56 protein-coding genes (2 of these 56 cut by a window edge) are annotated in these 57671 nt (G+C 59.5%); 24 read left to right on the top strand and 32 right to left on the bottom strand.

What is annotated here, in order from left to right; translation table 11 throughout:
- The 9 genes from HGP17_RS12565 to HGP17_RS12525 all read left to right on the top strand — a co-directional run.
- Positions 1 to 58, top strand: the final stretch of a protein-coding gene (locus HGP17_RS12565) for a carbohydrate ABC transporter permease (protein ID WP_205925953.1). It extends 782 nt beyond the left edge of the window; 58 of the gene's 840 nt are visible here — the last part of the coding sequence; its start codon lies off the left edge, out of view; its stop codon occupies positions 56 to 58.
- 7 nt (positions 59 to 65) lie between these two features.
- The gene (locus HGP17_RS12560) at positions 66 to 866 is read left to right on the top strand and encodes a PfkB family carbohydrate kinase (RefSeq protein WP_168809355.1); all 801 of its coding nucleotides are present in this window, start codon (positions 66 to 68) and stop codon (positions 864 to 866) included.
- Positions 867 to 1006: 140 nt separating this feature from the next.
- On the top strand, positions 1007 to 1465 hold the full coding sequence (locus tag HGP17_RS12555; protein ID WP_168809353.1) for a phosphonate C-P lyase system protein PhnG: 459 nt from the start codon (positions 1007 to 1009) through the stop codon (positions 1463 to 1465).
- Positions 1466 to 1467: 2 nt separating this feature from the next.
- On the top strand, positions 1468 to 2013 hold the full coding sequence (phnH, locus tag HGP17_RS12550) for a phosphonate C-P lyase system protein PhnH (protein ID WP_168809351.1): 546 nt from the start codon (positions 1468 to 1470) through the stop codon (positions 2011 to 2013).
- Complete coding sequence (locus tag HGP17_RS12545; RefSeq protein ID WP_168809349.1) at positions 2013 to 3107, top strand: carbon-phosphorus lyase complex subunit PhnI; 1095 nt, start codon at positions 2013 to 2015, stop codon at positions 3105 to 3107. Before phnH ends, HGP17_RS12545 begins: the two co-directional genes overlap by 1 nt.
- Positions 3104 to 4015, top strand: a complete 912-nt coding sequence (locus HGP17_RS12540) for an alpha-D-ribose 1-methylphosphonate 5-phosphate C-P-lyase PhnJ (protein ID WP_168809347.1) — start codon at positions 3104 to 3106, stop codon at positions 4013 to 4015. Before HGP17_RS12545 ends, HGP17_RS12540 begins: the two co-directional genes overlap by 4 nt.
- Complete coding sequence (locus HGP17_RS12535) at positions 4015 to 4842, top strand: ATP-binding cassette domain-containing protein (protein WP_168809345.1); 828 nt, start codon at positions 4015 to 4017, stop codon at positions 4840 to 4842. Before HGP17_RS12540 ends, HGP17_RS12535 begins: the two co-directional genes overlap by 1 nt.
- A gap of 14 nt (positions 4843 to 4856) precedes the next feature.
- Positions 4857 to 5603, top strand: coding sequence for an ATP-binding cassette domain-containing protein (locus HGP17_RS12530; protein WP_168809343.1), 747 nt, complete (start codon positions 4857 to 4859; stop codon positions 5601 to 5603).
- Positions 5590 to 6744 carry an alpha-D-ribose 1-methylphosphonate 5-triphosphate diphosphatase gene (locus tag HGP17_RS12525; protein WP_168809341.1) on the top strand — a complete coding sequence of 385 codons (1155 nt, stop codon included), beginning with the start codon at positions 5590 to 5592 and terminating at the stop codon, positions 6742 to 6744. The genes HGP17_RS12530 and HGP17_RS12525 overlap by 14 nt, the downstream gene beginning before the upstream one ends.
- 87 nt (positions 6745 to 6831) lie before the next feature.
- Here the strand turns inward: HGP17_RS12525 and HGP17_RS12520 are convergent, their stop codons facing one another.
- Both HGP17_RS12520 and HGP17_RS12515 read right to left on the bottom strand, forming a co-directional pair.
- Positions 6832 to 7641: an SDR family oxidoreductase gene (locus HGP17_RS12520; RefSeq protein ID WP_168810060.1), complete on the bottom strand. Its 810-nt coding sequence runs from the start codon at positions 7639 to 7641 to the stop codon at positions 6832 to 6834.
- 6 nt (positions 7642 to 7647) lie between these two features.
- The gene (locus HGP17_RS12515) at positions 7648 to 8841 is read right to left on the bottom strand and encodes a phytanoyl-CoA dioxygenase family protein (RefSeq protein WP_168809339.1); all 1194 of its coding nucleotides are present in this window, start codon (positions 8839 to 8841) and stop codon (positions 7648 to 7650) included.
- 125 nt (positions 8842 to 8966) lie between these two features.
- Between HGP17_RS12515 and HGP17_RS12510 the strand changes: the two genes are divergently transcribed.
- Positions 8967 to 9968, top strand: coding sequence for a substrate-binding domain-containing protein (locus HGP17_RS12510; RefSeq protein WP_246704076.1), 1002 nt, complete (start codon positions 8967 to 8969; stop codon positions 9966 to 9968).
- Between the two features lie 6 nt (positions 9969 to 9974).
- Here the strand turns inward: HGP17_RS12510 and HGP17_RS12505 are convergent, their stop codons facing one another.
- The 6 genes from HGP17_RS12505 to HGP17_RS12480 all read right to left on the bottom strand — a co-directional run bounded on the left by HGP17_RS12505 (position 9975) and on the right by HGP17_RS12480 (position 14002).
- Positions 9975 to 10469, bottom strand: a complete 495-nt coding sequence (locus tag HGP17_RS12505; protein ID WP_168809335.1) for an invasion associated locus B family protein — start codon at positions 10467 to 10469, stop codon at positions 9975 to 9977.
- A gap of 116 nt (positions 10470 to 10585) precedes the next feature.
- The gene (locus HGP17_RS12500; protein ID WP_246704075.1) at positions 10586 to 10969 is read right to left on the bottom strand and encodes a hypothetical protein; all 384 of its coding nucleotides are present in this window, start codon (positions 10967 to 10969) and stop codon (positions 10586 to 10588) included.
- A 447-nt stretch (positions 10970 to 11416) separates the two neighbouring features.
- Positions 11417 to 12418: a hypothetical protein gene (locus tag HGP17_RS12495; RefSeq protein ID WP_168809333.1), complete on the bottom strand. Its 1002-nt coding sequence runs from the start codon at positions 12416 to 12418 to the stop codon at positions 11417 to 11419.
- A gap of 104 nt (positions 12419 to 12522) precedes the next feature.
- On the bottom strand, positions 12523 to 13122 hold the full coding sequence (locus HGP17_RS12490; RefSeq protein ID WP_348648928.1) for a TetR/AcrR family transcriptional regulator: 600 nt from the start codon (positions 13120 to 13122) through the stop codon (positions 12523 to 12525).
- An 11-nt stretch (positions 13123 to 13133) separates the two neighbouring features.
- On the bottom strand, positions 13134 to 13550 hold the full coding sequence (locus tag HGP17_RS12485) for a hypothetical protein (RefSeq protein WP_168809329.1): 417 nt from the start codon (positions 13548 to 13550) through the stop codon (positions 13134 to 13136).
- Between the two features lie 8 nt (positions 13551 to 13558).
- Positions 13559 to 14002 (bottom strand): hypothetical protein, encoded by a 444-nt coding sequence (locus tag HGP17_RS12480; RefSeq protein ID WP_168809326.1) that lies wholly within the window; start codon positions 14000 to 14002, stop codon positions 13559 to 13561.
- 454 nt (positions 14003 to 14456) lie between these two features.
- Between HGP17_RS12480 and HGP17_RS12475 the strand changes: the two genes are divergently transcribed.
- Complete coding sequence (locus HGP17_RS12475; protein WP_168809324.1) at positions 14457 to 15782, top strand: MFS transporter; 1326 nt, start codon at positions 14457 to 14459, stop codon at positions 15780 to 15782.
- A gap of 177 nt (positions 15783 to 15959) precedes the next feature.
- Complete coding sequence (locus tag HGP17_RS12470; RefSeq protein ID WP_205925952.1) at positions 15960 to 16586, top strand: LysE family translocator; 627 nt, start codon at positions 15960 to 15962, stop codon at positions 16584 to 16586.
- 21 nt (positions 16587 to 16607) lie between these two features.
- On the opposite strand, the gene HGP17_RS12465 is transcribed toward HGP17_RS12470, so the two are convergent.
- On the bottom strand, positions 16608 to 17399 hold the full coding sequence (locus tag HGP17_RS12465) for a helix-turn-helix transcriptional regulator (protein WP_168809322.1): 792 nt from the start codon (positions 17397 to 17399) through the stop codon (positions 16608 to 16610).
- Between the two features lie 106 nt (positions 17400 to 17505).
- On the opposite strand from HGP17_RS12465, the gene HGP17_RS12460 reads away from it, so the two are divergent.
- Positions 17506 to 18690, top strand: a complete 1185-nt coding sequence (locus HGP17_RS12460) for an MFS transporter (protein WP_246704074.1) — start codon at positions 17506 to 17508, stop codon at positions 18688 to 18690.
- Positions 18691 to 18714: 24 nt separating this feature from the next.
- On the opposite strand, the gene HGP17_RS12455 is transcribed toward HGP17_RS12460, so the two are convergent.
- Positions 18715 to 19395, bottom strand: coding sequence for a GNAT family N-acetyltransferase (locus HGP17_RS12455; RefSeq protein ID WP_168809318.1), 681 nt, complete (start codon positions 19393 to 19395; stop codon positions 18715 to 18717).
- Positions 19392 to 19886 carry a MarR family transcriptional regulator gene (locus HGP17_RS12450; protein ID WP_168809316.1) on the bottom strand — a complete coding sequence of 165 codons (495 nt, stop codon included), beginning with the start codon at positions 19884 to 19886 and terminating at the stop codon, positions 19392 to 19394. The genes HGP17_RS12455 and HGP17_RS12450 overlap by 4 nt, the downstream gene beginning before the upstream one ends.
- A gap of 374 nt (positions 19887 to 20260) precedes the next feature.
- On the opposite strand from HGP17_RS12450, the gene HGP17_RS12445 reads away from it, so the two are divergent.
- The 3 genes from HGP17_RS12445 (at position 20261) to HGP17_RS12435 (ending at position 22973) form a co-directional block, all read left to right on the top strand.
- Positions 20261 to 20800, top strand: a complete 540-nt coding sequence (locus HGP17_RS12445) for a GNAT family N-acetyltransferase (RefSeq protein WP_168809314.1) — start codon at positions 20261 to 20263, stop codon at positions 20798 to 20800.
- A gap of 124 nt (positions 20801 to 20924) precedes the next feature.
- Positions 20925 to 22028, top strand: coding sequence for a heparin lyase I family protein (locus HGP17_RS12440; RefSeq protein WP_168809312.1), 1104 nt, complete (start codon positions 20925 to 20927; stop codon positions 22026 to 22028).
- Between the two features lie 102 nt (positions 22029 to 22130).
- Entirely contained in the window at positions 22131 to 22973 is an 843-nt protein-coding gene (locus HGP17_RS12435; protein ID WP_168809310.1) for a S1/P1 nuclease, read from the top strand.
- A 17-nt stretch (positions 22974 to 22990) separates the two neighbouring features.
- On the opposite strand, the gene HGP17_RS12430 is transcribed toward HGP17_RS12435, so the two are convergent.
- From HGP17_RS12430 to HGP17_RS12410, 5 genes are all read right to left on the bottom strand, one after another.
- A complete protein-coding gene (locus HGP17_RS12430) occupies positions 22991 to 23491 on the bottom strand; it encodes an HPP family protein (RefSeq protein WP_168809308.1) in 501 nt (166 codons plus the stop codon).
- Between the two features lie 65 nt (positions 23492 to 23556).
- Positions 23557 to 24759: an NAD-dependent formate dehydrogenase gene (locus tag HGP17_RS12425; protein ID WP_168809306.1), complete on the bottom strand. Its 1203-nt coding sequence runs from the start codon at positions 24757 to 24759 to the stop codon at positions 23557 to 23559.
- 220 nt (positions 24760 to 24979) lie between these two features.
- Entirely contained in the window at positions 24980 to 25924 is a 945-nt protein-coding gene (locus HGP17_RS12420; RefSeq protein ID WP_168809304.1) for a LysR family transcriptional regulator, read from the bottom strand.
- Positions 25925 to 26084: 160 nt separating this feature from the next.
- Positions 26085 to 26429: a type II toxin-antitoxin system RelE/ParE family toxin gene (locus tag HGP17_RS12415; protein ID WP_168809302.1), complete on the bottom strand. Its 345-nt coding sequence runs from the start codon at positions 26427 to 26429 to the stop codon at positions 26085 to 26087.
- The gene (locus HGP17_RS12410) at positions 26416 to 26691 is read right to left on the bottom strand and encodes a type II toxin-antitoxin system ParD family antitoxin (protein ID WP_168809301.1); all 276 of its coding nucleotides are present in this window, start codon (positions 26689 to 26691) and stop codon (positions 26416 to 26418) included. The genes HGP17_RS12415 and HGP17_RS12410 overlap by 14 nt, the downstream gene beginning before the upstream one ends.
- 190 nt (positions 26692 to 26881) lie before the next feature.
- On the opposite strand from HGP17_RS12410, the gene HGP17_RS12405 reads away from it, so the two are divergent.
- Positions 26882 to 27457, top strand: coding sequence for a TetR/AcrR family transcriptional regulator (locus tag HGP17_RS12405; protein WP_168809298.1), 576 nt, complete (start codon positions 26882 to 26884; stop codon positions 27455 to 27457).
- Positions 27458 to 27503: 46 nt separating this feature from the next.
- On the opposite strand, the gene HGP17_RS12400 is transcribed toward HGP17_RS12405, so the two are convergent.
- From HGP17_RS12400 to HGP17_RS12390, 3 genes are read right to left on the bottom strand one after another with little or no spacing between them, the layout of a single operon-like run.
- Positions 27504 to 28409: an intradiol ring-cleavage dioxygenase gene (locus HGP17_RS12400; RefSeq protein ID WP_168809296.1), complete on the bottom strand. Its 906-nt coding sequence runs from the start codon at positions 28407 to 28409 to the stop codon at positions 27504 to 27506.
- 54 nt (positions 28410 to 28463) lie between these two features.
- Positions 28464 to 29525, bottom strand: a complete 1062-nt coding sequence (locus tag HGP17_RS12395; protein WP_168809294.1) for a maleylacetate reductase — start codon at positions 29523 to 29525, stop codon at positions 28464 to 28466.
- Positions 29522 to 30397: a dioxygenase gene (locus tag HGP17_RS12390; RefSeq protein ID WP_168809292.1), complete on the bottom strand. Its 876-nt coding sequence runs from the start codon at positions 30395 to 30397 to the stop codon at positions 29522 to 29524. The genes HGP17_RS12395 and HGP17_RS12390 overlap by 4 nt, the downstream gene beginning before the upstream one ends.
- A 98-nt stretch (positions 30398 to 30495) precedes the next feature.
- On the opposite strand from HGP17_RS12390, the gene HGP17_RS12385 reads away from it, so the two are divergent.
- Positions 30496 to 31446 (top strand): LysR family transcriptional regulator, encoded by a 951-nt coding sequence (locus HGP17_RS12385; protein WP_168809290.1) that lies wholly within the window; start codon positions 30496 to 30498, stop codon positions 31444 to 31446.
- 14 nt (positions 31447 to 31460) lie between these two features.
- On the opposite strand, the gene HGP17_RS12380 is transcribed toward HGP17_RS12385, so the two are convergent.
- From HGP17_RS12380 to HGP17_RS12370, 3 genes are all read right to left on the bottom strand, one after another.
- Positions 31461 to 32489, bottom strand: a complete 1029-nt coding sequence (locus HGP17_RS12380) for an AraC family transcriptional regulator (RefSeq protein ID WP_168809288.1) — start codon at positions 32487 to 32489, stop codon at positions 31461 to 31463.
- 168 nt (positions 32490 to 32657) lie between these two features.
- Complete coding sequence (locus tag HGP17_RS12375) at positions 32658 to 34118, bottom strand: HAMP domain-containing sensor histidine kinase (protein ID WP_168809286.1); 1461 nt, start codon at positions 34116 to 34118, stop codon at positions 32658 to 32660.
- Positions 34115 to 34789, bottom strand: coding sequence for a response regulator transcription factor (locus HGP17_RS12370; protein ID WP_168809284.1), 675 nt, complete (start codon positions 34787 to 34789; stop codon positions 34115 to 34117). The genes HGP17_RS12375 and HGP17_RS12370 overlap by 4 nt, the downstream gene beginning before the upstream one ends.
- 304 nt (positions 34790 to 35093) lie before the next feature.
- Between HGP17_RS12370 and HGP17_RS12365 the strand changes: the two genes are divergently transcribed.
- A complete protein-coding gene (locus HGP17_RS12365) occupies positions 35094 to 35867 on the top strand; it encodes a L,D-transpeptidase (protein WP_168809282.1) in 774 nt (257 codons plus the stop codon).
- A gap of 151 nt (positions 35868 to 36018) precedes the next feature.
- Here the strand turns inward: HGP17_RS12365 and HGP17_RS12360 are convergent, their stop codons facing one another.
- From HGP17_RS12360 to HGP17_RS12340, 5 genes are all read right to left on the bottom strand, one after another.
- The gene (locus tag HGP17_RS12360; protein ID WP_168809280.1) at positions 36019 to 36330 is read right to left on the bottom strand and encodes a hypothetical protein; all 312 of its coding nucleotides are present in this window, start codon (positions 36328 to 36330) and stop codon (positions 36019 to 36021) included.
- A gap of 296 nt (positions 36331 to 36626) precedes the next feature.
- Complete coding sequence (locus HGP17_RS12355) at positions 36627 to 37727, bottom strand: porin (protein WP_168809278.1); 1101 nt, start codon at positions 37725 to 37727, stop codon at positions 36627 to 36629.
- Between the two features lie 411 nt (positions 37728 to 38138).
- Positions 38139 to 38921, bottom strand: a complete 783-nt coding sequence (locus tag HGP17_RS12350) for an ABC transporter ATP-binding protein (protein WP_168809276.1) — start codon at positions 38919 to 38921, stop codon at positions 38139 to 38141.
- On the bottom strand, positions 38918 to 40009 hold the full coding sequence (locus HGP17_RS12345; protein WP_205925950.1) for an iron ABC transporter permease: 1092 nt from the start codon (positions 40007 to 40009) through the stop codon (positions 38918 to 38920). Before HGP17_RS12345 ends, HGP17_RS12350 begins: the two co-directional genes overlap by 4 nt.
- Positions 40010 to 40023: 14 nt before the next feature.
- Positions 40024 to 41148 carry an ABC transporter substrate-binding protein gene (locus HGP17_RS12340; RefSeq protein ID WP_168809274.1) on the bottom strand — a complete coding sequence of 375 codons (1125 nt, stop codon included), beginning with the start codon at positions 41146 to 41148 and terminating at the stop codon, positions 40024 to 40026.
- A gap of 245 nt (positions 41149 to 41393) precedes the next feature.
- Between HGP17_RS12340 and HGP17_RS12335 the strand changes: the two genes are divergently transcribed.
- Complete coding sequence (locus HGP17_RS12335) at positions 41394 to 42326, top strand: LysR family transcriptional regulator (protein WP_168809272.1); 933 nt, start codon at positions 41394 to 41396, stop codon at positions 42324 to 42326.
- Here HGP17_RS12335 and greA read toward each other — a convergent pair.
- From greA to HGP17_RS12315, 4 genes are all read right to left on the bottom strand, one after another.
- Positions 42310 to 42792, bottom strand: a complete 483-nt coding sequence (gene greA / locus HGP17_RS12330; protein ID WP_168809270.1) for a transcription elongation factor GreA — start codon at positions 42790 to 42792, stop codon at positions 42310 to 42312. The two genes, HGP17_RS12335 and greA, sit on opposite strands and share 17 nt — an antisense overlap.
- 200 nt (positions 42793 to 42992) lie before the next feature.
- Positions 42993 to 44498 carry an aldehyde dehydrogenase family protein gene (locus tag HGP17_RS12325; RefSeq protein WP_168809268.1) on the bottom strand — a complete coding sequence of 502 codons (1506 nt, stop codon included), beginning with the start codon at positions 44496 to 44498 and terminating at the stop codon, positions 42993 to 42995.
- Positions 44499 to 44550: 52 nt separating this feature from the next.
- Entirely contained in the window at positions 44551 to 45555 is a 1005-nt protein-coding gene (locus HGP17_RS12320; protein WP_168810054.1) for a hydroxyacid dehydrogenase, read from the bottom strand.
- A 144-nt stretch (positions 45556 to 45699) separates the two neighbouring features.
- On the bottom strand, positions 45700 to 46527 hold the full coding sequence (locus HGP17_RS12315) for a substrate-binding domain-containing protein (RefSeq protein WP_246704073.1): 828 nt from the start codon (positions 46525 to 46527) through the stop codon (positions 45700 to 45702).
- 426 nt (positions 46528 to 46953) lie between these two features.
- On the opposite strand from HGP17_RS12315, the gene HGP17_RS12310 reads away from it, so the two are divergent.
- From HGP17_RS12310 to HGP17_RS12295, 4 genes are all read left to right on the top strand, one after another.
- Positions 46954 to 48294, top strand: coding sequence for an extracellular solute-binding protein (locus HGP17_RS12310; RefSeq protein WP_168809264.1), 1341 nt, complete (start codon positions 46954 to 46956; stop codon positions 48292 to 48294).
- Positions 48295 to 48387: 93 nt separating this feature from the next.
- On the top strand, positions 48388 to 49290 hold the full coding sequence (locus HGP17_RS12305; RefSeq protein ID WP_168809262.1) for a sugar ABC transporter permease: 903 nt from the start codon (positions 48388 to 48390) through the stop codon (positions 49288 to 49290).
- Complete coding sequence (locus tag HGP17_RS12300) at positions 49287 to 50171, top strand: carbohydrate ABC transporter permease (RefSeq protein WP_205925948.1); 885 nt, start codon at positions 49287 to 49289, stop codon at positions 50169 to 50171. Before HGP17_RS12305 ends, HGP17_RS12300 begins: the two co-directional genes overlap by 4 nt.
- Positions 50172 to 50190: 19 nt before the next feature.
- Positions 50191 to 51252, top strand: coding sequence for an ABC transporter ATP-binding protein (locus HGP17_RS12295; protein WP_168809260.1), 1062 nt, complete (start codon positions 50191 to 50193; stop codon positions 51250 to 51252).
- An 88-nt stretch (positions 51253 to 51340) separates the two neighbouring features.
- Here the strand turns inward: HGP17_RS12295 and HGP17_RS12290 are convergent, their stop codons facing one another.
- Positions 51341 to 57671, bottom strand: partial view of a glucoamylase family protein gene (locus HGP17_RS12290; RefSeq protein WP_168810051.1) — the 3' portion only. It continues 2165 nt past the right edge of the window; only the last 6331 of its 8496 coding nucleotides appear in the window; its start codon lies beyond the right edge, outside the window; it ends in the stop codon at positions 51341 to 51343.

The following is a 57671-nucleotide window of genomic DNA, read 5'->3' as shown; positions in this document are numbered from 1 at the left end:
CCTGCTGGCGCAGCGTTTCATCGTCGACGCACTCGCACCTGGTATTGACGACAGATAGGCACAGCATGCCCCGCATAATCGTAATCGGATCGGTCAACCACGATCGCATTTGGCAATTGGACGCCCCGCTGGTTCCGGGCGGCCGGATACAATTTTCGTCCCGCACGACGCGGCTCGGAGGCGGTGCCTTCTACACCGGCCAGCAGTTGCTTCAGCTTGGTGCCGATGTCGCCATCGTCTCGCGGCTGATGCGGGACGATCAGGGCCGGGCAGCCCTCCAATCACTCACCACCGACGGCTTCGATGTCGAGCACATTGCGATGCTGCCGGGGGAGACCGCGCCGCTTGAGATTTTCCTGGAGCCGAACGGCGAGCGGACGATCATCGCGCCGGCCGGACGAACGCAACCGCTGACGGCAACCGGCAAGCTGTCGGGAGCCGGCGTCTATATCAATGCACTCGCTCTCGACCAAAGCCTCGTCGATCAGATCGACGCGCAGCCGCTTGTCGTCACGCAATTCCCTCTGCGGCCGGCAACACCTCGCCCGTCGGATTACGTCATCTCTTCGCGCAACGATGTGCCTGACGATCTAGCGCATGCCTGGCAACGCGCCGGCCAGATCGGCGGTTCGCGCCTGAAGATGCTCGTGCTTACGGATGGCACGCGCCCGATCACGCTATTCGACGGTTCACAGACCGTTGAGGTTGCACCTGCTGACCGCGTGAACACGACAAACACGATCGGCGCCGGCGATCGCTTTGCAGGCTCTTTCCTGTTTGCATTGCTGGAAGGAAAGACACCGGCCGCAGCTGCGCAAGACGCCAGCCGGATCACGGCGGAGTGGCTAAGGCGGCGCGGCGACTAAGGGACGCGGTTCGCCTCAAGAATCTTATGTCCCAGGGCAAAACGGCATAGACAATTCATCCGGATGATTATAGTAATCATTCGAATGTTTATGGCGAGGCTTCGCCATGGTCAGACGAACCCAAATGTCGAGGAAAAGAGATGACTGAGGAGAAGACTGGCAATCCGGTCAGCGCATCCTACACCCATGCGCAGGCGCTGGAAATTCTTGCCGCCGGCCGGCCGGCCAACATCAAGGCAGCAGCCGAAAGAGTACTCGATACGCTCGGTGGGGTCGATGTCGTCGTCAACCGTACCGGCCTTGCCATGCTGCCGCTCGTCGACACCGTTCGCAGCACGGCATTCCATCTCGGCGAGGTTCTGGTGTCGGAGGCGCATATTCGCGTGCCTGACCGCAGCGTTGAAGGCTACGGCGCGATCGTCGGCCGGGATCTCGAACATGCCATGGGAATGGCTGTTATCGATGCAGCCATCGCCGCCGACCATCAGGCCGAGCTGATCCTTGAACTCCTGAACGGCGAACGGCGCCATCAGGAGAACGAAGACCGACAGCTGCTGCAAAAAGTCGAAGCGACCCGCGTGCAGATGGAGACATTCTGACCATGGCCAACAATCTCCTACCGACCCTGGACGACACACACACCAACGCCACGTTCGAGGAACTCATGTGGGCGCTGAGCCGCCCCGGAGAACCGCGCGAACTGCCTGCCGAAGGCTTCTGGCCACTCGCCGAAAGCCTCCTCGATCGCGAATGCAGCTTCCATGTGACCCGTGATCCGTCCCTGGATCTGAAAATGGCCGCAACCGGGGCACGGCGGATGCCGCTTGCAGATGCGGATTATGTCTTTGCGGCTATCGACTCCTCTACGGCGATCGAAGCCTTATCGAGATTGCGCATCGGCAGCCTGCTTTATCCGGATGACGCCGCCACGTTGTTTGCCTCCGCACAGTTTGGGTCCGGGCAGCAATTGCGCCTCACCGGTCCTGGCATCAAGGATAGCGTGACGATCTCCATCGACGGTATCGATCCCGCCTTCTGGCAAATGCGCGCCAAGGCAATCCGCTATCCGCTCGGCTGGGATCTTTATCTGGTCGACGGCAGACGCCTGCTTGGCATCCCCCGTTCCACGAAAATCGAGGTGCTCTGATGGCCTATGTAGCAACCCGCGGCGGCGAATACGCCATCGAACAGGCCGAACGGCTTTTCCGTGCCGATCTCGGCCCGATTACGCACGAGCGTGTCGAAGCCGTTCGCACCGGCCTCCCCTATCTCATCGATCGGCTGATGGGCGAGGCATCGCTCTACGAGCCGGATCTCGCGGCCCTGGCGCTCGCCCAGGCCGGCGGCGATCTCTATGAGGCGATCCTGCTGCTGCGCGCCTACCGCACGACGCAGCCGCGCATCGCCGTTGCTGAATCCGTCGATCAGCCTGATCTTCTGACGGTCCGGCGCATTTCAGCCGCCTTCAAGGATATTCCCGGCGGCCAGATACTGGGGCCGACGCTGGATTATTCTCACCGGCTGCTGCAGGTCGACGTGCTACAGGGCAAGGACTATGTGCCGGAACCGGTGATCCCGGCTGCCGAGCCGGCCCCGGCAACGCAACCATCGCTGACCAGCTGGCAGAAAGCACAGGGGCTCATTCCCGATCATCCGATTGAGGCGGTGCCGCCTGAGGAAATCCCCGATCTCACGCGTGAGCCGCTGCTCTTTCCGGCGGCACGCGCCCACAAGCTCCAGAGCCTGGCTCGCGCCGACACCGGCGGCACGCTGGCACTCGGCTATGCAACGATGCGCGGCTATAGCGCCGTTCATCCGACCGTCAACGAGCTGCGGTTGGCCTATGCTCCGGTTCGCCTGCGCCATCCCTCCGGAACGATCTTCAGCGCGGGTCGCGTCCGCGTCAGCCAGACGGAGGTCATTTCCAAGGCGAAGGAACTGCAATTGGGCTTTTCGGCGACCTTCGGCTGGAACGAGGTGAAGGTGATCGCGGCGGCAACGCTCGATCTTGCCTCCAATCAACCCAACCCGCATCCGGCCGCCAATGAAGAGTTCGTGCTCTATCACACCGAGCCGGTCGAAAGCTCCGGCTTCTGCATCCACTTCAAGCTTCCGCATTATGTGACGTTCCAATCGACCCTCGATGCGCTGCGCCGCGTCAAGACGGACAAAGACGCCGCAGCAACAAAACCGGCCGCTGCCGAAAAGCTTGCCCCGCAACAGGAGGAAGTCGCGCTATGAAACTTCAGGAACTGACGAAGCCCTGGATGGCTTTCAACTACGGCTTTCTCGATGAATCCGCCAAGCGCGAAATGCGCCGCCGCATCCTGAAGGCAATCGCCGTTCCCGGCTATCAGGTGCCTTATGCAAGCCGCGAAGTGCCGATTGCCCGCGGCTGGGGAACAGGCGGACTACAAGTGACGCTGACGCTGCTCAAGCCCACCTCCGTCGTCAAAGTCATCGACCAGGGATCCGATGATTCCGTCAACGCCAGCAGCATCCGCAAATTCGTCGCAAGGGTCGGCGGTGCTGTTGAGACGGAAGACACGATGAACGCAACCATCATCCAGTCGCGCCACCGCATTCCGGAGGAAAAGCTGCGAGAGGACCAGGTCCTCGTCCTGCAGGTTCCGAACCCCGAGCCGCTCCGCCCGGTGCAGCCGGATATGTCCGTGGCGCGTGAGATGCATGGCGATGCCGATTACGGGCAGCTGTGGCTCGTGCTCTACGAACAGCTCGTCAAATCAGGCCGGATCATGCAGGGATCGAGCTATCCGAGCATGGTCAACGGCCGGCATGTCATGACGCCGTCGCCCATTCCGCGCTGGGATGTACCGAAGCTCAATCAGGCCGATCATCTGACGATCCTGTCGGCCGGCCGCGAGAAGCGTATCTTCGCCGTGCCGCCCTATACGCGCGTCGAGCCGCTGGTGTTCGACGACGTGCCCTACCGTGTCGAGGATCACCAGGACAAGACCTGCTACCGCAGCAACGTCACCGGTTTCTTCATGAACGAGCTGCCGCAGGAAGACGGTTCCTCGCAATACGAACTGTCCGACAGCCATTTCGGCGTCAAGCACATCCGCAAGGCGGACGCAGAGTCAGTCGACATCGGCGAGACCTGGTACAACAACGGAAGGATGGACTGATGGCCGCGCATGCTCCCACCCAAACGGCAGAGCTGATCCGCCAGCCGCCGCGGCTGATGATGGCAGAGCCGATCCTGACCATGCGCGATATTGCGCGCAATTACGGCGATGTCACCGCCCTCGGTGGCGTCGATGTAACCGTCTATCCCGGCGAAGTTCTTGGTATCGTCGGCGAATCCGGTTCGGGCAAGTCGACGCTTCTGCGGATGATGAACCTGGAGGATACACCCGATACCGGCACCTACAGTCTTGCGCTCCCCGGGCACGAGGGCCGCAACCTCTTCACGCTCGACCGCTTCGAGCGGCGTATGCTGCGCGCGCATCATATCGGCATCGTCTACCAGAACCCGCATCTCGGCCTGTTAATGAACCACACCAGCAGCGGCAATGTCGCCGAACGCCTGCTGATTGCCGGCAATCGCAATTTCGCCGAGCTGCGCGAGCGGGCACGCCAGTCGCTCGACGCCTCGGAATTTCCCATCGAGCGCATGGACGCCCGCCCGAACGAGCTTTCCGGCGGCATGCAGCAACGCGTGCAGCTCGCCAAGGCGATCGCGCTCGAACCTGCCGTCCTCTTGCTCGATGAACCGACCACAGGTCTCGATGTCAGCGTTCAGGCGCTGGTGCTCGACACGCTGAAACGGCTGCAGCGCGAGCGCTCGATTACAATGGTTCTTGTCTCGCACGATCTCGGTGTCATCCGCACGATGGCAGACCGGGTTATGGTCATGCGGCGCGGCATGGTCGTGGAACAGGGTCTTGCCGACCAGATCTTCCAGGACCCGCAACACGCCTACACGCAGCAGCTCGTTCACGCCAAGCTTTGAAGGAAACTCCAGACATGAATATTCAGGTTTCCACCCGGCAGAACGTGACCCCGGTATTGCGCGTACAGGGCCTTTCGAAGCAATTCGAAATGCATCACCTCAGGCGCACGCTATTTGCCTTCGAGAATATCGATTTCGACCTGAATGCAGGTGAATTCATCCTGCTCAAGGGCGAGAACGGCGCGGGCAAATCGACGCTGCTACGCACGCTCTACCGCTCCTACCTGCCACGCGCCGGCCACGTCTACTATCACACGCAAGAAGGTGTCATCGATTTGGCGACAGCAGCCGACGTCGACATCGCGGTGCTGCGCCGCCGGGAAATCGGCTTCGTCACCCAGTTCCTGAACGCCCGTCCGCGTGTCGCGGCCGAAGAGATCGTGGCCGAGCCGCTGCGGCTTGCCGGCACGTCGCATGCAGACGCCTTGGCCGAGGCACGGCGCTGGCTGGATGCCTTCGGCGTCAAGAAACAGCTCTGGTCGGCCTATCCCTCCACCTTCTCCGGCGGCGAGCAGCAGAAGGTCAATCTGGCCCGCGCGCTCATCCTGCCGCAGCGCCTGCTGCTACTCGACGAGCCAACGGCATCGCTCGATCACGCGGCCCGCAAGGCACTGGTCGAAAGATTGGCTCAGCTCAAGGCTTCCGGTGTTGCAATGATCGGTGTTTTCCACCATCCAGAGGACGTCAGGGCGCTGATTGACCGGGAGCTTCATCTCGAAGCCATCAAGATCGAGGACGAGCAAGACGATGTGGCTGAGTAATTTTGAAATTGTATTGCAGGACCGCGTGATCGAACGCGGTGCCGTCAGAATTGAAGATGGGCTGATTGCCGATATCAGCGAAAGACCGGTCGAAGGGGCGGAGATAGATGGTCACGGGCGGTTTCTGCTGCCCGGTTTTGTCGACATGCACGGCGATATGATCGAGAAATGCGTCGAGCCGCGCGTCAATGTCCGCATGCCCCTCCAACTTGGCGTCTACGACCTCGACAAGATGCTTGCCGCCAACGGAGTGACGACTGCTTATGCGGCGGTTGCCTTCACGCCCGCCACCTATGGCCATGTTCGTTCGGCGGAAAATACCCGCGCAATGGTCGAGACGCTCGCATCCATGCGGGAAGAGTTGTTGATCGACCACCGCGTCCACGGCCGCTTCGAAGTGACCTTTCTACCGGCATTGCAAGAAGCCAAGGCTCTGATCGATGCCGGTGCGCTTCATCTGATCTCGCTCATGGATCACACGCCGGGACAGGGGCAATATCGCGATATCGAGCTGCACATCGCCAATACGGCCAAGGTCAAGAAGATCAGCGAGACCCAGGCGGCGGAGATGGTCAAGCAGCGCATGGCCGCACGTAGCGAACATGGCGACAGCATGGACATCATCAACGACCTGTCGGAATTGGCGCGCGCGCACGGCATCGTGCTGGCCTCCCACGATGACGACACCGTCGAGAAGGCAGCGCTGCTGCACAGCCTCGGCGCCGCGATCAGCGAGTTTCCGATCAATATCGCAACGGCGACGGAAGCAAGGCGATTGGGATTGGCGACGGCCATGGGCGCTCCAAATGCGCTGCGCGGCCTTTCCTATTCCGGCAATCTTTCCGCACGCGAGGCCTATGAGGCGGGTGTGCTGGATATTCTTGCGAGCGACTATCACCCCTCGGCCATTCTGCCTGCAGTGATCGCACTTGCGGAAATCGGCAAGGGCGGCCTTCCCGCCTCGGCCGCTTTGGCAAGCGCCAACCCGGCAAAAGCGCTCGGCCTGAATGATCGAGGCCGTATCGCCAAGGGATTGCGTGCCGATCTCGTGATCGCAGAACGCGGCAGAGTGCCGCGCGTGCGCAGCACGATCCGCAGCGGCAAAATGGTTTGGTCCGACGGCACGATCAAAGGCTTCTGAGCAGCTAAGCAATCCGGCCAGCGCTCCACAGCAACATCAAGCAGACTATCAGCGGGAGGGTCTCCTCCTTCCGTTGATCTTCATGGCTCACATCGCTTTTTCCGGGTGCGGCGATCCCTCATAGGCACCCCAGATCGACTGATCGAAATTGATCGTGGCGCCGGTCATCAGGCCGGATTCCTGCGATGATAGGAAGGCGACAGCGCGCGCAACCTCGGCGGGATCGACCAGCCGCCCGAACGGCTGCTCGGCCGCTGCCTTCGCTAGCCAGTCTTCCGCAGCGCCGTGATATTCGCGCTGAATGCGATCCTCGCCATCGCTCGACATCCAGCCGATATTGAGAGCGTTGACCCTGATCCGGTTCTTAAGCAGGGAGAAGGCGGTATTCCGGGTCAGCGTGTCGAGCGCGCCCTTGGAGGAGCAATAGGCGCTGATGAAGGGCTGGCCGGCCATCGCTGACATAGAGGAGATGTTGACGATCGTACCTTCGATACCATTGGCGATCATGTTCTTGATCGCGTCCTGCATCAAAAAGAACGGCGCGCGCACATTGACGGCAAACATGCGGTCGAACAGAGCCGGATCGGTATCGAGAATGGTGCCGCGATCGGTAATGGCGGCAACATTGACGAGTGCATCGATGCGGCCGAACTTTTCGGCCGCTGTCGCGATGACCTTGCGGCAGTCCTCGACCTCACCGAGATCGGCGCTGACAAAGGCGACCGGGATTCCATAGCGATCACCAATCTCCCGCGCCTTGGCTTCACCCTTGGCCACACTGCGGCCGCAGATCGTCAGGCCGGCGGCACCACGTTCGGCAAAGAGCCGGGCGACTTCCGCGCCCAGCCCCTGCGTGCCCCCGGTGACGACGGCAAATTTTCCATCCAGTCGGCTCATCATGTCTCAAGCCTCCCTGCGTGCGGCATGGGCGGCGATCAGCTCGGCAAACTGGTCCGCGCCCGTTCCGGCGTCGATTGCCTCGGCCATGATCTGCGCCTGGGTTTTCGGCGCAAGCCCCCCGACCGGCGGATCGCTGTCGAGATTGGTCGGAAAGGCATAGCCCTCGGCCGTCGATGCGATCACATTGGCAGCGTCCACGCGGCTCAGTGTACCGGCATCGAGCGCGGCAAGAAGTGCGGGATAGACCGTCACCGACATGCGGGTGCGGTTGACGCTCTCCATCGCCCGCCCGAAGGCCGAGGACACCTGAAGGAGATTCGCCATGCGATAGATGTCTTTCGAGACATTGTTGCCGGCGCCGTGCATGACGGCTGGATTAAAGAAGACGGCATCGCCCTTCTCAAGCGGCAACTGTACATGATGCTCGGCAAAATAAGCCTGGAACTCGGGCCGGCCGAAAGCGATATAGCCTTCGAAGAAGGTCTGCGAATAGGGCAGGAACAGCGTCGGCCCGCTTTCAAGCGGCATATCGCAATGCGCGACGGCCCCCTGCAGCGTCAGCAGCGGCGAGACCGCATGGATATGGCCGGGATAGGCCTGCATCTGCTGCGGCGACATGAAGCCGAGGTGATAATCGCGATGCGGCTTCTGCGCGGTGCCGCCGGGATTAACGCGGTTCATCTGCGCGGTCATCTGGTAGCCGACACCGAGCCAGGCTTCCGACACCAAAGCGACCGCAGTCGAGGCATAATAGCGGGCAAAATTCTCCGGATCCGCCAGGCAGTGTTTCTCTAGTGCATTCCAGATGCGATCATTGGCGCCGGGCTTGGCGAAGTGATCGCCGGCACCCTTGCCCTTCTCCTTTTCCTCGCGGACGATGGCTTCGAACACACTGGTTGCGCGATCGACGACCGAAGTATCGGGCATGGCATTCTTGATGACGATGATGCCTGGCCCTGAGGTGAAGGCTTCCACCCACTCGGCCATCAGCGCGCGACGGTCGTCTTCATTCTCTGCGGCGCTTCGAACCGTGTCGCCATCATAGATGAGGATGTTTTTCTCAATGCCTGCCGCCAGCGGCCAATCGGCCGGATTGGCGGTCTTTTCGACCAACGACTTGAAGGTATCGAAATTGCCGCAATCGGCCGACAGCCAAACCTTCTGGCTGCGCCTGCTGGCGAGCGTCTGAGCGTCCATGATGATCTCCTCCCGAAGTGATGTTGGACTATGGGATTGATCGTAGCCCCGCATCGACCTATGAGAAAGATGGAAAACACCTCAAAAATACCTCAGAAAGAGCTGCTTTGAAATCGCGGTTCCCATTGAAAGACATCGCTCTGCAGGCCGGTCTCAGCCTTGCGACGGTCGACCGGGTGATGCATGAGCGGGAAGGCGTCCGCGCCGTTACGCGCGCGCGGGTCGCAGCGGCAATTGCCGAACTCGAGCGGCAATATGTGCAATCCGGCCTGGCGGGCCGACGCCTTGTGATCGATGTCGTCATGGATACGCCACAGCGCTTCTCCGCCGCCGTCCGCGAAGCCTTCGAGGCCGAATTGCCCGGCATGCGACCTGCCTCATTTTCCGCACGATTTCATGTGGCCGAAACGATGAGCGAGCCCGAGCTTCTGGCGATCCTGCGCACCATACGTCGTCGCGGCAGCCACGGCGTGGTGCTCAAGGCTCCGTCGACGCCGGCAATTGCCGATCTCGCCGCCCAACTCATGGCGGCAAAAATCCCCGTGGTCACGCTGGTGACCGATCTGCCTGAAGATTCCCGCATCGGCTATGTCGGCATGGACAATCACGTCGCGGGCGCAACGGCCGCTTATCTCCTCGGCCGCATGGTCAAAGACAAGCCGGGCAAGGTTCTGGTGACGTTATCGAGCAGCCTTTTTGCCGGCGAGGACGAGCGCGAACGGGGATTCCGCGATGTGCTCGCGGGGCACTTCCCTCACCTTTCGGTGGTGCGCATCTCAGAGGGCTTCGGCGTCGATCGAACGACGGAGCTTCTCGTGCGCGATGCGCTGGAACGCGAGCCGGACATTCTCGCGGTATACTCAGCCGGCGGCGCCAATCGTGCGATAGTCAAAGCCTTTGCCGATGCGCGGCGCGCGTGCGCGGTCTTTGCCGCACACGACCTTGATCAGGATAATGTCAGGCTTCTCGCCACCGGCGAGATCACCTTCGTCATCCATCACGATCTGCGTCACGATGCCCGCAGCGCCTACCAGCTCATGCTCGCCTATCACCCGATGCTACCGGCCGACTTCCAGGTCGCGCCGTCGCGCGTCGCCATTGCAACTCCGTTCGAGGTGATGCACTGATCCCGCCTATCCGAGGACTGTTTCCGCCCGCGCGAGAGCGCTTGCAAAACCGTTGAGGGAAACGGGGAACGTTACGATCTGCGCTGTATCGGCCGCAATGGCGTGGATATGCAGCGTTTTACCGGACTTGATGAGAGAGAGGCGCAGGGCATCGATGTCGAGGTCGACGATGCATCCGACGGGCAGAGCGGTCCGGAACGGGATGGCGGGTGCGCGACTGCCTTCATCGACCTGCAACACCACACCCTTCTGAAACAGCAGACCAAACGGCAAAACCAGCGTTCCCGTTACCTTGCCGGCTTCCGGCCGCAACTCGACGAGGAGGACGCGCTGCCGCGTTTCATTATGAATTTGTTCCTGCACGATAACGCAGGATTTCTGCGATGCGCTCACATTGGCCTGAACGGAGCCGACAACGAGCCAATCTCCGTGGACTTCGCGCAAGGCATCGGCGCCTCCCGGCAAGCGGATGGTGGGCTCATTGATGATCTGATCGGTCATAGCAATACTTTCATGAATATTGGCACAAGGTGGTAGAAAAAGCGGTAGGTAAATGGCTGACGACAACACTTGTTCCTGCAATGACGAAGGTTCGGCATCGCCCCCTCAATCGCCGGTTACTTGGTGAGTTCTGCAATCCGGGTGAGCGCGCCTGAAAGTCCCTTGAGGGACACTACGAATGTCAGCGGCTTGACAGGATTGGCCGCCGTAACCTGCCGGCCGCTCAAGCTCTTTGCAACGCGTGCCTCGTCTTCGGAAAAGCCTTGCAGGCCACCCTCGACCTTAACGGTTTTCAGACGCACGGTCAGCTTTTCCGCGCCCTTCGGCGCTACAGGGCCGGTGTCTTCGGGAATGACGACACCGCTGCTCTGCTTCTGAAGCTGCGGTTCGAAAGTCTGCGACGTCACCTGCGAGGCTGTTTGCGAAAACGCCGCAGGCGCAAACGCCGACAGCGCCGCGGCTGCCGTCCCCGCCAGAAGCGCAAAGCGCAGCGTCCACACTCTCCATATCCTTACAGGCACGATAGTCATTCCCCTTCAATCGCTTTCATCAGTCCGTCATGCCAGACGGGGTCAGCCAGCGCCGCCACGCTGAACCGATCGTCTTCGTATCCCCAGGAAACCGACCGCTTTTTGCCCTTCGGTCAGATCCTCAAGAGAAGGCACATGCGGCCTCGAACCCGATAGCGTGACGGTAGAAAGATTCCGGTTCGTCGTCTCCGTCCATTTTTGACACGTATCGAGGCACCGCCTGTCGCCGCGATACCGGATCGGTATCCTCGCGATCACGAATAAATCCGTCGATGAAATGTCATGATGAAAAAGCGCGCGCCTGCCCGGCTATTTGCAACGCGTCGCGATCTCGCGGATCTGCTTCCCGCGCTTTACGTTTTCTCACGTTGCGCAATCTCTATGACAAAGCTGCTGGGCACTTTTGCGCGATAGGCTTTAGTCGCGGCTGCTGATCAGCAGCCACTTGTATTGAAGCGGATCGTCGGACCGAACGGCGTGATTGAGCGCTTCCCCCAGGAGATGCACGGTCTCGATTGCCAGAAGGCCGGCTCCGATGAGATGGGCCTGCTCGTGGTTGGCGATCGCCACTTCGAAAAGACCGAGGGGATAGGTGAAGGCCCACGACCAGCGCGGCAACAATCTCGACGGCAGGCGTGCGCCGCGCAGGTAGCCGTTGGCATCGTCGATCGCCGTCTTGATATGGTTGAAATCGATCCGTCCCGCCCGAAGCTCATTGGACCAAGAGCGGATCTTTGCCCGCCACGCCTCAATGCGCGGACTGTCGCGCAAATCGAGAGCTTCGGAAAATGTGCCGGGAGACGGCACTTCGATCTGGTTCTCGAAATAGAACTTCACAATCGCCAGATCAGCGGGCTCCGCTTCGTCCTGTTGCGTGCGTGAACCGATAATATCGGGCAGGATCTGGCTGTAGGTCGGAATGCCGCGCCGGGTCAGTTCCAGGCTGACGGATGCCATGGTGAACTCCAACTCGATCTCGTGAAGCTGCTGGCCTTTGGCAAACCACCGCACCCGCTCCGGGATCTCGCCGAGTTCGGCCGTGATCTCATCGAAATCGGTCGGCGTCAGGACGATGTTGCGCGCAGCGAGATTGCACAGGATGAGGTTCTTGAGCGAACGAAGCTCATTGATCTGGTAGCGTCCCATGGGCCGAATGTTTAAATCCGGTGCTACGTGGCCGATCCAGTGGAGATGCCCCTCGATCGGCCTCGGATCGATATCGAGATCTGGAGGCAGCAACGGCTCCTCGGCAAGAACGAACATCTCGAGCGCCCGCCGCTGATGAGCGGAGCTGATCCAGCCCTCCTCAAATCCCTCTTTGAAACGGTGGCGTATGAAGGGACTTTCGGCCGCGCTCATGCGCGGATCGAAATAGAGCGCATGCGCAAGATTCCACGCCGGAAAACGATGGAAGAGCATGGGACATCCTCGTGTGATGACTCTGGCTGCATCTTCTCCCACCATAGCAAAAGCACTTGTCGACTGCGATCCGTTTCCGCTTGGACGGCTGTCATCCTATCGGATTAAGGGCTGACCGAACGTCGACAGAAATCGGTCACGGCCCGGACGAGCTTGTCGCGATCGACTTTCGGTCCGTCGGCAAGACAATCGTCGACGGCACCATGCATGGCGTTGAACAGCATGACGGCGGAAAGACGGGCGTCGACGAAAGAAAACACCCCTGCCTCCCTGCCCTCAAGCAGAAAGGACGAAAGGCGGATGACGATGGGATTGGCGCGCTTCATGCCGCGTTTGGCCGGTTGAAACTGATGAAACACCACATCGTGGAGCGCCACCTCGTCAAGATATCCGAGCACCAAGGTTTTCATCCAGTCGTCGAGGCGGTACATCCAGCTCTCGGAGGCCGCTGCGGCGGCCGCAGCATCGACCTTCTCGCAGAACCGCTCGATGAAACGCGCTTTGAGAGCAGCGAGAACATCGTCCTTCGTCTGGAAATAAAGATAGAACGTACCTTTGGCGACATCGGCCGCCTCAACGATTTCAGCGACACTTGTCGCGGCAAAGCCCTTTTCCAGAAACAGGCGCTGCGCTGCGTCCATCAATTCCTCGCGACGAATTTCCGGCGGTTTGGTGCGCGGGCGCTGGCGTTCTGCGACGGTCACAGGCTCTCCTTTTAAAGGCTTTCTATAGTCAGGCCCGCCGGCGCGAGAACGGTTCGACACAACCATTCCACAGCAGGCAGGCTCTTCTCAAAGATTTCTAACGGCATATCGAGCGGAAGACGAGCAAGACTTTGCCGAACAGCCTCAGTTATGGCTGTCGGAGCAACGATGGCAACCCCGAGAAGCGAGCGTTGCAAGGCATCTCCCACGCTCTCGATACGTTGCGCAACCAGTTGCGACAGCATCGCATCTCCTCGCAAAACCGGGTCGCAGGCAGCGATCAGCAGAAGCGCAAACGGCTGTTGCCGCTCCTGCCAGCGCTGGATCCGATCGAGCGCGGAAGAAACGCTTGCTGCATCCATCGGCGCCTCTGCAACCAGAATGGCGAGCGGCCAATGCGTTTCATCGCATTCCAGCTTTATCGACACGGTCATCCTCATGACGGTCTGCACATCGCGTTCATGCTGCGCAAGACATTGCCCATCTCCATGGGGCGTCCAAGCGTAGCGGATAGAGACGCCAGCCACATCGTGGCCTCGTTGACATCGTCGAACATCTGCGCGGGCACGCCGAAGAGCTTTTCGGCATTCATCCGGCTCATCTCTTCAAGGGCGGATGAAGGAACGACCGTCGCCATGCCGATAACGAGCTGCCTGATACGCTCTCCATTGGATTGAAGCCAGGCCTTGGCCTCACGAGCGCTGCCTTCGGGGCGGCGGAGCGCATCGCTATCGGTAAAGACGCGCAGCGTTGCGAAAGTCTCGCCGCGGTCCAGCCATGCCGTCCAATCGGACAGAAAATCGAGCTGCTCGTCGAGCGACATCGCGCCCTGGGCGGCGGAAAGTACGAAAGGCCAATGCGAAAGGTCGTGGCGGATCATGGTCATTATTCCTCGGACATCATGAGACAGAGGCGAACGCCTTCGTCCCCCAAGCGTTTCCAGCTGTCTCTCACGCCTCTCTCCTCGCCGTCAGAGCGCCTGCGAAAATGCTTAGAGCTCGCTAAAAGTCCTGATTGATTGTGATGCGCATCCATCCCAACGCTCCAAATAGTGGGAACGCAAGAGATATGACTGACCGTCGGTCATTTGTAAAGACACCTCGCATGATGGCGGTGCTAGGCCCTCCAGAAAGCATGGCCAAGACGAATGGCCGCCTTCAAAACAGTGGACATCGCCCTTGATCTTTTCATCCATGAATATAATCTGCGTATATGGAATCCATCGCCGCTGGCAGCGATGATCGATAATGGCCGGATGACAATCCGGTGAGGATGGGGACGAGCGCGCGGAAGAACGTACCGCCTGGCTCATTTAGCCGTCCGGGAGGAGTGACATGACTAATGACAATCCGGCGCTGCAGAGCGCCGTGCGCAAGGCGACCATGCGCCTTTTGCCTTTTCTGGGCGTGATGCTGATCCTGAACTTTCTTGATCGCTCCAATGTCGGCTTTGCAAAGACAGCCTATCAGGCGGATACGGGAATTTCGGATGCAGCCTACGCTTTCGGTGCCGGAATTCTCTATCTCGGCTATGCGACCTTCGAGGTGCCGAGCAACCTGATCATGCAGCGGGTCGGCGCCCGTTTGTGGCTGAGCCGCATCATGATCACCTGGGGACTTGTCTCTGCCTGTATGGTCTTTGCCCACACGGCGACGAGCTACTATATCGTCCGCTTCCTGCTCGGCGTTTGCGAGGCCGGCTTTTATCCCGGCGTCCTTCTTTACCTGACCTATTGGTTTCCAGCTAAACAACGCGCCAGGGCGACCGGCCTGTTCTATCTCGGAATCCCCCTGTCGCTGGTGATCGGCGCACCGCTTTCGGGCTGGCTGCTCACGCACCATGATGTCTTCGGCCTGACCAACTGGCAATGGATGTTTGCGGTCGAGGGCATTGCGGCGACGATCGTCGGGATCCTCGCTCTCTTCTTCCTCACGAGCCGCCCCAACGAGGCAAAGTGGCTGACGACCGAGGAGAAAAATGCGCTGAACGCCGTGATCGAAGCGGAGGAGCGCGGCAAGCTCTCCGAAGTGAAGCACTCCGTCTTCAGCGTGCTGAAGGATTGGCGCGTTCTTGCCTTCATCGGCATCTACCTGTTCATCCAGATCGGCGTCGGCCCGATCACCTTCTACCTGCCCGCGCGCCTTGCGCAGGCACTGGGAGGCGGCGTCAACACCTGGGTTGGCGTGCTGCTTGGCCTGCCCTGGCTCTGCGCGCTCTTTGCAACCCGCTTCTTCACCGTCTATGCCGACAAGCACGATAATCACCGCATCGTCTGTATCGCCATGCTGACGGCCGGCACGATCGCACTCGGCATGATCGGTCTTACGATGAACCCATGGGTCATGGTTATTGCCGCCTGCATCGCCGTTCCGGGGCTGGCCTCGTCTCAGCCGGTCTTCTGGAGCCTGCCGACCCGCTATCTCGGCGGCGTGGGCGCCGCCAGCGGCATTGCCTTCATCGTCTCGCTCGGCAATCTCGGCAGCTTCGCCTCGCCGCAGATCAAAGCCTATGTCGACGCGGCTACCGGCAATGGCGATATCGGCTTTTATATCCTCGCCGCTTGTTGCTTCCTGTCGGTTGTCTTGTTGATTGCGCTTGGCTCGCACCGCCGCTGGATCGTGGACGCGGAGCCGGCATCGCAGGGCGCCAGCACGCGTTGAGCCCGCCGCTGGCAAGATAGCATGATGCGTTCCCGGCTTTGACCGGGAACGCATGCAAATGCGAACGGCACCACGCACGCTTTGCAATTGCGTGAGAAGCGTCTAGTCTCCGATCTCTCTTGAACTCGACGCGGAACCGCCACTCCTGAGGCATGTTCGCTGAACCGTGAGAAATCGATGATCAGCTTCGGTGTTTTGACAACCTATATCGTCGTCGTCATGGGATTGATGATCATTCCAGGGCCGGCGACATTGCTGACGCTTGCACGAGCCGTCAGCGGTGGCCGCCGCACTGGACTGGCGACCGGCCTTGGGATCGCCACGGGCGACCTTCTGCATACAATGATGGCCACGTTCGGATTGTCGGCCTTGCTCGCCACGTCGGCGCTTGCGTTCGAAATCGTCAAATTCGCCGGCGTCATCTATCTGATCTATCTCGGATTCAAGGCCTTCGTCGAAAAGGCCGGCAGCCTCGACATGCCGGCCGCGCAGGCGATCACGCCGACACGCGCCTTCCGGCAGGGCTTTTTCACCGAAATTCTCAACCCCAAGACCGCGCTGTTTTTCCTCGCGTTTCTACCGCAGTTCATCCACCCGGAAAGCGGCTCCGTCATCGTGCAATTTGCGCTGCTGGGCGCCATCTTTGTCGGACTCAGCATCACCGTTACATCGCTGCTGGCGGTCGGAGCCGGCTCGATCGGCGGCTGGCTTCGCCGAAACCGCAGCGTCGGTCGCTGGCAGGGAAAGGTCATCGGGACGATCTACGTCGCCCTTGGACTGCGCCTCGCCCTCCAACAGCAATAGTTCCCCGCGCTGGAGAACTTCTCAGAGAGCGTCGTGCGATGCTTGATTGCGTGCGATTTCACGCGGTGCATATCCGAAAGCACGCTTGAACATCGATGTGAATGCTGCGGGGTTCTTGTAACCGAGGTCCAGCGCGATAGTTGTGACCGGCACCCCCACGACCAGCCTTGGAAGCGCCGCATGCAGGCAAGCCTGCTGACGCCACTCGACGAAGCTCAGTCCCGTTTCCAGACGGAACACACGGGTGAATGCACGTCGGCTCATGCTCAGGCGGCTCGCCCATGCGTCGATCGTGTCGTGAGCGCTCGGATTAAGAAGGAAGTTTCGGCATTTCTCTGCCAGCAGCGGGTTGCGCGGCAGCGGCAAGCTCAGGGGCAACGGCTTCAATCGCGCCAACTCGTGCAACAGCAGCGCCATCAATGCCCCCGATCGATCGTTGGGGTCGTATTCCACCGGAATATCGACAGCTTCAGCGATCAAGGCCCGCAGCAAAGGTGATATCTCCACCACCTGGCAGCGATCCGGCATGGTCTCTATCGCGTATGGCTCGATATAGACGCTGCGCATACTGACATCGCCGAGCATGCGCACGCTATGGACGACGCCCGGCGGGATCCACATGCCTCTTTCCGGCGGCATGACGAGGGTACCGTCCGGCGTGGTCGCCAACACCACACCGGAGAAACCATAGAGCAACTGCGCCCGACGGTGTTGATGCGGTTCGACGCGATGGCCGTCCTTATACTCGTTGCCCAGCGCCACCAAAGGACGCTCGACATCGATGAAAAGATCAATCCGGCTATTCCTGACCATTTTGGCCCAGTCTCGTAACAATTAAGCCTAATCGCGGTGGCGGGCGATTGACTGTTTCAATATCAGCGTGGCAGACGAATTGAAAGCGAGTGCCATGAGCCAGGTCATGAACGCGCCCCGCGCGGCCACCACACTATATCCGATTCTTATGGTCGCCAGCCTCGGCCATTTTCTGAACGACATTACGCAGGCCCTGTTGCCCGCGAGCTATCCGGTATTGAAGACCGGCTTCGATCTGAGCTTCGCGCAGCTCGGCGTGCTCACATTCGTATATCAGGTCACGGCGTCGATCCTGCAGCCGTTTGTCGGGTGGTACACGGATGGAAAGCCCCAACCCTATTCTCTCCCCTTCGGCATGGTCTGCAGCTGTGCGGGCATGCTGACGCTCGGCTTTGCACCAAACTATGCCGTTCTGGTCATGGGCTCGGTGCTGCTTGGATTTGGCTCCTCGATCTTCCATCCAGAGGCATCGCGCATCGCGCGGCTGGCGTCCGGCGGCAAGCATGGTTTTGCGCAATCGGTCTTTCAGGTCGGCGGCAATTTCGGCACGTCGCTCGGTCCGCTGCTGGCTGCCTTTTTCATTCTGCCGCATGGGCAGCGCGGCATGGCGTTCCTCGCCATTCTGGCTTTCCTCGGTATCCTCATCCTGAGCGGCCTCGGCCGTTGGTACCAGATGCATGGACAGGGACTTCGCGCTCCGGCCAAGTCCGGCAAGAAGCACAAAGCTCTCAGCCTGTCGCGCACCCGCGTGGGGCTTGCAATTGCCGTGCTGATCGCATTGATCTTCTCGAAATACTTCTACCTCGCAAGCTTCACCAGCTACTACAATTTCTACCTGATGGACCGGTTCGGGCTTTCCGAACGCTCGTCCCAGCTGTGCCAGTTCGTGTTCTTCGCTTCGGTCGCCTTCGGAACGATGATCGGCGGTCCGGTGGGCGACCGGATCGGCCGCAAGAAGGTTATCTGGGGCTCGATCCTGGGCATCCTGCCGTTCACGCTTGTCCTGCCACATGCCAGCCTTGAGGTCACCGTTGTCCTCAGCGCGATCATCGGCACCGTCATCGCTTCGGCATTCTCGGCAATCGTCGTCTATGCCCAGGAACTCATGCCGGGCCGCGTCGGCATGGTCTCAGGTCTGTTCTTTGGCTTTGCCTTTGGCATGGGCGGCATTGGCGCTGCGGCGCTGGGCGTCCTAGCCGACCACACGAGCATTGAATTCGTCTTCGAACTCTGCGCATTCCTTCCGCTCATTGGCCTCCTGACCATCTTCCTGCCCAACGTCGAGGATTGAAAGCGGAACAATCAGTCCGAGACCTCAATCACGGCGCTTGACGATCCGCAGGTTCATCTGTGACCGCAGGCGGAAGCCGAGCGCCGTGTAAAGCGAGATCGCCGAGGTGTTTGCCATATAGGCATGCAGATACACGGTCTCGCCTCTGGCGGAAATCTCGCCGGCGACGAAGCGGAACAGCAGCTTGCCGAAACCACGCCCCTGGAAATCGGGATGCGTGCAGAGGCCGCTAAGTTCACCAAAGCCAGTTTGCCGCAGGCGCTGGCCGCCCATCGCAACAAGGCGGCCATCAACCTTCATACCCCAGAATGTGCCGAGGTTCTGGGCGCGCAAAGTAAACGGGCCTGGCTTGGTCAGCGTCGCCAGATCAAGCATCTCCTGTGCATCAGCCTCCGTCAACGGTTCGATCCGGCTGTCCGATATCCGCGGATAAGACTGCTCAGCCACCATTTGTACGAGAGTGGCCTCCGAAATCGTCTGCAATCCCTCGGGAATCAAAACCGGCCCGGCCTCGACAATCGCCATGACTTCACCGACAGCGGGCAAACTCTGCAAGGCTTCCAGGCTTTCCGTCGAATTGTCGGCAGATGCTGCGAAAGGCACGATGGAGGGCGGATAGCGCTTGGCTTTGTCGCCACCTTCGGCCAATGCGGCATGTCCAGTTTGAAGAGCACTCCAGACCGGACGATCGAGGATGTGTGTCATAGTTTCTGTTCCTTTTGGAGATTTCCCCGACGTATGAGAGGTGCCGACGCCAGACCATCTTCGATCGATGCAAGATGTTGCAGGATCGGGGCCGAGAGATCGCCGCAGAGCTCGGCTACAGCCTGTTCGATACGTGGCCAGACCAGGCGCTTAGAATAATCGACAAGTTCCTGACCGATCGGGGTCAGCGAAATCAATCTGCGACGTTGATCCTCCGACGAAGCCTGCATGCCGACATAACCAAGCTCGAGTAACTGCGAGACCGTGCGCGTCGCGCCAGGCTGTGTGATGCCGACGGCCTGCGCCAGTTCGCCGACAGTCAACGGGCCATCGCGATCGATCGCCGCCAGAAACGGATATTGCGCTGCCTGGATGGAAACACCGAGCTCTTCGATGATCTGCTGCGTATCGGCCTGAAGCCGCTCGCCGATCCGGCGGAAACGGCTGCCGAGACACAGCAGGCCAAGCGATTTCACGACATCGTCAACCACGACGCTCTCCTCATCTTCATCTCATACCTATTTATATAACTTGTTATATAAATATCGTCAATCGATTGACGTGCTTCTTCTGGGATGCCGATCGGTGGGATATCGCGCGGGAACAGGGCCGCGCGCAAAAGGGGGTTCGTCCTCATGAATGGAACGCTGTCGCGCCCGGCCCTGCGTGACTCGCAGGCCGCGCCTGCAAGAGGCGGCGCTAATGCTTGTCGATTGCGGCAAGAAATAGGCTATCAGGAAAGAATACTCAGCAGAAACCGCTTGCATAGGAGCCATGCATTTCAAGTATAAATCGACCAATAGCTTGCCGGGGCGCCGGAAAAGCTTAATTTGTCGATGCTATTCAAAAAGGTAGGAGAACGCCGATGAGGCCTAGCACCATCCCGCGTTCGACGCTCGATACACCCCGCCTTCGGCTGCGCCCCACATCGCCGGCCGACGCGCAGCGCGCGTTCGAGATCCAGACCGATTGGGATGTAACGCGCATGCTCAGCCATGCTTCATTTCCGCCGAGCCTAGCGGCGATACGAAGCTGGTTTTCCATTCACGAGAAAGAATGGGCCGAAGGCACCGCCTATCGCTTCGCCATAGAGAATGACGGCCATATGATCGGTATCGTCGATGTCGATGAGATTTCAGGCAGCGAAGGCAGCCTGGGTTACTGGTTGGAAAAATCGAGTTGGGGCCGAGGTTTCGCCTTTGAAGCAGCGGAGCGACTGATACGTTTCGTATCCGAGGACATCGGCTTGTCGCGGCTGACCTCGGGGCGCGCAGATGATAACCCTGCATCCGGTCACGTCCTGACGAAGCTGGGCTTTATCAATACCGGAAGCAAGGAAACATTTTCGAACGCCCGAGGCGGCAACCTCCTTCAGCAGCGATACGCGCTGGTTCTCAAGCGCTGACGAAAAGGCGGACGTCGGAGCCTCGCGGCAAAACCTTTTCAAGAAATTTTCGTGACACGCTTCAACTTATTAGGGCAGCTGCTACAGTCCATTGCAGTGCATCTGTTCGACTCTGGGGGGCCTAATGAGCAGATCGATTCTATGCGTTTGGCTTGTTCTTGCAGCCGGCGGCGTCTCGGCTAAAGATCTGTATGATACCTTCGATTCAAAGGCATTGGATGCCTCGAAGTGGACGACGCAGGAGATATTTCCAAAGCAGTTCGACTTTATCACGCCGGGCCGATGCGGCGCTGCGGCAATCGAGATCACGACGCGCGATGGAGACAACGGTATCAAGTGCGAGGATGACTGCCAGCGAGCCGAATTGAGGACGGCAAAAGCCTCGTGGCCAAGCTTTGGCGATGAGGTCTGGTATTCGTTCAGCTTTCGCATCAACGGGGATGTCCCGGCAACAGGGAGCGCCCGTTCGGTTATCGGCCAGTGGAAGGGACCCGGCGACCAGAGCCCGATGATTGCGCAGCGCTTCGACAATGGCGTTTTCCATATCACAGTTCAGGACAACGAAATCCGGCGCGTCATCGCAAAGGCGGAAGGCGATCCGGATCTGCTCGTGGCCGCACAGGATTCGCTCGCAAAACTCGATCCGCGCGACGAACGAACGGTGAGCGCGGTCAAATCGCTGCAATCGCTCGACCTGCTCGCGAAGAACCAGCCGGATCTGACACATAAGTTCTTCCGTGAAGGGCTGCTGCAAACGCTTCGCCCCGACGACAATCCGGCCGAAAGCAAGGAGCTGTCGAAAAGCCTCGGCCTGAAAGACAGCTCGCTGGTATCGCAGTTCAGCGCACTTTCCTTCGTCGCCGAGCCTGAGAAATATATCGGCAGCGCAAACATCGCCATCCTTCCGGAAGCAAACAGACAGCTTCCAGATCCACGCAAGGGTTGGGTCGATATGGTCTATCGCGTCAAGCCGGGACGGACCGACAACGAATACGGGCCCAAAACGCCGGGTGAGATCGACATCTGGGCGAACGGCGAAAAGATCGTCTCCGTCCGTGGCAATCTTGGCGCTACGCTGAAGAAAGACACGCCGTTGCCGCTGGATGGTCCCTACTTCAAATTCGGCATCTATCGCCTGCGCATTCCCGGAACCTTCGGCTTCCAGTTCGATGAATTCTCGCAGGCATCGAGCAGGACAGGATTGGCGCCCCTTTGCGCCGCACATTGACGACATGGCCGCATCAGGAACTGTTTGTCGACCGCAGCGCCCGGCGTGCAAGACCCGTAACAACGGTGCCCTGTTTCGTTCCTCTTGAAAAGGATATTCATGATGACACGATCAAGAACCGCAATGCTCGCATTGTCATTGCTCATCCCTTTCTCAGGCAGCAACGCCTACGCTTGGGGAGATCGCGGTCACTCGATCGTCGCCGAAATCGCCATGCGGCATTTAAGCCCCAAGGCGGCGGCCGCGGTCCGGGAAGTGCTCGGATCGGAGTCGATGGCATCGGTCGCGAGTTGGGCGGATGACTATAAGAATACGCCGGAAGGAAAAGCGACCAAGCCATGGCACTATGTCGACATCGACATCGCAAGGGATCGATATTCGGCCGATGATTGCTCCCGTGACGGATGCCTGGTGACCGCGATGACCGATCTCGCGTCCAACATAACCGACACAAGCCGCGATCCCGCCACACGCCGCAAGGACCTTCTTCTCCTCATCCACCTTGTGGGAGATTCGACGCAGCCGCTTCACTGCGGTGAAAAGAACGGCGACGGCGGCGGCAACACGATTTCGGTGATGATGGAACTGAATGCACCGGATCAGCACGCGCTGCCGATAGGTACCGTGCCTCTGCACGCGGTCTGGGACGATTATCTGGTCGGAGCCGCCGAGTGGAGTTGGGGCGCTTATGTTCAACGGCTGGAGGACCATGTCGTCCCTGGCATTGCAACGCCACCCACCGATGCGAAGTTTGCGAGCGAATGGATCGACGAGTGCCATGCCGTCACGCAAGCGGTCTATCGCCTGACGCCGCCGGCAGCCGCCGATGGCAAGATACACATCGGCCCGGACTACCAGTCTGCAGTGCACGCTATTCTCGACAAGCAACTGGCAACAGGCGGACTTCGGCTTGCAGCGCTTCTGAACGCCAAGCTGGCGAAATAGAAGCTCAACACGTCGCCTCAGGCCGGATAGGCCCTACTTGAAACGAAACGATGATAGCAATAGGCCGCGGCAACGATCAGAATGGTGCCAGCAAGCATGGGCGTCAACAGAAATGACCACGACGCTCCGGTGGCAAGCACAACGATCGGATCAGCGCCTGCTGGCGGATGAAGTGTTTCGGTTGCCTGCATGGCAGCAATCGCAAGTCCCACCGCAAGCGCAAAGGACAGGGGATGGGCTCCGAGCAGCCCGAAGATCGCTATGCCGATAAAGGCCGAGATAAGGTGGCCGCCGATGACATTCCTCGGCTGGGCAAGCGGGCTTTGCGGCAAGGCAAAGACCAGTACGCAGCTGGCGCCGAACGGCGCCACCAGCAGAAGCATTCCAAGCGCCCCGCTCAACTGCGAGAGAATGTAGATAACGAGGAACCCGCCAAAGCCAGAGATCAGCGCCGGTTTGACGCGACGTCCGATGCGCATGCCTAAGTGTGGTTCAGATACACTGTTGAGATCGGTCATAAATCATTCCGCTTGATCGAAGAGGAAAAGGGAGCGCGGCAAAAACCGCCACGCCCCCAAGGCTCTCAGCCACGCTTGAACTTGGCAGCTTCTTCAGACCCGCCAGTGGCGTTGCCGGCGCTGTAAGAATGGGCTCCCGTTCCGGCCAGCTTGCCCCCGTCGACGATCAGATATTCATCACGAATGGGGCGACCTTCGAAGAAGCATTCGAGGATTTCGCGCGTGCCGGCCGCGTATCGGGTCTGCGCCGAAAGCGAGGTTCCGGAAATATGCGGCGTCATCCCATGATGCGGCATGCTCCGCCAAGGGTGATCCTTCGGCGCGGGTTGCGGGAACCAGACGTCGCCGGCATAGCCTGCAAGCTGGCCGCTCTCGAGCGCCCGGGCAATCGCATCGCGATCGCACAGCTTGCCGCGTGCCGTATTGACGAGATAGGCCCCGCGCTTGAAGCGCTTCAGGGTCTCGTCATTGATCATGTGCTCGGTTTCTGGGTGCAGCGGGCAATTGAGGGTGACGACGTCGCAAACCTCGTACATCTCCTCGCGGGTCGCATGCCAGGTCAGGCCAAGCTCCTTTTCCACGGCTTCGGGCAGGCGATGGCGATCGGTGTAATGCAAATGCATGTCGAAGGGCTTCAGACGCTTCAACACGGCAAGTCCGATACGACCAGCGGCCACGGTGCCGACATGCATGCCTTCGACATCGTAGGATCGCGTCACGCAATCGGCGATATTCCAGCCGCCCTTCACCACCCACTGATAGGATGGAATGTAATTGCGCACGAGACCGAGGATCATCATGACGACATGCTCGGCCACGCTGATCGAATTGCAGTAGGTGACTTCCGCGACGGTAACGCCACCATCGATGGCGGCTTGCAGATCGACATGGTCTGAGCCGATGCCGGCAGTCAGGGCAAGCTTCAGGTTCTTCGCCTTGGCGATGCGCTCGGCCGTGAGATAAGCTGGCCAGAACGGCTGCGATATGACGACATCGGCATCGACAATCTCGCGCTCAAGCACAGAGTCCGGTCCGTCCTTATCAGAGGTTACGATGAGAGTATGACCGTTCTCTTCCAGATATTTGCGCAGACCCAGCTCGCCGGAGACGCTGCCGAGAAGCGTGCCCGGCTGGAAATCGGTGGCCTTCGGCGTCGGCAGTGTCTGGCCGCCGGGATAGTGATCGATCTTCGGCAGATCATCCCGCGCATAGGATTTCGGATAACCATCGATGGGATCGTCGTAAAGAACGCAAACTACTTTAGCCATGTTCGTTTCCTCAGCTGCGACAACAGGAAACACTCCCGGAAACGCGTGTCATCACGCGCCGGTTGCGGAGATCGCTTCTCTCAGAAATTGACACCATCAACCGCGGCTGACGATGATCACTCGCTGTGTGTTCCCTAAAGCCGTGTTCCGTGCAATCGGAACCTCGTTTCAACAGTGAGGATGCTTTCACAGCGGCCTGTTGCTCGCAAATGAAAGGTTTTTACCGCGCGATAGAGGATATCGATGACGCGGGAACGGCCACGTGCCGATCGAAATCGGCGTCGAAATCAGCGCCCTGCAAGGCGCGTTCCAACGCCTTGGTCATGGGCGATTGTGGAGATCTGTTCGAAATCACCAGCCCCAAGGCCTGCCGATGATGCGGTTCCACAAGCTCGATGGAAACGAGATCGGTCTTGTCGCCCAGAATATAGAAAAAGGTATGGGGGACGATGCTGCACCAGAGGCCATTGCGGATATGCGCGCAAACGGCCAGGAACGAATTGCTGACAACCGGCGGCTTCAGGACGAGGCCTGCGGAGGCCACGATGCCGTTCAGAATTCGCCTGTTCTGCATGTCCTCGCTCAAAAGGCATAGGGGTTGCGAGGCGGCCTCCGCCCAGTTGAGTGCCCGCCGCCTCGCCAGAGGATGATCGGCGCGGCAAACGAAGACGTATCTCTCGTGGTACAGCAACAGCCGCTGAACATTCTCCAGCGGCTCATTTTCGAGGTAGGTGAGGCCGCCATCCAGCTCGAATGTATCGAGCCCATGCTGGATGGCACGCGATGTCATCGATTTGATCTCGATGGTGGCATCCGGATTTTCTGAGCTGAAGCGCTCGGAAAGAAACGACACTGCAGCCATTGCCGCGGGCACGACACCCAGCCGCAATGTGCCAGATAGCCCCTTCTTCGAGCCGGCGATCTCCTTGTGCAGGCTGTCATAATCGAAGAGGATCTGTCGACCCCATTCCAGCACGCGCTCCCCATCCGGCGTGAGCCCCATATAACGATTGCCACGCGCAATCAGCGTGACGCGTAGATCATCCTCAAGCTTGCGAATGGCCGCCGACAGGGTCGGCTGCGTGATGTGGCAGAGCTCGGCCGCCCTGGCGAAATGCTTTTCCTCCGCCAGTGTCACGAAGAACGAAAGATGTCTGATCAGCACGGGTCGGCTCCCATCCATGTAGCGTTATATTTCATGGAATATAACGCTACATGGATCAAGCCTTTTTCCACCCATTGCATATGGGATCGCTATCTCGGATTACGCTTGCATCTTTTACCGCGATGAAAACCGGGAGGCCTGACGCCGGCGGGATGCCGCCCTATTCTTCCAGCATGCGCGCCAGCATATGGCGTATATGATCCTGACCGCCGAAGAAAATGGCGGCAATGACGATCGTCTTTCGCTGCTCTTCCGGCAAAAACCAGATGGCGGCCTTGTCACGTCTCAGGAAACGGATACCCGGACGGATGTCCGGCCGCAGGGTTCCGATATAGGGCGTGTCGACCAGTCGATCGACTTCGGATCGCAACTGACGAACACGGCCGGCGGCCCGTTCCCAGGCTTCTTCCGATGTCTCTCCAAGGGCTCCGTAGGCAGCCAGCAGGTGATCGAAGATCAAATCGAAATCGCGAACCGCCTGAAGGGAATATTCAAGATTCCACACGCAGGGCTCGCCGCTTGCGTTCGATCATGTCTTCGACATGATTGGCCATATCGGCGGCGGAAACTCTCGGTCCGTCCAGCCGGCGTCCGATCAGAGTGCGAAGAGCTTCCGTCTCGGCGGCTTCCGCTTCGGTTTTCTGGCGAAGCAGCTCCAGCCCCTGCTGGAGAACCGAACTCAGGCTCGAATAGCGTCCCGTATCGACGAGGGATCGCGCAAACGCGTCCTGCTGCTCAGTCAAAGAGATCGATGATTTGACACTCATGAAGCCAACTCCTTATGCCGATAAGGTGCTACTCAGTCGCACACATGTCAATGTTGCCCGACCCAGAATCGCGCTAAAAGATGATCTGGTGCCGCAATGGGCACCAAATATCACGCAGCCAAGATCTGCCATACCGACCACATCAATTGAAAATTGACTGTTTCGGTCGCCCCATGTTAGGCCCTTTGACATGCCCAAGCCAACCAGAGCTGAAATCGACGCCGAGATCCTCGATTATGCCGCAGGACTGTTCGCGAAGCATGGTTTCGCCAACACATCGTTGCAGCAGATCGCCGATGCGGTCAATTACTCAAAGGCCGGCCTGTTGCATCACTATCCCAGCAAGCAGGCGCTTTATGATGCGGCGATGAAAACGAGCCGCGATCATATGGAAGCGTTGCGCGCCAGTGTCGAAAACCTGGCTCCGGGGATGGAGCGCGACCGCGCCGTTATCGAGGCTTCCGTGTCCTTTGCCTATGACTGGCCGGGAATATCGGCGTTCCAATACCGACTGGCGGATCACGGTCAAAACGCCGATCCGGAGATGATCGAGCATGGGATGATCATGTATGCTGCGCTCGGCATCGACATGCAAACGGTCGAGCAGGAGCGGATCGTCCGCGTGACCAGCGCATTCACCGGCCTTGGTATCACGGCATCCGTCGCGGTAAAGGCAGATCTCAAGCGGGAATGGCGCGGCCACATTGTCGCGGCCGCAATGGATGCCCTTGGTCACGCAAATAGCGGCTCACGGAAGACCAGCTAAATAGCGCCGTTACACAGATCTGCTTGCTCTTTGCCTGCAAACAACGTCAGCCTTCGTTCCGCTTGCCTAACGTCCGATCGGGCGCCAGCACGAAGTCGTGCTCTACCTGCCAAAAGCTGTTTGCAAATCCCAGCTCCGCTGCCCGCACAGTGTCTTCGGTCAACCTAAATTCCGCAAGCAGGCTTTCCTTGACGCCGAACACCGCGTCCGAGTGAATATACGGATCATCCGGATCGAAAATGTGGGTCGTCAGCGTCTCGAAACCGGGAGCCTTGATGATGTAGTGCAGATGGGCCGGGCGATAGGGATGGCGGCCGAGCGCTGCCAGCAATTGGCCAACCGGCCCATCGTCTGGGATCGGATAGTATTTCGGCTTCACCGCCCGGAACCAATAATGTCCGTCGCTGCCGGTGCGAAAGACGCCGCGCAGATTGAAGTCCGGCTGGATACCCTTCTGCTGGACATCGTAAAAACCTTCGTCATTGGCTTGCCAGACATCGAGCACCGCATTCTCGATCGGTTTGCCGTCGGTATCGAGAATGCGCCCACTAATCACCATGTCCTCGCCCTTTTGGTCGAGGCAGATGTTGGCGCCGATGGGCAATTCCGGGGCGTCAGCGACATGGAAGGGGCCGAGAACCGTGCTCTCCGAGGCGCCTGAGGGCTTGCGGTTATTGATTGCGTCGACCAGCATCGACACGCCAAGCACGTCGGAAAGCAGAATGAACTCCTGTCGCCAGTCGGTGCAGGTGTGACCCGTGCGGGTGAGAAAGAGGATGGCTTCCATCCACTCGTCCTGCGTTGGTTCCAGCTCCTTCACCGCCTCATGCAGCTTGCGCGTAACGACCTCCATTACCTGCTTCAGCCGCGCGTCGCGGGCGTTGGCATTGCGCCCCGTGACCACGTCGACGGAATTTTCCTCGGTAAAGTAGCCTTTTTCCTGCGCGCTCATGGTCACCTCAAAAATGAAAAATTGTCTCTAGCATACGGCGAAGCTCGCCTCGGCTCAGTTCTGCGGACGCTGGCCTTCCCATGCATCCTGCAGCAATCGCCGGATCGAGGCCAGGTCGATCGGGCGTGGGTTCCAATAGGGGTTGTCGACAGCAATTGACGCAGCGCGATCAAGATCGGCTTGGGTCAACCCAAACTCCCTGAGCGAGAGCGGCGCGCCAATCGCCTTGGCGAAATCCCATAATCCACCACCGATGGAGCCGCGGAAGATGCTGGCAGCCTCCGCGAGCTCGGAGGCTGCGGCGCCCGCATTGAACGCCGCCGTATGGGGCAGCATCACGGCATGGGTTTCCGCATGCGGGGTATCGAAGGATCCCCCTAGGGTGTGGCAGATCTTGTGATGCAACGCCATGCCGACCGTGCCCAGCACCGAGCCGCAAAGCCAGGCGCCGTAAAGCGCATCGCTACGCGCGTCCGCATTCCTCGGGTCTCTCACGATCGCCGGCAGACTACGTTGAAAGGCGCGTAAACCTTCGAGCGCCATCAGGCTCGAAATCGGATTGCGATCCCGCGCATAAAGAGCCTCGACGGCATGTGCCATGGCATTGAGACCGCTCGTCACGCTCATGGCAACCGGCAGTCCGAGTGTCAGCGATGGATCATAGACGACGATCTCGGGCAATATCTTGGCATCCCGCACGGTCGTCTTGCGGCCGCCCTCAGTCTGCCCAAGGATCGGCGTGACTTCGGAGCCGGCATACGTCGTGGGAACGACGATCTGATGGAGATCGGTGCGATAGGCAATCGCCTTACCAAGCCCTGTGGTAGATCCTCCGCCAAGGGAGACGACACAATCTGCATTCGTTTCCGACACCACCCTCATCGCCGATTCGGTCACCTCTACCGGCGTGTGCATGGTGGCTCCCGCGAAGACGCCGCAGGCAAGCGAACCGATATCCCGCGCAAGGGCCTCCGCGTCTGCCTTCTGATGCGGCGTCGACAAAATCAAAGCACGCCTGCAGCCGGCTTTCTCGATCCATTCCGACAGCGTCTTGAGGCTACCGGAACCAAAAACGATCTGCGCGGGGCTCCCGGCATAGGAAAAATTGAGTGTCATGCTGCCCTCCCCGGCTTGGCTTTAACCATGACAAAGGTCAGGTCGACGGCCTTGCCATCTTGCCCGTTGAATTCAATCTTTTCAAAGATGGCGACAAGCTCCGGCCGAACGCCGGAAAGGGCGTCCTCAGCAAGGTGCGGATCGCTTGCATCATAGATATGGGTCGTGATCGTGTCGAAACCTTTGGCACGCACGACAAAATGCAGATGCGCTGGCCGCCGCATCGAGTAACCTGCCCTCGCGAGCAATTGCCCGACAGGCCCATCATCGGGCACGCCATAACCCGCCGGCATCACCGAGCGATACGAGAAGTGGCCCTCGGCGTCCGTACGAAAAAGGCCACGCAGATTATGCTCCGGCTGGCGATCCGGCTGCTGGTTCTCATAAAAGCCTTCGCTATTGGCCTGCCAGGTGATGACTTCGGCGCCGGCAATCGGCAGACCATCAAGATCCTGCACGCGTACGCCAACCATCAACGGTTCGCCGATACCATCGAGAGAGATGGAGGAGCCCGATCCGCGCTCGGGCGTATCGCTGCGAAAAAACGGGCCGCGAATGGTGTTGGGCGTGGCCGCCTGCGGGCGCTTTGAATTGAGCTCCTCGACCAGCGTCGAAGCGCCGATGAGGTCGGAAAGAAGCACCCACTCCTGCCGTCTGTCATCCGAAGCGTGCCCGACGTCCGTCAGAAAGGCGATGAGCTCACGCCACTGATCGCGGGTGGGGCGGAATTCTCTGATGAGATCGTGAACATGTGTCACGGCGGCGAAAATCAGCCGCGACAGATCGCTTTCGTCCTTTGTGGAAAGACGGTTGGAAGATACACCTGACGATGTCGCTTCGCTCAATGTGAGCGCTTTCGGACGCTCCGCCATGCCTCTCCTCCAAAGCCTACCTCGCAGATTGACGCGATGCTAGCAGCCAAAGAGGCGTGGATTGATGATTTTGTTGAGCTTCAATATAACAGATCGTTATGAAAATAGACGAACGCCATCTCATCCAACTTGCTGCAGTGGTCAAGACCGGCGGCGTGACCGAGGGTGCCGCGCTGTTGGGTTTGGCACAGCCGGCGGTTTCGCGCACGCTGTCGATGTTGGAGAAGCGTGTCGGAGAACCGCTGTTCATCAAGGGCCGCAGGCCGCTACAGCCGACGCCACTTGGGTCGTCATTGGCCGAACATGGCCTCGTCATGCTGGCGGCTTCACGCAAGGCATCCGACCTCATGGAAAGTTTCAGGGTCGGCAAGAGCGGTGTCGTGCGGATCGGCGGAACGCCGTTTTTCATGGATGCGCTGATCTCCGGCCTTTGCGCGGAGTTCCAGGCGAGCCATCCCGACGTGCGGATCGACCAGAGCTACGGCTATTTTTCCGATCTCCGTGCGGCCCTCAAGGCAGACCAGATCGACCTTGCCATCTGCCCGATCGATCTTCTCGACGAAGGATCCGGCCTCGAGTTTCAGGAGATTCTTCCCGGGCGCAACGTCGTCGCTTGCCGTACAACGCATCCGCTCCTGCTGAAGCGCCGGCCGCAGCTGAGCCATCTGCTCGATTACCCCTGGGTCGCGCCTCCGCCGGGCAGCCCGTTGCTGACCGATCTACGCGCCCTATTGCTTTCGCTGGGCGCAACCGAGATCAAAATCCGTTTTTCCGGGGGCTCGCTGATGAGCGTGATCAACTATCTCAAGGCCGCAGATGCGCTGACGATCATGCCCCATAGCGTCGTCTTCGCACAGCGGAAGGAAAAGTCGATCACGGCGCTGCCAATCACCATTCCCCATCCCGAGCGTGCGCTTGCCATTCTCAAACGCATCGACACGCCGCGCGCACCTGCCGTGGAGCAGTTTGCCGCATTTGTTCGAACTGGTTTCCAGGATCTGCGGCACCTGATCAAACGCCACGAGGAATCCGTTATCTGGGGCCTCTGAAGACAGCGCCGACTTCAGGCGGGCCTCTCCTTTCGTTCACGCCATTGCAGCGGGCTCATATCGGTGACGCGACGGAATTCGCGGTTGAAGTTCGACTTCGTCTGAAAACCGACCTCGAACATGATCTCCGTCACCGGCCTGGCAGTTTTGCGGAGCAGTTCGCATGCCTCTGCCACGCGGAATTCATTGACGTATTGCGAAACATTCTTGGCCGTCGTGCGATTGATAGCCATGGATATCTGTCTCGACGGAATAGCGGCCTTGCGGGCGAGACGGTCAAGATTGAGATCCGGGTCCCGATATAGGCGCTTTGTCTCGAATAGCGACTGCAAAGCAGTCATCGTGTCCTTGTCTTCCGCCGTTTCGACTTGTGGCGGAGGATCGGCAGCCTCGGGGAAGCTGCGCCCTCGGCTGGCCACGGCACCCGCGATCGACAGGATGATCAGCGCGGCCAGATTTCCGGCCGTGATCATCAAAACCGCATGCTTTCCTGCCGTCCACACGAAATCGAGTGCGACGAAGATGTCGAGCGCGGCCGATAGCAGTAACGCCATCGCGGTAAAGACGAGGGCACGAAAGACCCTCGGCGCAGTTTCGAAAGATGTCGCCCGAAGCGCGTCAGGGCCTGACCGCATCAGCAGAAGTATGGCGGCGGCATAGCCGATGAAGATCATCGGCAGGAAGATATCGATGGCACTACGCCAGCTGACCACGAGCAAGGCAATCGATATGGCCGGCAGCGCATGCAATGCCAATGGTCGCGAGATTGGCGCCGGTTTCCGTGTCAGTTTGCGCACGCCGAGATAGGCCAGCGGCGGAATGATCGCCGCTCCAACCGGCGCGATATAGATGACCTCATCCACGCCGTATCCCCAGCGCAATCCGCCAAGAACGGATTGAAAGGCGCTCATCAATATCAGCGCCAGGAAGGGGCCGTTGCGCGGTGCCTCCTCGACGGCCGCCTGATCGCTTTCTCGGGCAACCACAACGAACAGCACGAGTAGCAGGATGGCGACGACGAACGGAAGCGGAATGAAGAGCATCGGAAACTTGGAATCAGGAAAGGATGACGAAACGAACGAGCTGAGCCATGGCCGTAATCACTTTCCCCCGCGACCTAAATCATGTTCGAGGTCGAGAAATATCCTTTGCCAAAACTGTTGCAACCATAATTGGCACTGCCACAGCCATATCTGGACGTCGGCGCCTGATCACGATCCGACAGGTGCGGTGTGCTTGCCCCCTCGCCGGGCTGCTTCCGCCGGGGCGATCGATCTGATTTCCAGCCGCACGCAAAAGCCGCGGCTGGTGTCGAAGAACAACACGCGTCCGCCATGCAGCTCCGCCGCTTTCTTGACGAGGTTCAAGCCGAGGCCGGCGCCGGAGGAACTGGTATTGATACGGCGGAAAGGTTCGAAAACACGGTCCCGCTCCGCTGCCGGAATACCCGGCCCCTGATCGCAGACATCGATTGTGCCGGAAGACCCGATCCTGACGACGATGGCGCCCTTGCCGCCGCCATGATCGATTGCATTTCGGATCAGGTTCACCACCGCCATCTCGATGGTCGATGCCTGAACCACAAAGACTGCCTCCCGCGAACTCGGCTCGAAATCGAAGTCATAGCCGGCATCCATGGCAATAGGAGCCAGATCGGCGGCGATGTTCTCGACCAGAATGTTGAGGTCTTGCGGCTCGGCCCGCAGCTCGACGACGCCGATTGCCTGCATTTCCAGAAGCTGATGAGCCACCCGGGAAAGACGATCGATATCGCCGCGAAGCTGCTCGCTCACCTCGGCTTCCGGGAGAAGATCGGCCCGTGTCCGCGCAATTGCGATTGGGGTTCGTAGCTCGTGTGCCGCATCGGCAAGGAAGCGGTTATTCCTGTTATATCCTTCATCCAGCTTCGAAAGAGCCTGGTTGAACGCATCCACCATGGGAATGATCTCATACGGCACTTTCGAGCGGTCGAGCCGGGCGGAACGGGTATCGAAGTCGATCGTCTGCGCCTGCCTTGCCGTCTCTACGAGGCCGCTTAAGGAACGTCCGACCGCGCGGGGCGTGACAAGCAGCGTCGCGACGCCCGTTAGCGCGAGCATGGGGACGACCACGATCAGGATGATGAAACCCATGCCCGGCAATATGCTTAGCCAGCGGACTTCCCCATTCGGGCCCTTGGCGACATCGACATGGATGTTGATCCAGACATTGAGGCCCTCATTGGTAAAACCCCGCTCTGTCGCCGCCACGAATTGCAGCTTGCCCACCGGCGTCTCGCGATTTTCGAGAGTTGCGCGCATGCCGTTTCCGGCTTCCACGCGCGCCCGGTCGATCGTCCAGGGGAAGCGTTCGTTGAGTGGCGCCGCCGGGACGTCGCCATATTGAATGATCGCGCCGTTCACGTCCCGAATGGTAAACCATAGCTCCGGATATCGACGCTTGAGTTCTGCGATTTCCGGAGTTTCGGCGACCTGCAACCCGCCGTCTGCGTTCTTCGTGACGTGTTCGGCAACAACGCGGACAGCTTCCTCATTGGCATCTTCGAGCTCTGGATTGATGATCCAGATCCAACCGACGAGCAGAACGACGAACAGAACGAGAAGACATGCCTGCAACATGATCAGGCGCTTGATCAGCCCCCATCGCAACGATCGGCTGCGCTCCGCCTTCATGCCTTGGCCCGGATCAGATAGCCGATATTGCGCACGGCCCTGATCTCGGCCGTCGCTTCGGCGAGAACGAGCTTCTTTCGGATACGGGAAATGTGCGCATCCAGCGCGTTCGAGCCGATTTCATCCTCCAGCGCATACACCGCCTCGATCAGGTTGGATCTGGTGACGATGCGATTGGGGCGGCGCATCAGGGCTTCCAGCACCAGATACTCTCGCCGTGGGAACTCGACCACGGTCCCTTCGATGGAAACTTCGTTGCTGCGGGGATCGACACTGAGATTGCCGAACTTCAGGTATTTGTCCGAGATCGTCGGGCCACGCCTCTGCAGTGCCCGCAAGCGGGCGAGCAGCTCCTCGATCGCGAAGGGCTTTGCAAGATAATCGTCGGCACCACTATCGAGGCCGTCGACCCGATGGTCCACACTGCCGAGGGCTGTGAGAACCAGGATCGGCGCCGGATGCTTGCGCTGGCGAAGCGATGCAACGAGATCGAGCCCTTCACCATCCGGCAGACGGCGATCCAGCACCAGCACATCATAGGTGCCGACACGCGCCATCGCATCGGCATCCGCAATGGTTCGCACGTGGTCGGCAAGGACGTCACGGCGTCTGAGCGCCTCCAGCAAAGCGCGCGCCATTTCAGGCTCGTCCTCAAGCAGCAAGATTCGCAATGGCCACTCCTTAAAGGAGACAGCGCCCCCGCGGTCCCCTTGCCCCACTGATATGCCAAAGATTGCCGATACATTACATGTCGGGTTCCACCATGGAGCACAAGAGAGGTTTGGAGATTTGCTTAGGTCCGCGCCTGCGCCTTTGTTGTAAAAAGCCAACACCTGGAAGCCAAATCTGTAAGGGGGCATCACAGGCGCGTCATGTGCCGTCCTGTCGAGCCAATCCGGCCACAAAGCGGCCATACAGCTCACGCGATAGATTCGTCCACCAACCACCCTTACGTAGTAATCTCACCAAGATCCAATGACACGCATTTTATCTTCCCTATCCCGTCGAACCTTCTTGTTCGGTTCGCTGGCCGCCAGCGCTGCGTTGGCTGGCTGCTCCACCGTATCCGGCCCGCAAACCACACCAGGCGAGCAGGCAAAATTGCCGACACCATTGCCTGTCGTGCCGCCGGTCGAGAAAGTGGCCGAACCCGTCACCACTCCGACAGTGTCGCCGGAAATTGCGGCTCGCTATGCACAGGTCGATGATGCCGGCTTTAAAATTCCGGCCGTTCCATACGAGAAGATCAATCCGAAATATTATCGCCAGGAAGTGCCGAATCCGACGGGTGAGCCTGCGGGCACCGTGGTCGTCGACACCGTTTCACGCTACCTCTACCTAGTGCTGCCGGGTGGCAAGGCGATACGCTATGGCGTGGGGATCGGCCGCGAGGGATTTGCCTGGAAAGGCGAAGGCGTCATTCACTGGCGTCAGCATTGGCCGCGCTGGAAGCCGCCTTCGGATATGATCGCCCGGCAGCCCGGCCTCGAGAAATTCTCCGTCGCCAACGGCGGCATGGCGCCTGGCTTGAAAAACCCGCTCGGCGCGCGTGCGCTTTATATCTTCCAGGATGGCAAGGACACGCTTTATCGCCTGCACGGCACGCCTGATTGGAAATCGATCGGCAAGGCCACGTCTTCGGGCTGCGTCAGGCTCATCAATCAGGATGTGATCGATCTTTATGACCGCATCCCCTACCATGCACGCATCGTCGTCTACCAGACACCACTGCCGGGATCGTCGACCTGAGATGCAGACCGCCTGGTCTACTAAGGTGTGACGGTAATCACAATCAAACCGGTTCAAGCTTTATATCAAACGGCAGGAGCAATTGTCGCTCCTGCCGTTTGATTTGAAAAGCCCGGTCAATCGACCGGGATATGGCACAGCTGCCACCAAATCAGTGGTTCTTGTTCGGTCCCTTGCCGGTGCCGAAAGAGCAGGTCTTGATCTTGCAGTTCGGATCGTCGCTCGTCGGCACGCTGGCGCTGGCCATGGCGCCCTGGCCGAGGCACGCCATCGAGTTCGAGACAGTCCGGTTGTACATCATCATGCCTGGATGGTGCGAAGGATATCGCAGAACGATCGAACCTTCCTGAGCCATCTTTTCGTGCACGGTCGCACAGGACATCGATTTGGAATTATAGGCCGACATGGCCATGGCATTGGTGGACATCATTCCAATTGCCGCAACTATGATCATCGTCTTCATGGGGGCTTCCTTTGATCAACGCCAAATGGCGCCTCGCGAAGGCTTATTCCCTCATTCACATCACATTTATGACAGTAAGCCGACTTCCATTCAGACGGTATGTATAATTTCCTGCGGCAAATTGACCGTAAAATACGGCCCCATCACCAAGCAGGCCGATTGTTGCTTAATATGGACAGTTAGACTGCGAAAAGTGCTGACGGCCGGGCGTTTTCACTTATTCGTGACAAACGAAAAAAGGCCCGGTGCGAACACCGGGCCTCTCTCAAATTTCAGGTAAAACCAAGCCGAAAAGCTTAGAACGTCCGTTCGAAGCGCAGGATACCCGAGAAAGTATCGTCGCCCGGTACGTCGTAGTGAACGTAGGTCACTTCCGGCTCGACGAGCAGGTTCTTGACCGGGTTGAACTTCAGGTTCGTCGTAGCTTCGAAGATCTTGGAGTCGGTATAGGCAAGCTGGACGTTCCACTTCAGCTTGTCGTTGACCGGAACGCCAACGCCGCCCCAGACAGCCCAGTCGCCCCAGCCGCAATCGGCACCCTTAACAACGCCCGTGGACGTCGTGCAGGCCGAAACGTTCTGGTTCGAACCGGCATACTGGTTCAGCTTGTCGCCATCGGTGTTCCAGCCGCCCATCAGGAAGGCCGAGAAGACGCCGAAATCAGCGTCGATACGGGCCTTGATGGCGCCTTCTTCGACGATGGAATCGTAGCCGCCAACAACGCGGAACTGCCAGGCACCGGCCTTATAGCCGAGACCGGCGACAACGTTCGGCGCATAGTGGTCGGATTCGGACAGCTGCCAGCTGCCGCCGTAAGCGCTCGTGGTGGTTCCGGAGTTGCTGTCTTCGAGCGAGATGACGCCCGTGAAGCCGGTACCGCTGTCGTAGTTATAGGTCAGCTGATTCAGTTCGTACGGACCGTCATAGATCACGTCGTCCTGGATAACGTCGCCGGCATAACCGACGAACTGGTTATACTGCGAGTCTGTCTTACCGACGGTGAAGCCGCCGAGAGTGATGTAAGCCCAGAGAAGATTGGTGCCGGTTGCGCCGCCGTCATTCCAATCCCAACGAACGATCGTCTCGGTCTTCAACGGACCGTATTCCGTATCGGTCGCCGTGTTGACATTCAGTTCGGCGCGGGTGTGCCACTTCGTGCCGAAATTGCTGTCACGGTTGTAAGGATCCTTCCACTGGCCTTCGGTGCGAACCTTGCCGCCGACGCGCAGGCAGGTTTCCGTGCCGGGAATAAAGAAATAGCCGGCGCCGTATGCGTCGCAGATGCGAACATATTCCAACGGTTCCGGTTCTGCAGCGACAATGGCGTCCGCCGCATGTGCACCGGATACGGCGCAGAGGGCTGCGGCAGATCCGATAAGCAAGCTCTTGAGGTTCATGGTAACTCCATCTTCATACGAACTTGCGCGACAACGAACCTGGGGGGCCGTTCGACATCAAGTTTCAGTGGCAAGCCAGAAGCATGGGCGCTTCATATGCTTGATGAGGATGCTGCTGTGCTCGCCCTTCCACAAGAACCTAAAAGAATGTGACAGTGCGTACACACAATGTGTTGCCTAAAAAGCGCAGCCCTTTCAATGGCTGCCGGCAATAAGCGGTTTTATTGGCCTAGAATCACGAAATAGCAGGCGAAAAACCCTCCTCAGGTCCATCACGGCAATGTGACCTCCACCAATTGTGACAGTTTATCCACCGTCTTAAGGACACAGAATTGGCGTCCTGCCGCAGTGCGTGTAATTGACCGGCGAATCTCGGGCCGCCGACGCCGCCCAATATTGATTGCAATGCGCTTATGAATGCAACGTGCCGTCGACCATGATCTGGATACGACCATGGCTACAGTGCTCGACCCGCGCCTCAATGCCGTAAATCTCGCCAAGGAGATGGGGGGTGATGATGCGCTCCGGCTCACCATGGGCCTTGAGTTCGCCATCCTTGAGCATGGCGACCGTATCGGCATAACGAAGGGCGAGCGGGACGTCGTGAAGGACAGCGATCACGATCGCGCCCTGCTCGCGCGCCAAGGCTGCTGCGGACTCCATGACCCGGATCTGATGCTTGAGATCGAGCGCGCTCGTCGGTTCATCGAGCAGCAGCACATCGGGACGACGCACGACGGCCTGTGCCAGCGCAACCATCTGACGCTGTCCTCCCGAAAGCTCCGATAGCAATTGCATGGACAGGTCGCTGGCGCCAAGACGGGCAAGGGCGTCATAGGCTTGGTGCATCGATGCTTCGCGACCCATGACACCGCTGCAGGCGCTCATAACTGCTTCGATGACCGGCAACGCAATGCCCGGTGGCTGCGATTGCGGCATGTAGGCAATCTTCTTCGCGCGCTCCACTCTGGACAAACGTGAGAGATCGAGACCATCGAGCAAGATCCGGCCCGAGGCGGAACCAAGGCCAGCAATGCCACGAAGCAGTGTGGACTTGCCGGCGGCATTCGGGCCGAGAAGCGTAAGAACTGCACCGCGCGGGATCGGCCCCAGCGAAAACGAATGAACGACCTTCTTGCGGCCATAGGCGACGGCAAGATTGCTGATGACGAGACCCTGGGTGCCATCGGTCATCGGCCTGGCCTTGCATTGAAGATGAGGACGACAAAAACCGGTACACCGACGAGAGCCGTCACAATACCAACCGGCACGACGAGCCCCGGCAGAACCGTCTTGCTGGCAATCGATGAAAGCGACAGCAACAGCGCACCGATCAGGGTGCTTGCCGGCAGCGCAAAGCGCTGGTCCTCACCCACCAGAAGCCGCGCTATATGCGGTCCCACAAGACCAATGAAACCAATGGTTCCGACGAAGGCAACCGCCATGGCCGATAGAAGGCTGATGCGCAGCAGCGAGAAATACCGCAGCCGCACCACGTCGATACCAAAGCTGATGGCGCGTTCCTCACCCATGCGCAACGCGGTCATGCGTCCTGCCGAAGCAAAGGATAAGGGCATGACCACGGCAAGCGCAATGGCAAGGACTCCGACCTTGTCCCAGGTGGCCCGCGCCAGGCTGCCGACGGACCAAAACACCAGCTGCTGCAAAGCATCTTCCGTCGCAATCAGCTGAAACAGCAAAACGACGGCGTTGCAGCTGAAGACGAGCGCGATGCCCAGCAGAACCATCGTCTCCATGCTGGCCGCCCGCAGGCGCGACAGCGCATCGAGCAAAAGAACCGAGCCGAAGGCAAAGGCGAAGGCGGCTAACGAGATCAGCCAATTATAAGGAAGCCAGGACACGGTCAGATGAAAGACGATGACGGTCGAAGCCCCGAGAGCGGCGGCAGACGCAACGCCGAGTGTGAAAGGGCTGGCAAGCGGATTGTTGAGAACGACCTGCATCTCTGCGCCGGCGAGCGAAAGCGACGACCCGACGAGTAGCGCCATCAGCGCGAAAGGCAGACGAACATTCCAGATGATCGCGCGGTCCGTCGGCGAAAGGTCCGATGGATGGAGGATCCCATGAAGGAGATCGGCGACACCCATACCGGAGGAGCCCGTCACCAGATCATAGCCGAACGAGGCCAGAAGCAGCCCGAACAGCAGCGCCATGATGATCGATCGCCTGAAGACAAGGCCGCGATAGGCAAGCCTCGTGCGCGCGAAACCGGCTGCATTGCCGGCTTCAGCTTCACTCCGCGAGGTCACGGGCAGATCCATTCACCGGCATCCCATCAATTTGCGGCGCTGGGTTCGACCCAGTAGGTGCCGACATTGTCGATGGCAAGCAGAGACTTGGCCATGTCCTGCTGCGTTTTGGCCGGGTCGATATCCTTGAAGAGTTCGGGATGGATCCATTTTGCCAAGGCTTCGATCGCCACGATATTGTACGGCGAATTGTAGAAATCGTGCCATAGACCAAAGGCCTTGTGGTCGCGGATGGCACGCAGATTCTTGAATTCTGGCCGGCCCAGCACCGCATCCAGGCTCTTCTGCGCAGTCTCCTTCTCGACACCGGCACCGAGGAGCAGGCCCGGAGCGCGGTTGCCCGTGGCGACGTAAATATCGGGATCCGCATGGAGAACATATTCGACGGCGACATCGCCGATGGCACCGGGGACGACATTTGCCGCAATGTTGCGCCCGCCGACGGCGGCGACGAACTGTCCAAGGCCGCCATTGCCGGTCGTATGCCCTGGAGCCTGCCACACACCTGCCAGAAGCTCGACAAACACGCTGGGCTTCTGCTCATCCTTCAGCGCAGAAACGCGCGAGGTAATTGCGCCGAGATGTTGTGCGTAGAAATCCGTAAACTGCTTCGCCTCGGCCTGACGACCAATCGCCTCGCCGATCAACGCGATGCTCTTCGGCGTATTTTCGATCGGTGAAACGCGGAAGTCGACATAGAGAACAGCAACGCCGGCCTGCGACAGAGTGTCGGCGATCGGGCTGTGGGCCTTTGGACCTTCCCCGGCAACGCTGAAAATCACAAGATCGGGCTTGAGAGCAAGAATGGTCTCGACGCTTACGCTGACTTCGGAGGTTTCACCGATGACGGCAATGTCGGCGACGGCCGGAAACTTCTTCTTGTAGACGTCGAAAGTGTGCGGATCGAGCTTGCGCAGATCGTTCTGCCAGCCAACGACGCGTTGGAACGGATTGTCGCGGTCGAGCAGAGCCAAGGCATAGCTCAGCCGGCCTTCGCCGAGCACGACGCGTGAAACGTGATCGGGCACGTTGACCTTGCGGCCAAGCACATCGGTCACCTCACCCGCATGCGAGAGAGCTGGAAAAATCAAGCCCAGTGACAGAAGGGCAAGAACACGCAACGCCTTGAACAGCGAGCCGGCAATCGTCATCAAGAACACTCCCTGGCGTTCCAATCGTTAAAATCATTGTACAGACACGCTTGCTTCCAGAGCGAACAAATCCCGCCGCAACGGGTCAAGCTGGCTGACACATTGGGCGTCTCTTGCCTCAAACCACCTTGGCAGGGAACTGAAACCTCATCATACCCATATGAATAATATGAATTTCGATCTCCACTTTTTGCTGCAAATGTGCATGTTGCCGACATCAAACGAAATATCGACGATCGGCATCCATGCAGTCCCCGAACATAAACAGCATCGACCTCAATCTTCTGCGCGTGTTCGACGCCGTATTTCGAGAGGGAAACATTCTGCGCGCCGCACAACGGCTGGGCATGAGCCAGCCGGCCGCCAGCCATGCGCTCGCCCGCCTGCGCCATGCGCTGAACGACGATCTCTTCGTGCGCTCTGCACAGGGCATGCTGCCGACCTCTCGCGCCGAACAGCTCGCCGAGCCGATCAGACAGGCACTCAGTTATTTCGAACTCGGCCTTCAATCGGGACCATTCGAACCGGCGACGTCGAAGCAGAAATTCAAGCTTGCCGTCGACAATTGCTCGGCGATCGCGCTGACATCGAAAATCGTCCTTGCCGTCGGCGCCGTTGCGCCCGCCGTATCGCTGAACCTGCGCCCCAGCGGCACGGCCGATATCGACCCGATGATCGATGCATCGGAACTCGATCTTTTCATCGGTCGCCCCGGTGAGGACCGGGAAAGGTTCGCATCCGAGGAATTGAGCAGTGACGATTTCGTGATCGTGCATCGCTCGGAGCTGCGAACGGCGCAATCGCCGATGACGACGGAGGAATTGATAGAAAGGTCACATCTGCATTTGTCGTCGGCAGGCGACGACACCGGCTTTCTCGATCAGTGGCTGGCCGAGCGACAGGTTCATCGGCAGGTGAAGCACTCCGTTCCCTTGCTTGGATGCACCGCCGTGCTGCAGGAGCAGGATGTCTATGTGCCGATGAGGCGCCCCATCGCCAAGGCTATTTGCAAGGGGACCAATCTTGCGATCAGCGAGCTTCCGTTCGCATCACCGCGGATCGCCACCTGCATGCGATGGCACCGCAGACTGGACTCGCAGCCTGCGCACATCTGGTTGCGCGAGACGATCAGAAAAGCAGTGGCATCGAGCGGCCAGCGGCCTATTCAATCGCGGTGATCTCCAGCTCGCCATTGCCGAAACTGACGAAATCGCCGACCGCCCTCCCCATCAGAAGCCGTGCGACCGGCGAAACATAGGAAATCGACCCAGCCTTCGGATCGGCCTCGTCCTCGCCGACAATGCGATATTTCTGCACGCGACCATCGTCACGGCTATAGGTTACCGTGCTTCCGAAAGCGACAACATCGTGGGAGGCGGGTGCCGGCATGACGTCGGCCGTGCGCACGCGCTCGACGAGATAGCGCACGTCGCGCAGCGGGATCGCACCCTGTCGCCGACGTTCGTTGACGTCTTCGATCGAGGTCGTCGCATCGTACGCCTCGCGCGCCTGATGAAGTTGCTGCTCCAGCGCCTTCAATCCCGCTTCGGTCACAAGGTTCGGATGTGGAGAAATCGCGCGGTCGGGCAGCAGTGTTTCTGCAGCCGTTTCGGCGCTTTCCTCCTTCATGAAGGCTGTACTCACTATCAGGCTCCGCTTTGACCATGCCTTCCCGACCATGAACGCATGGCAAGCGGGAGCGGCACAGATCACACACCAAACCAACACTATATCACAGACAAACAGCCCCGGAACAAATGTCCGGGGCTTTATCTTGATCCCACGTTGCGATGAGCAATTTGTGTTCGAGAATGACGGCTATCGAGGCGAAAACGGCGGAGCGATCACCCCGGAAAGGCAGACAGCGTCACATGCACGCTTTTCAGCTCGGAGTATTCGTCGAAGCCGTGTCGACCCAGCTCGCGGCCGACACCACTCTGTTTGTAGCCGCCGATCGCCAGTTGCGGTGCACCGTCACCCATGCCGTTGATCCAGGTTCTGCCTGCCTTGATACGACGGATCACCTGAAAGGCGGTGGAAAGATTGGTCGACCAGACACAGGCCGAAAGACCAAAGGGCGTGTCGTTTGCCATGCGAATAGCCTCTTCTGCCGTCCTGAAGCGGAAAGTGGTCAACACAGGGCCGAAGATTTCGTCCTGAGCGATGCTCATCTGCTCCGTGACACCGGTGAAGATCGTCGGTGCATAAAAGGCACCGGCCTCGCCAAGCCTGTCGCCTCCCACCAGAACCTGCGCACCGTCGGCCTTACCCTGGTGGACATAGCCCGAGACCTTGTCCAGGTGTGCCTGGTGAATGAGAGCACCGACATCGACCCGATCGTTCAGCGGATCTCCCGTCACGATCTTCGCCGCCACTTTCTGAACCTTTTCGAGCAGTGCGTCGGCAATGCTCTCATGAACGATCAGGCGGCTGCCGGAAATGCAGACCTGGCCGGAGCAATGGAAAACGCCGCCGGAAATCTTCGCAGCCGCTGCATCGAGATCGGCATCGGCGAAGACCACCTGCGGCCCCTTGCCTCCAAGCTCCAGCCCGACCTTCTTGATGTTTTGTCCCGCAAGGGCTCCGATCAGGCGCCCGACGCGTTGCGAGCCCGTGAAGTTGACGACATCGACATCGGGATGCTCCGCCAGAATCTGGCCGACATCGGCTCCGTAGCCGGTAATGACATTGAGGACGCCGGCAGGCAGGCCAGCCTCGAGCGCAAGTTCGGCCATGCGGATTGTCGAGCCCGACGTGAATTCGCTCGGTTTGATGACAACGGTGCAGCCCGCGCCGATCGCCCAGGGAATACGTTCCGAGCCGATCAGCAGCGGGAAATTCCAAGGCGTGATCAGCCCCACGACACCAGCGGGCTCACGAAGAATGAGGCCGAGCGTGTTCGGACCGAGATCATTATGCGCCTCGCCCTCGAGCCCCTGGGCATGGCCGGCCGCATAGCGCCAGAGGCTGGCGGAAAAGCCCATCTCGCCTCGCGCCTGGCTGATCGCCTTGCCCACTTCCAGCGCTTCGATGGTCGCAAGTTCCTCGATATTTGCTTCGATCAGGTCGCCGATACGGTTCATGATGCGAGCGCGCTCGCCCCCGGTCATCTTCGGCCACGGCCCGGTATCGAATGCACGGCGCGCGGCCGCAATCGCAATCTCGGCATCCTCGCGCGTGCCCTTCGGGATCGTGCTGACGACGTGACCCGGATGTGCCGGACTTTCACGCGTAATCGTTTCTCCGGACAGCGCCTGGGCCGATTTGCCATCGATCACCATGCCGTAGCGACGCTGCCTCAGGAGCCGCGGATCGTCCAGGCGAGGTGCGATAAAGGAGAATGCGGTCATGGTCGTTTTCCTCACACGATGAAATTTCAATCGTCCTGTCCCAACCGGCATCTTAAGCCTGATGATGCAGGCTCTCCAAGGTCAGCTTGTGCAATAAAGGCTTACCGGCAGCGAAACGCTCGATTTCGTCGGTGATAAGCCGGCCGAGCCGGTGACGCTCATTGCCGATCGCACCAGCGATATGGGGCGTTAGAAGGACATTCGGCAGATCATAAAGCGGCGATGTCGGCGCTGGCGCTTCCGGCTCCGTGACGTCGAGAATGGCCGATAGCCTGCCGCTCGACAGCTCCGCCTCCAGCGCCGCCTGGTCGACAAGCCCGCCTCGCGCCGTGTTGATCAACGTTGCGCCATCTGCCATGCGAGCCAGCATGTCGGCGTCGATCATGTGCTTCGTCGCAGCAAGAAGCGGCGCATGCAGCGAGACCGTCTGGCACTCGCTCATCAGCTCTGGCAGGGAGACGGACCGGGTTCCAAGCTTTGCAGCCTCATCGGCGTTCACCAGCGGATCATACAGCAGAATATCCATGTCGTGCGGACGAAGCAGCTCAAGCACGCGGCGGCCTATTCTCGACGCGCCGACGATGCCAACCCTCTTGTGCCAGCTTCCGCTGTCGCCATCGAACGATTGATGCATCTCGAGCACTCGTCGCTGCTGCGCGTAAAGTCGCTGAAAGCGAAACACATCCTTGTTCGCAAAAAGGATAGCAGCAAGCGCAAACTCGGCGACTGGGATCGCGTTGGCGGCGGCGGCATTCGTCACCTCGATACCGCGCTCGAAGACATGAGTTCCCGTTAGATGCTTTACGGATCCTGCCGCGTGCGCCACCAGCTTCAGAGAGGATGCAGCCTCCAATGTCGATTGATCGATGGTCGGGCAACCCCATCCGCTCACCAGAATATCGGTCTGCGCCAGCTGCTCCCTCGCACCCTCGCTTTGAAATTCCCGCAGAGGCTCGCTCGAAACAATCCGGCAGCAGGCTGCAAGCCGATTGAGATCAGACGGGGAAAACAGTTTATCGATCCCAAGAGGCCCGAAGGCGAAGCTTAGTCTTGGCAAAGATGTGGTATGCGGCGGCGATGACAACGGCGAACTCCTGGCGGAACGCTGTCCGCAAATGCTGAACGGCAATCGGGCCGCCTGCGAAAATGAGATCGCACACAAACGCAAATTACGCAATATGAATGCAAATATTTCTTTTATTCACGCAAATTGCGCTACCGTAGCGCCAGCCTGTAACCTAACGGCGCATTCGAGCTGGATCGGCATCGCGTCCGGCTCCGCAATTCGGCGCTGCGCGAGTAAAATCGCCTGCTGGGCCATTTCCAGACAATTGACGCGCATTGTCGTCAGCCGCGGATGCATCATCGCGGCGTAGGGCAAATCGTCGAATCCAACAACCGAAATCTCGCCCGGAACGGCAAGCCCCACCGCCTCCAGCGCATTCATCAAACGGAACGCGCCCATATCGTTGGCGCAGAACACGCTTGTCCAACCCGCCTCGCCTTTCGCGCGCCGCTCAACTTCAGCCAAAAGCGCCGTATCTGCCCCATTAGCAACGCCGATCGCCGTGCAGGATGCATCGGGAAAGTCTTCAAGTGCTGCGTAAAAACCCCGGCGACGCTGGATGGTCGTCCAGCGTGTATGGTCATGTATGTAAAGCAATTTCCTGTGGCCTGCCTCCAGCAGCAGGCGCCCGGCCGTTCTCGCGCCATAGAAGTTGTTGGGTGCCACGCAGTCAAACCGCATGTCGGGATCGTAGCCATTCACGAGCACGGCTGCGTGCCCGCCGCTGAGAAAGTAACCCGCCAAATCATGGGAAATGTCGATACCGACGAAAATCGTCACGCTGGCATCTTCCTGCTGCTGGTCCCGCACCATCCGGTCGGGGCCGAGCGAAGTTTCATCCACCATGCGAATGGAAAGACTAAAGCCGCCGTCACGCGCCTTGTCGCGCAGCCCGGCAATGACGGCTTCATAAAAAGGCGCAAGTCCCCCCGTCGCCAGACTGCCCGTCACATAGGCGCGCAAATGTTTTGTCGGAGCCGCCGTCACACGGCCTCGGCCGAAATAGCCGGCATCCTCCGCAATTTTGCGAATTTGCATGCGGCGTTCGTCGCTGATCCCGCGCGCATCGGAAAGTGCGCGGGATACCGTGCTGACGGAAACGCCCGCCGCTTTGGCAATTTCGAGCTGATTTGCGTTGGATTTAGGTGATCGAGTCACAAGCCTACCCTTTAATGACCCTGATAATCAGGGGTTTTTCCGGAGAAATCCATCCATGGACAAGGATATCAACGGCTCTATCTGCCCAGCATACGCGAAAGTTACGACATATTTTGCATAAGTTCGCAAATTGCGCAATTGACAACGCAAATTGCGCGTGATGAATTGCGCGATATCACGAAAGGGCCGATCCGGGAGGGTGCGGCTTCATCGAATGTGGGAGGACATGCAATGACCAACGACATGAAGAAAGATGCCATCCAGCTTGCGCTGAGCCGGCGCCAGCTGCTTCAGGCAGCCGGTGTGGGTGCTGCCGCAGCGGCATTTTCCGGCTTCGGCGCTTCTGCCGTCGCCCAGAAAAAGGTCGAGCTGACCATGTGGGCCTGGACGCCCGACACGCAGGCCGAAATCGATCTGTTCACCAAGGCTTTCCCGCATATCAGCGTCAAGCTTGAGAACGCAGGCCAGGGCCCGGCGGAATACGTCAAGCTGCGCAACGCGATCCAGGCCGGCACCGGCCTGCCGGATGTGGGTCAGGTCGAATTCACCAACATCCCGGGATTCCGACAGCTGGATGCGCTGCTCGACATGGGCAAATACGGCGCAAACGACGTGAAGGACAAGTTCATCGACTGGACCTGGACTTCCGCCTCTGATGGCGATGCCGTCTATGGCATTCCGTGGGATTCCGGTCCGATGGGCATTCTCTACCGCGCCGACGTGCTTGAGGCACACAAGATCGAGGTGCCGAAGACCTGGGCGGCCTTCGCCGAGAGCTCCAAGGCACTCACCAAGGCTTCGCCCGACACCTATCTGACCAATTTCGGCGGCACGGCCGACGGCGGCTGGGTTATTGCTCTTCTCGCCCAGGCCGGCTGGAAACCGTTTGAGCTCAACGGCACCGACCTCAAGCTCAATCTGAACGATGCAGTCGCAAAGAAGTGGGCCGCCTACTGGCAGGACCTCATCGATGCCAAGGCCGTTGGCGTGAAGACGCCGGTCTGGACCACTGATTGGTTCACAGGCCTCGACGAAGGCACCTATGCATCGTGGATGACCGGTGCCTGGGGAGCCGTGTTCATTCCGCAGTTCGCCAAGAAGAGCAATGGCCATTGGCGCGCCGCTCCCCTGCCGCAGTGGGATGAAGGCAAATACGTTACCGCCAATCTCGGCGGCTCGACATTCGCCGTATTCAAGACTTCGAAGCACCCGAAGGAAGCCACTCAGCTTGCGACGTTCCTGGGCGCGGATCCGCAAACGGCCCGTCTGTGGAACACCAAGCAGTTCCTGTTCCCCGTGCTCAAGGAACTTGTCGCAGATCCCGAGCTGATCAATCACAAGTACGATCTCTATGGCGGCCAGGCCGTCAACGAGGTCTTCGTCGAAGCAGCCAAGCATGTCGACTCCTCGTTCCAGTATGCGCCGTTCCAGGATTATCTCGCTGGCCAGGTGCAGCAGGAACTCTCCGCCTCGATCGGCGGAAAGGGATCACTCAGCGATGCATTCGATCGTCTGCAGGAAGGCGTCAGCGCCTACTGCGCCGATCAGGGATATACGGTTTCCAAAAGTTGATCGTCAGCATGCGGGGGCTCAGCCCCCGCATATGTTTTTTCTGCATGACCCGCGTCTCGGCGCGGATGCAATTCGCAGCCGGAGACAATTCAAATGGCTGGTCCTAGTAGCCGCAAGCGGCGGCGCCGCGTCAGCAAGAAATGGGCGCCATTGCTCTTTCTGGCGCCGTTTGCACTGCTCTTCATCGCCTTCCTGATCGCCCCGATGCTCTACGCGCTCAATCTCGCGGTCTACAAGACCACGGTGGTTGCAGGGACCAAATTCGTCGGCGCCGATAATTTCGTGCGCGCGCTCGGCGATCCGAAGTTCTGGCAGGGCGTGATCATTCTCATGAAATTCGCCGTGATCCAGATCCCCGGCATGGTGGCGATCGCGCTTCTGATCGCGTTGATCCTCGATAGCGGCACCGTCTACGCCAAAAGCTTCTTCCGCGTCAGTCTGTTTCTGCCTTACGCCGTACCCGCGGTCATCGCGACACTCATATGGGGTTATCTTTACGGCCCGGCTTTCGGCCCATTCACTCAGCTTGCGAACGCCATCGGCCTTCCAGCGCCGAATTTTCTCGGCGCCAGCACGATCCTTCCGTCGATCGCCAATATCGCCAACTGGGAATACACCGGTTATCAGATGATCATCTATTACGCCGCGCTTCAGGCGATTCCTTCCGATCTGGAAGAGGCAGCGTCGATGGATGGCGCAAACAGCTTCGTCTATGCACTGCGCGTCAAGCTTCCTCTCATCGCTCCGATGGTGGTCGTGACCATCATTTTCTCGATTATCGGCTCGCTGCAGCTCTTCTCCGAACCCTATCTGCTGCGCAATCTCGCACCGCTCAGCATCACCAACTCCTACACGCCGAACTACTATGCCTACACGCTCGCCTTCGCCAACCAGCAGTATAACTATTCGGCCGCCATGTCCTTCCTTCTCGGTGGCGTGACCGCCGTCATTTCCTATGCCTTCATGCTGATCGTCAATCGTGGAGGCCGCGCATGACCATCGTCGGCAAATCGAAACGCTCCCCGTCGTTCCGCCGCAATCGCTGGATGCTGAGCGCAATCCTTCTGATCATATGGGTCTATACCGCCCTGCCGCTCTTCTACGTCGTCGTATCTGCGTCCAAATCGAACAACGACCTCTTCACGACGTTTGGGCTCTGGTTCGCAAGCGATTTCAAGCTGTTTGCCAATATTCAGCAGGTCTTCAGCTTTCAGGACGGCATTTTCGCCCGCTGGCTGCTCAATACTATCGTCTACGCGACGACGGCAGGCATCGGCGCCGCCCTGTTCGCGACGATGGCCGGCTATGCGCTGGCGAAATATGAGTTCCTCGGCAAGCGGCTGGTTTTCGCGATCATTCTCGGTGCAGTCATGATCCCGCAGACAGCGCTCGTCGTGCCGTTGTTCCTGCTGATGTCGAAGGTCGGTATCGTCAATACGCCCTGGGCCGTTATTCTGCCCTCGCTCGTCTATCCACCCGGCGTCTTCCTCATGCGCGTTTATGCCGACGATGCGATCCCGAACGAGCTGCTCGATGCCGGGCGCGTCGATGGCGCGGGCGAGCTTCACATCTTCTTCTCATTGGCGCTGCGCCTCTTGATGCCGGGCTTTGCGACCGTGCTCATCCTGTCTTTCGTGGCGACCTGGAACAACTACTTCCTTCCTTTGGTCGTCCTCAGTTCAGCGGAGTACTTCCCCGTCACCGTCGGCCTTGCGCAATGGTATGCCACCGCAACGGTCGGCTCCGGCGGCGGCGCGGCACTCTTTACCCTCGTGCTGGCCGGTGCGCTGATCAGCATCGTTCCCGTCATTATAGCTTTCATCGTCATGCAGCGTTTCTGGCAAGGTGGCCTGGGCGCTGGCGGCGTCAAGGCGTGAAGCCGCAGAGAGACCAGACATGGCTGTTATCGAACTCAAAAGCATCCGCAAATCCTTCGGCGCCCTGGAAATCATTCGCGGGGTTGATCTGCGAATCGAGGATGGAGAATTCGTCGTTTTCGTTGGGCCTTCGGGCAGCGGCAAGTCGACGCTGTTGCGCCTCGTCGCAGGCCTGGAAGAGGTCACCTCCGGCCAGGTTCTGATCGGCGACGAGGACGTAACCGAACTCGGACCGGCGGACCGGGCTCTCTCGATGGTCTTCCAGTCCTATGCCCTTTATCCCCACAAGACCGTGCGCGCCAACATGGCCTTTGGCCTGGAGGTCGCACGCACGCCCCGCGCGGAGATCAATCGCCGCGTCCAGGAGGCGGCAGCCTCGCTGCGGCTGGAAAACTATCTCGACAGAAAGCCCAAGGAACTCTCCGGCGGCCAGCGTCAGCGTGTTGCCATTGGTCGCGCCATCGTTCGTGATCCCGTCGCATTCCTGTTCGACGAGCCTCTGTCCAACCTCGATGCCGCCCTGCGCGCTGAAATGCGCATCGAGATTGCCAGGCTGCACCAGCGGCTCGGCGCGACGATGATCTATGTGACCCACGACCAGGTCGAGGCGATGACCCTGGCCGACAAGATCGTCGTGCTGAAGGACGGCTCAATTCAGCAGGTTGGCTCGCCGATCGATCTTTACGAGAAGCCGGCCAATCTCTTCGTGGCGCAATTTCTCGGTTCGCCAAAGATGAACGTTTATGATGTGGAACCGACAGCGGGCGGGTTGAAGATCATGCCCGGTGGCATGATGCCGCTGGCGTCGGCCCCCTCACAGGCCGCCAAGCTTGGAGCACGCCCGGAAAACATCGGCATCGTCGAACCGGGCCAAGGCAATGTCGAGGGCCGTATCGACGTCATCGAGCGCCTCGGCTCCGACACCTACGCCTACGTGGCGCATGAGGGCCAGCAACTGACGACCGTTCGTCTGCCCGGCAATGTTCAACTGAACGTCGGCCAGCCCGTAAGTCTCACCATCGATCCCAAGCAACTGCATCTTTTCGACAAGGAGAGCCGCAGCATTCCGCTGGACCTCTGAGCCGACGGGCTATCGGCGTTTACTCACCCCTATTAGAAAGGCGGCCTCTCGGCCGCCTTTTCATTTTCTCGTTCTCTTGGCGTCTGTGTCAGAGCCGATATCCCTCGCCCAAATGGTCGAAGGCCGCACCGTTGACCGTCACGGAATATCCATCGGCGGCCGCTCCCTTTGAAACGGCAATCTGATAGTTGCCGCTCGGCAGATGCAGCTCGGCCGAGAAACCATCCCATTTTGCCGGAAGCACCGGCTTGACGTGAAGGTGGCCATTTTCCACGCGCACGCCCAGGATGCCCTCTATCGCCGTGCGATAGAGCCAGCCGCCCGAACCGGTATACCAGCTCCAGCCGCCACGACCCTTGAGGGCACCTTCGCCGTAGACGTCGCCGGCAATCACATAAGGCTCGATGCGATAGACATCCGCCGCCGACTTGTCGAGCGAGTGGTTGATCGGATTGAGCATCTCGAAGCAGCGCCAGGCGTCTTCCGCACGGCCCATGCGAGCCAGAGCCAACGTGGCCCAAACGGCGGCATGCGTATATTGACCGCCATTCTCGCGCACGCCCGGAGGATAGGCCTTGATGACACCGGGGTCGTTGACCGGCTCGACGAAAGCGGGCGTCAAAAGCTTGATGAAGCCACCTTCGGCATCCGCCAGCTTTTCGAGAACCGCGTTCATTGCCTGTTGACTGCGCTCCGGATTGCCTTGACCCGACAGAACGCTCCACGATTGAGAAATGGAGTCGATCCTTGCCTGATCGGACTGGCTCGAACCGAGCGGCACACCATTGTCGTAGTAGGCACGGCGATAGTAATCGCCATCCCAACCCGCAGTCTCAAGCGCATCCTTCAGCTTTGCGAGATGCTCAGACCAACGGCTGACGCGCTGCGCATCGCCACGGCGTTCCGCATAACCGATAAACTGGCCAAGCGCACCCGCCAGGAACCAGCCGAGCCAGACACTCTCGCCGCGGCCATCCACGCCGACGCGATCCATCTTGTCGCACCAGTCGCCGCTCATCATCAGCGGCAGGCCGTTCACGCCGGCCCGCTTGATCGCGAGATCCAGGCCAAGAGCGGCGTGCTCATAGAGCGATGCTGTCTCGGTGGAAACGCGCGGCACGAGGAACGCATCGTATTGGCCGGCGCTGAGCTCGGCGCCCTCGACGAAAGGAAGCATTTCATCGAGGATCGCTTGATCGTCGGTCGCAGTGCAATATTGGTCGACCGCATAGGCGAGCCAGACCGGATCGTCCGAAATATTCGTTCTGACGCCGGCGCCGCTGTCTTCCAGCCACCAGTGCTGGAAGTCACCCTTATGAAACTGGCGACGGCCTGTGTTCAGGATCTGCTTGCGGGCGATCTCGGGCGAATGCAGCAGGAAGGCCAGCGAGTCCTGCAACTGATCGCGCAGACCCCATGCACCGCTCGACTGATAGAAGGCGGTACGTGCCATGATACGGCAGCTGAGTGTCTGATAGGGCAGCCAGTTGTTGACCATGAAGTCGAAGCGTTGGTCCGGCGTTGAAACGCGCGTCTTGCCGGTGAACGTCTTCCAGAAGTCGCGCGTTTTACCCAGCACGTCATCGAAGCTCACGCCGCGGATATCGGCCATGAGAGCAGCCGATTCCTCACGCGACCCGGCATCGCCCATATAGAAGCAGATCTCGCGGACTTCCCCCGGCTCGATGGTCAGATCGAAGGCCATCGCGGCTGCCGGATCGCCGTCAAGATCAATCGTGTCCGACAGCCGCGACCCGGCCGAGACCGTTCGCGGCTGCTGGATCGTGCCGTGACGGCCGATGAATTCGCGGCGGCTGCCGGAAATGCTGACGGGCTTCTCGCTCGCGGCGAACGCGGCCACACGCGTCGAGAAATCGACACTGTATGGATTGCTCGCGAAGATGACGCCTGTATCGGCATCAAACTCCGACACGATGAACGGTTTGGTTTTCGTCGGATTGTTGCCGAGTATCCATTCCGCATAGCCATAAAGACGGAGCTTGCGCGGTGCACTCGCGGTATTGCGAATGCGCATCTGCGTCAGCTTGACCGATTTCTCCATATGGAGGGTCTGCGTAACGTCGAGCGCGATCTCGTCCTGAACGGTCGAGAAAACCGAATAGCCCAGGCCATGACGAACCTCGAAGCTCGTATCCGAATTCTGCGCCAATGCAGCGTAGGGAACGATGACGGAGCCGCGATCAAGATCCTTGATATAGAAGGCTTCACCCGGCCGGTTGGTGACCATGTCGTTGGTCCACGGCGTCAGCTGGTGATCGCGAGAGTTCTGGCTCCAGGTGAAGGCCGCGCCTTCCGCCGATACGTGGAAGCCGAAGCTTTCATTGGCGATGATATTCACCCACGGATGCGGGGTCTGTTCGCCGCCGGACAGGCGCACGACATACTCGCTGCCTTCGTTCGCGAAGCCGCCGTAGCCGTTCCAGAAGGTAAGATCGCTGCCATCGCCTTCAACCGACCCAGTCTTTGTGCGCGCCATACGCGGCACGAGCGTGGAATCGCCCCACTGGCCGAGGAGTGCTGGTGACCCTGCGACCGAACGCGCCTTCTGCAATTGATCTTTGAGGCTTCCATCGCGTCCGCGCAGGACGATGCGCGAAGACGCAATGATCGCGTCGTACGCTTCCGGCGCCGTCATGTCCTTGCGGATGACGTAGATGTTGCGCTGGATGCCGGCGGCTTCGCTGGCATGGCGGGCACCATCGCAAAGCTGGTCGATGGTGCGCTGCATCTCGGAAGCTTCTTCGCCGGTTCGCTCGTTGAAAATCACCAGATCGACTTCGACGCCGCGCGACTGCAGGAAGCCCTGGGCTCTTAGCAGCTCCTTGACGAGGTCGGTGCCGAGCTCATCCGTGATGCGCAGCGTGATGATCGGGGCGTCGCCGGAAAGGGTCGCGCCCCAAAGGACGGACTGCGACTTGAGACCGGCGCGAACCGTCTTGCTGTCGGCCCGAAGGGACATTTCGGGATAGACGACGTAACGTGCGAAGCGCTGATAGGCGGCCGCTTCCTTGGAGTTGACGCCGATCTGGCGCAACTGCTTCTGAGTCCGCGTCCACGCCTGGACAAGTCCCTGGGCAAAGCTGTCGGACTGACGATAATGATCGAGCGCACCTTCAAGCTCTGCACGGCTTGCGGCCGCGATGGTCCAGAAGACCACGCTGACTTTCTTGCCGGCGGGAACGCGAACGACGCGGCGCAACGACACGCAGGCATCCATCGTGAAGCCATCCGTGCCCGAAAGCGTTACACCTTCATCGAAGGCTGCCGCTTCCGTCAGCGTCCGCCCCCTTCCAAGGAAACGCATGCGATCGGTTTCGAACTGTGTCGTGGCTTCCGCACCGCTATCATCAACGATGAGCTGTGCAATCGCTACCTCCGGATCGGTCAGGCCGCGTTTGCGGCGTTCGACGAGGATGGCATCCCCGCGGCCGGCAATCTCGGTGTGCAGGAACATGCGGGCAAAGACCGGGTGTCCGGTGTCGACGATGTCGAGCGTGGCAACAGGTTCCATATAAGACGTGATTTCGATAATACGATCTTCCGTGCCGGCATTGGTGATCGTCAGGCGCCGGCCTTCCGCATCGTGATCGCTGACAATAAAGACTTCCATCTCGCTCGTCAGATCACCGACTGTCTTGACGAATTCAGCCTTGTCATCGCTGAAGGTGACGCGGACATGCTCGTTGGCGATGGAACGCGGCTCGGCGGTGGCGGACCACCACTCATGCGATGCCATATCGCGCATGAAGATGAAGGAGCCCCAGCGATCTTCGGTCGGATCCGCACGCCAACGATTGATCGACAGATTGTTCCATCGGGTATAGCCGGCGCCGGTCGCCGTCAGCATGGTCGAATAGCGACCATTGGACAGCAGCAACAGTTCCCGCTCGCGAGATGCCGGATCTTCTACGCGGCGTACTTCCGGCCGCATAAGGTCGCCCTGGATGGTCGCCGGTGCGTCGGTCTCGTGCTTGGAGGCCATGACCGGGATATCGCGCGGCGCCTTTTCCTGCAACAGCAGTTCGGCGGCTTCGATCACCGGATCGGAGTGGAAGAGTTCGCGCAGAAGCCCGTCAAACGCAACGTTGGCGACGGCTGCGATCGACATGCCGTGATGGTGGGCATAGTAGTTATAGACGACCGCACACTTCTTGCCTTCCGGCACGCGGCTCGGCGTGAAATCGACAGCATCGTGGAAGCCGTACATGCCGAGCGCGCCGACAGCCCGCAACTTCTCGAGGTTTTCGAGCGCGGCGACCGGATTGTACTGGCTCGCCAGCAAGGACGCATAGGGCGCGATAACGGCATTCTGGCCAAGACCGCGCTTGAGACCAAGCGTGGGCACGCCGAAATTGCTGTACTGATAGTTCATCTGGTGGTCGCGAGCATTGAAGGCCGCTTCCGAAATACCCCAGGGAATGTTGGCCCCAAGATGCTTGGCGTAGTTCATCTGCTCCTGAACGATCAGATTGTTCGTCTGGTTCAGAATACCGCCTTGACGCTCCTGCATCACGAGCGGCGGCATCAGATATTCGAACATCGAGCCGGACCAGGAGACCAGCGCGCCACGCGGCCCCACCGGCACGACATGGCGTCCGAGCTTGTACCAATGCTCCGTCGGCAGATCGCCCTTGGCGACCGCAAACAGGCTGGTCAGACGCGCCTCGGATGCCAGCAGATCGTAGCAGGCGGCATCAACCTCTTCAGTCTCGACCCGGAAACCGATCGAGAGGAGGCGGCGCTCGGGACGGAAGAGGAAACTGAAGTCCATGGCAAAGGCGATATCGCGGGCGCGATTGCCAACCTTGATCAATCTCTCCGTAATCGCATCGAGCTTTGCAAGATCGAAGGCGTTGTCCGTCAGATGCAGCTCGCACGTCGCCACGAGCTTGCCCGCCCAGTGGACGACCTCCTCGCTTCGTGCGGTCTTGACCTCCTGGTCGAGGCTGGCGGCCAGCTTGCGGATTTCGCGCGCGCCTTCGACTAGTCGCTCGATAACAGCCAGAGAAAAGTCCTTCTGTTGCTTGGCTGATGAGAGCGAGGTCTCGAACGTCGCGATCCGCTGTTCGAGGCTATCACGCAGGGTGCGAGTGGTCTTATTGTCATCGGCAAGCTCTGCGAGAACCTCGCTGAGAATACCGACGACGTCGCCGATACCATCGAGATTGCCGCGAAACTGCGCAGCAGGCGCTTGCGCCCAGATACGGCATGCGGAGGCGACGGCGATCAGATGGCCGGCGAGATTGCCGCTATCCACGGAAGAAACATATTTCCGGCCGAGCGGCTTCAGCGTATCCGTATGATACCAGTTGAACAGATGGCCACGATATTTCTCGAGCCGCTCCGTGCTCTCGATCGTCTGCTCCATCCGCTTGATCGCATCCTCGAAGGTGATCCAGCCGAATTGCCGCGCCGAGATGACCGATAGCAGATAGACACCGATATTGGTCGGCGACGTCCGCATGGCGACGACCGCATGCGGCGTCTGCTGGACGTTATCTGGCGGCAAATAGTGCTGACCGGGCACGACGAAATGGTCGAAGTAACGCCAGGTCCGCCGCGCAATCTTGCGCAACTCGCTCCTGACTTTGTCAGGCACCACCAGACGGTCTTCCGTCTCGGCCGTTTGGCTGACGATCCAGGCAATGACCGGCGACAGGAACCAGAGAATGATGAAGGGCACGCCGACGAGATAGGCGCTGTCTCCCGACGAGATCGCAAACAAGAGCGCAAGCACTGCCAGAACCGGAGCGCGCCACATGACCTTGTAGTGGCCAAGGATAGTCGTCTGCGCCATCGCCTGCGCACTGGCGGCCGTGCGCCACTGCAGCATCAGCTTGCGGCTGACAAAGAGACGATAGAGCGAACGGATGATGGCATCCGCCATCACATAAGCGCTGTCGACGATAAAGACCACGCGAAGGGCGACCTGCGCATTGGCATTTTGAATATCAGTCCAGACCGTATGCAGATGCGCGCGCAGAATGATATCGCTCGTGCGCGGGATGATCCCGTTGATCAGAGACAGCGTCGGCGCCACGAACAGGCTGAAGATCAGCACGATCTGCCAAAGCAGCGCGCCAAAGGCGTTCATCCAGTACCAGCCGAGGGCGGAGGCGAGGAACCAGGCAATCGGCGTCAGCGAGCGACGGAGATTGTCGGCCATTTTCCAACGACCGAGCGCCGTCACGCCGCGCTTCGGATCGAAGATATAGGGAAGGAGCTGCCAGTCGCCGCGAGCCCAGCGATGCTGACGCGAAACTTCGACTTCGTAGCGGATCGGGAAATCCTCGACGAGTTCGCAATCGGTGACCAGGGCGCAACGCGCCATCGAGCCTTCCAGAAGGTCATGGCTGAGAACGGAGTTTTCTTCGATGCGCCCCTTCAGCGAAGCCTCG

Source organism: Rhizobium sp. P38BS-XIX (genome assembly GCF_012641435.1).
In the GTDB taxonomy this organism is placed as follows: Bacteria; Pseudomonadota; Alphaproteobacteria; order Rhizobiales; family Rhizobiaceae; genus Rhizobium.
This window is presented reverse-complemented; position numbering and strand designations above follow the sequence as displayed.

Coding starts and splice junctions, on each gene's coding strand:
- HGP17_RS12305 (WP_168809262.1), top strand. CDS start 48,388: ATGGCTGGTCCTAGTAGCCGCAAGCGGCGGCGCCGCGTCAGCAAGAAA.
- HGP17_RS12385 (WP_168809290.1), top strand. CDS start 30,496: ATGAAAATAGACGAACGCCATCTCATCCAACTTGCTGCAGTGGTCAAG.
- HGP17_RS12470 (WP_205925952.1), top strand. CDS start 15,960: ATGATCAGCTTCGGTGTTTTGACAACCTATATCGTCGTCGTCATGGGA.
- phnH (WP_168809351.1), top strand. CDS start 1,468: ATGGCCAACAATCTCCTACCGACCCTGGACGACACACACACCAACGCC.
- HGP17_RS12335 (WP_168809272.1), top strand. CDS start 41,394: ATGCAGTCCCCGAACATAAACAGCATCGACCTCAATCTTCTGCGCGTG.
- HGP17_RS12460 (WP_246704074.1), top strand. CDS start 17,506: ATGAACGCGCCCCGCGCGGCCACCACACTATATCCGATTCTTATGGTC.
- HGP17_RS12430 (WP_168809308.1), bottom strand. CDS start 23,491: ATGACCGATCTCAACAGTGTATCTGAACCACACTTAGGCATGCGCATC.
- HGP17_RS12455 (WP_168809318.1), bottom strand. CDS start 19,395: ATGACACACATCCTCGATCGTCCGGTCTGGAGTGCTCTTCAAACTGGA.
- HGP17_RS12530 (WP_168809343.1), top strand. CDS start 4,857: ATGAATATTCAGGTTTCCACCCGGCAGAACGTGACCCCGGTATTGCGC.
- HGP17_RS12375 (WP_168809286.1), bottom strand. CDS start 34,118: ATGAAGGCGGAGCGCAGCCGATCGTTGCGATGGGGGCTGATCAAGCGC.
- HGP17_RS12555 (WP_168809353.1), top strand. CDS start 1,007: ATGACTGAGGAGAAGACTGGCAATCCGGTCAGCGCATCCTACACCCAT.
- HGP17_RS12445 (WP_168809314.1), top strand. CDS start 20,261: ATGAGGCCTAGCACCATCCCGCGTTCGACGCTCGATACACCCCGCCTT.
- HGP17_RS12340 (WP_168809274.1), bottom strand. CDS start 41,148: ATGACGATTGCCGGCTCGCTGTTCAAGGCGTTGCGTGTTCTTGCCCTT.
- HGP17_RS12520 (WP_168810060.1), bottom strand. CDS start 7,641: ATGAGCCGACTGGATGGAAAATTTGCCGTCGTCACCGGGGGCACGCAG.
- HGP17_RS12390 (WP_168809292.1), bottom strand. CDS start 30,397: ATGGCGGAGCGTCCGAAAGCGCTCACATTGAGCGAAGCGACATCGTCA.
- HGP17_RS12480 (WP_168809326.1), bottom strand. CDS start 14,002: ATGATCCGCCACGACCTTTCGCATTGGCCTTTCGTACTTTCCGCCGCC.
- HGP17_RS12475 (WP_168809324.1), top strand. CDS start 14,457: ATGACTAATGACAATCCGGCGCTGCAGAGCGCCGTGCGCAAGGCGACC.
- HGP17_RS12425 (WP_168809306.1), bottom strand. CDS start 24,759: ATGGCTAAAGTAGTTTGCGTTCTTTACGACGATCCCATCGATGGTTAT.
- HGP17_RS12465 (WP_168809322.1), bottom strand. CDS start 17,399: ATGGTCAGGAATAGCCGGATTGATCTTTTCATCGATGTCGAGCGTCCT.
- HGP17_RS12355 (WP_168809278.1), bottom strand. CDS start 37,727: ATGAACCTCAAGAGCTTGCTTATCGGATCTGCCGCAGCCCTCTGCGCC.
- HGP17_RS12495 (WP_168809333.1), bottom strand. CDS start 12,418: ATGCTCTTCCATCGTTTTCCGGCGTGGAATCTTGCGCATGCGCTCTAT.
- HGP17_RS12525 (WP_168809341.1), top strand. CDS start 5,590: ATGTGGCTGAGTAATTTTGAAATTGTATTGCAGGACCGCGTGATCGAA.
- HGP17_RS12545 (WP_168809349.1), top strand. CDS start 2,013: ATGGCCTATGTAGCAACCCGCGGCGGCGAATACGCCATCGAACAGGCC.
- HGP17_RS12395 (WP_168809294.1), bottom strand. CDS start 29,525: ATGACACTCAATTTTTCCTATGCCGGGAGCCCCGCGCAGATCGTTTTT.
- HGP17_RS12295 (WP_168809260.1), top strand. CDS start 50,191: ATGGCTGTTATCGAACTCAAAAGCATCCGCAAATCCTTCGGCGCCCTG.
- HGP17_RS12310 (WP_168809264.1), top strand. CDS start 46,954: ATGACCAACGACATGAAGAAAGATGCCATCCAGCTTGCGCTGAGCCGG.
- HGP17_RS12325 (WP_168809268.1), bottom strand. CDS start 44,498: ATGACCGCATTCTCCTTTATCGCACCTCGCCTGGACGATCCGCGGCTC.
- HGP17_RS12380 (WP_168809288.1), bottom strand. CDS start 32,489: ATGCTCTTCATTCCGCTTCCGTTCGTCGTCGCCATCCTGCTACTCGTG.
- HGP17_RS12535 (WP_168809345.1), top strand. CDS start 4,015: ATGGCCGCGCATGCTCCCACCCAAACGGCAGAGCTGATCCGCCAGCCG.
- HGP17_RS12405 (WP_168809298.1), top strand. CDS start 26,882: ATGCCCAAGCCAACCAGAGCTGAAATCGACGCCGAGATCCTCGATTAT.
- HGP17_RS12300 (WP_205925948.1), top strand. CDS start 49,287: ATGACCATCGTCGGCAAATCGAAACGCTCCCCGTCGTTCCGCCGCAAT.
- HGP17_RS12365 (WP_168809282.1), top strand. CDS start 35,094: ATGACACGCATTTTATCTTCCCTATCCCGTCGAACCTTCTTGTTCGGT.
- HGP17_RS12515 (WP_168809339.1), bottom strand. CDS start 8,841: ATGGACGCTCAGACGCTCGCCAGCAGGCGCAGCCAGAAGGTTTGGCTG.
- HGP17_RS12400 (WP_168809296.1), bottom strand. CDS start 28,409: ATGAGCGCGCAGGAAAAAGGCTACTTTACCGAGGAAAATTCCGTCGAC.
- HGP17_RS12350 (WP_168809276.1), bottom strand. CDS start 38,921: ATGACCGATGGCACCCAGGGTCTCGTCATCAGCAATCTTGCCGTCGCC.
- HGP17_RS12360 (WP_168809280.1), bottom strand. CDS start 36,330: ATGAAGACGATGATCATAGTTGCGGCAATTGGAATGATGTCCACCAAT.
- HGP17_RS12560 (WP_168809355.1), top strand. CDS start 66: ATGCCCCGCATAATCGTAATCGGATCGGTCAACCACGATCGCATTTGG.
- HGP17_RS12540 (WP_168809347.1), top strand. CDS start 3,104: ATGAAACTTCAGGAACTGACGAAGCCCTGGATGGCTTTCAACTACGGC.
- HGP17_RS12435 (WP_168809310.1), top strand. CDS start 22,131: ATGACACGATCAAGAACCGCAATGCTCGCATTGTCATTGCTCATCCCT.
- HGP17_RS12345 (WP_205925950.1), bottom strand. CDS start 40,009: ATGGATCTGCCCGTGACCTCGCGGAGTGAAGCTGAAGCCGGCAATGCA.
- HGP17_RS12410 (WP_168809301.1), bottom strand. CDS start 26,691: ATGAGTGTCAAATCATCGATCTCTTTGACTGAGCAGCAGGACGCGTTT.
- HGP17_RS12505 (WP_168809335.1), bottom strand. CDS start 10,469: ATGACCGATCAGATCATCAATGAGCCCACCATCCGCTTGCCGGGAGGC.
- HGP17_RS12440 (WP_168809312.1), top strand. CDS start 20,925: ATGAGCAGATCGATTCTATGCGTTTGGCTTGTTCTTGCAGCCGGCGGC.